This window comes from Parabacteroides faecalis, assembly GCF_022809355.1.
Taxonomy (GTDB): Bacteria; Bacteroidota; Bacteroidia; order Bacteroidales; family Tannerellaceae; genus Parabacteroides; species Parabacteroides faecalis.
The window spans coordinates 1-57,671 of the sequence record NZ_JAKZMM010000009.1 but is presented as its reverse complement, the minus strand read 5'-3'; the positions used below and the strand labels follow the sequence as shown (position 1 = coordinate 57,671).

Genomic DNA, 57,671 nt, shown 5'->3' with positions numbered 1-57,671 from the left:
CATGCTTTTAAAGATAAAGCCGTGTTTAACCAAACAGACTACTCTTTTGAGATTGAAAGCGGACAATATGCCGGTGAAAAATTCACTTTGGCAAAAGACGCAGTTAATGTTGAGAATCTGCAACCATTTCGGATGGGGCATCCTTTAGCTAAAGAAATTATTACAGCTTGCAAGTCTTATGAAATAGAATCTGGATTAGTAGAGTTTCATTACACTGAAACTGAAGGGAAGATGAAACTTTTAGATGAGTTGATCGGAAGTGAAGGCTATATGCAAGTAGAAAAGATTACGATAGATTCATTTGAACAAGAAGATCACCTTGTTATAGCTTGTCTTAAACAAGATGGAAGTCTCGTATATCCAGATATAGCAGAACGAATGTTAAGTCTTCCGGCAGAAAAACTAGGTACTGAAGTAATTGAGAATAATATTCAAGAAGTTTTGCATGAAAAGATTTCTGAGATGCAAAATGAGATAGTAGCTGATTCTGCTGAAAGAAACAGTAAATTCTTCGATGAAGAAATGGACAAGCTGGATAATTGGGCAGATGATATGAAACTCGGTCTTGAAAAAGAAATTTCAGACCTCGATCAGGAAATACGCTTGAGAAAATCTGAAGCTAAAAAGATAATCCGCCTTGATGAAAAAGTTTCTGCACAGCGGGCAATCAAGGAGCTGGAGAAAAAACGCATCGAGAAACGACAGTATCTTTATGAAGCACAAGATGAGATTGATGAGAAGAAAGATATGTTGCTTGATAAGATTGAAAAGATGTTGAAGCAGAAAGTAAGCTGGGAAAATTTATTTACAATAAAATGGAAATTAAAATAATGATAGATATACTAAAAAAATACTGGTGGGTTATTTTACTTATTATAAGTGTACCTATTATAATTAATTGCTTAATATTAAAGCCAGCTATATTTAAATTTGTAGGAAAAGATACAGATTGGTTAAACTTTTGGGGAGCATATATAGGTACGGTTCTAAGCAGTTGCATAGCATTCTATGTTCTGCACAAACAATTAAGCCAGAATCAAAATGAAAATAAAAATAACAGAAACCTTCAAATTAATATTCTGAAGTATCAACAAAAAAGCCAATGGCTTACTGAGTTGAAAACAAAGCTTGCAGAATATTATAAGTCTTTTAGTTTAAATGATATAAATGCAATTGCAAACAGAATGCTTACAAAAGAAACAATTGCATATATTCAAATTAAAGAAACTAGAGCATCACTAAAACAAATCATTGATAATTTTAATGTCGCAGATTTCTCCAAAGGAATAATGTTCTCAAATCAATTAACTAAAGAAGAAAGCAATATCATTGAAAAATTAAAGTCATATTCGGATGAATTCTGCGCTTTGATAGAAGATCTTGACTGGTATGTATTTGAAGTATATGGTCATAATGGTAGTGACGATACACTAAGGAGAATGTACGAAAGTAAAACAAAAAAATATCAGCAAGAGGAACATACACATATATCCAAAAGTCGAAGAATTTGGGATATAATAATCGAGTATGATTATAAAATATCAAGTAAGAATAAAGAAATCATATCAACAAGGATGAAAGAAGCTATGCGGAATATTAAGGCAGATAATATTCAGAAAACTATACTTGAATTGTTGGACTATGAGCAAGAAAAAATAAATAAAATAATACAACTATAATTATGGTTACAATAGAAGATTTAATAAAAGAAGGTGAATCGTTTGAAATTAAATATAGCGAACCATACATCGAGTATCGTGATGGCATGAATATTCTACATGAAGCTTCTTATTATATAGAAGACGGGCAAAAGTTCTTTGGTTGGGTTGAAAAATCAAAAAGATTCATTCAAATAAATTTTCCGAAGGACATAGCATTGGCAAGATTTAATGAATTGTCTAATAAGAAAATAAGTAAAGAAACTATTTATAATTTAATTGCTATCCTTATATCATTAAGAGATATACCAGGCTGCTGTCCAAAAGAAAAGGCAACACCTAAGACTTATATTAATATAAGTCAAACACAAGAGCAAACCCAAGAAATACACACAATCCATAATATTCTTAGAGAGACATTGACCCAAGAACAGTATAATGAATTAAAGAACCTAGCAAGAGAAACTAATAATAATGCTGATTTGTTGAAGCCTAAAATAATAGAAAAAATTAAAGACTTTGGGGAATCTGTGATGTCTAACATTATAGCTAGTTTATTAACTAATCCTTCAATTTGGAATAATCTTTAAAAATATGACAAAAAATAATACATATAAACTGGAATTGACTTGGATTGGCAAGAATGATGAACGCCAACCATTGGAACCTCGTATTCTTATTGAGAATAAAGAATACTCCTACGGTGAACCTGAAACTGGAGTTTTACGTAATGGTAAGCCTTGGAAAGGTAATATGCTGATACATGGCGACAATCTACTTGCATTAAAAGCTCTTGAACAAGACTATGCAGGGCAAGTTAAATGCATCTACATAGATCCTCCTTATAATACTGGTAATGCTTTTGAACATTATGATGATAATATTGAGCACTCAATATGGTTAAATCTTATGTATAAAAGAATTTGTATTCTACATAATTTACTTTCGGAGGATGGAAGCTTATGGATTAGTATAGATAATACAGAAGGGCACTATCTAAAGGTAATATGTGATGAGATTTTTAACCGGAACAATTTCGTTGTAGATATAACTTACGAAAAATCAAGCGTTTCTGGTCTTGGTCAAGGGGGGGCTTTTTTCAATACTGGAGAAAAAATCCTTGTATATAAAAAGAATAATCTCATACTCAATGAAGTTCTTGGTTCTACTATATTAGAACAAAAGACTATGAAAAGATATAACAAGGTCCTTATTGATAAAGGTGAAAAAGAATTAATAGAAGAATTCCTTGCACCTTCAAATGGACTTCCAGTAAAAATCTTCAGACACAATAATTATAAAGTAGAATCTATCTCATTAGCAAATTTCGATAAAAGGGAAGGAGAAATAAGAGAAAATTATAAAAACAATTTTGATAGTTTATTCCGAACATATGTCATTCAACAAGAAAATGAATTTCAAAACAAGCTCATGAGTAAAATGTCAAAAAATTCTCTATATTCTGTTGAATATATTCCAAATAGAGGGAAAAATAAAGATATATACACTACTTTATATTATTATAATGCGGAATTGTGTGCATGGCTAAAAGATACAGCTTACATTGAAAATGGTAATATAGTTAAAACAACAAGATTATCAAATGTTTGGAAGAATGATGATATACCAAAATCAGACCTTGGGAACGAAGGAGGAGTAAATTTTCCAAGAGGTAAAAAGCCTGAAAAATTAATCGAAAGAATATTACTTCTTGCTTCAAATCCTGGAGATATAGTATTAGATAGTTTCCTAGGTTCTGGAACCACAGCTGCTGTAGCCCAAAAAATGGGAAGACGTTATATCGGTATAGAACTTGGTAACCATGCCTACACTCATTGCGTTCCTCGTCTTAAGAAAGTTACAGATGGAACAGATCAAGGTGGCATAAGCAAGGCTCAGAACTGGAGTGGTGGAAGTGGATTTAAGTTCTATGAATTAGCACCAAGCCTCCTTAAAGAAGACAAGTTCGGGAATCCAGTAATTAACAAAGAATATAATGCAGATATGCTTGCTGCAGCAATGGCCAAGCAGGAAGGATATACATACCAACCTGATGCAGAAGTTTACTGGAAACAAGGATATGGCTCAGAAACGGATTATATCTACACGACGACTCAGTTCCTAACAGTCGAATCGTTGACGGCCATTCATGAAACAATGGCGGAAGATGAATCCTTGCTTATCTGCTGCACGTCGTTTCAGCGCGAATGCAAGCAAGCTTTCAACAATATTTCCATCAAGAAAATCCCTCAAATGTTGTTGGGTCGATGCGAGTTTGGCAAGGATGATTATTCGCTGAATATCATCGAAGTGCCCGAAGTGGAATGTGAGGATAAATTAGAAGAAGAATAAAATAATATTATGAATCAATATAAACGAATAAACATATGAATTACTTCATTAAAAATATACATGTCAACGAATTGTTCCATCTGAAGAACTTCGATATACCCATTGCCGACGAACAAGCGCCCCATTTGATGATAACGGGTAAGAATGGTAGTGGAAAAACGGTGTTGCTGAATGCGATAGCGGATTTTCTGGAAAGAATCAAAGATGATAAAACGTTGGATTTTACAAAATACGAGGTTAACTTAAATTATTTAAAAAGGAGATTAGACGATGGTGTAAAGGATGATAAGGAATTGATGAGTGTAAAAAATGGTATTGATTTTTACGAAATGAAGTTTAATACGCTTTATGGAAAAGTCAAATTGGATTTTGTTAATGTGGTAGATATAATTAATGCTTACAAAGAGGGTAATTTCATTATTGCTTTTTATCAAGCTGCAAGAAAACCAGAAATGATAGAGCCAGAAAGCCCTACGAAACCAACTTATGAAATCAAAGGAGCCGTAAAAAAAACCGTAACGAATCAATTCCTTAATTTCCTATCAGACCTAAAGATTCAAGAAGCATTGGCGCGCAATGAAGGAGAACTTAAAGATGCGGAACTAATAAATAAATGGTTCATTAATTTTGAAAATCTTCTTAAACAGATCTATGACGATAAGGAGTTGCGATTAAAGTTTAATCATAAAAATTATAGCTTCCTAATTCAAACTGAAGGAAAAGAATTCAGATTTACGCAATTATCTGATGGCTATGCCGCTATATTAGATATTGTGGTTGACTTGATTCTTAAAATGCAAGGAAAAGATAATTTAATACGCGCCTATCAAAAAGAAGGAATTGTGTTAATAGACGAAGTGGAAACCCATCTGCATCTGGAATTGCAAAAGATGATTATGCCTTTCCTGACGAAGGTGTTCCCTAACATACAGTTCATTATTACGACACATTCGCCATTTGTACTCAACTCGTTGGACAACGCCGTGGCATTCGATTTGGAGCATCGGGAAACCATCAATGAATTGACCCAATACTCTTACGAGACTTTGGCTGAAGGTTATTTTGGAGTTTCTTCCGATTCCAGCTATATGCAAATGCAGCTAGAAAGACTTGAATCGTTATTACAGAAAGAAAGCTTGACCGATTCAGACAAATATGACATCAGGCAGCTTGTTGAGGATTTGAATAAAGTGCCGGAGTCGGTTTCGCCCAACTTGGTTGGAACTTATATGGCAATCAGAAACAGATATGCGTCGGTTCTTAAAACAGTGTTGCCATGATCAGGGAAAGAAAGAGCGGAATAATACCATCCTCCTTGTTGACTACCTCTCAATATGATGGAGAGGATGTAAAAGTTCAATTACTGGAGGACCAACACGAGAAATGTTATATTTGTGAGCGTCGGTTAATCACAGATTTTGAAATAGAACATTATAGAAGTCAAAAGAATTATCCTATATTAACCAATACTTGGAGTAACTTGTTTTTATCTTGTAGATATTGTAATGGAAAGAAAAGAAATTCTTTTGATGATAATATTTATCCGTCAGTTATTAATATAGAGGATGAGATAATTCAAAGAATTGACTTTGAGAAAAACGAAGCCGTTTTTTTGAGTATGATTGAAGATGTGATACATAGAAATACAATTAATATGCTTCATGTTTTGTATAATGGGAGGTTGATTCACAGCGGAAAACAAATTATACGTACGATTAAGGAAAAACGTTTTTTTGATTATACCAAGCAGATTATGAATAACTTTTTGGAGAAAGTCAACGCATTTCTGATGGAACCAACACCAGCCAACCGGGCTTTGGTGGCGGCCGAATTGTCCATTGAGCAAGAAATGCTGGGTTTCAAGTATTGGGTAATCCGCGATAATCATTTGGAAACAGAGTTTGAAGATGAAATAGTCTGGAACAAGCATTGATGGTATGAGTAATTTCTATAGTAACAATATCAAGCAACGCCTTTCGTTGCGTGAACCCTTGGCCGAAGCATTAGACGTAATGGCCAAGCTGGTAGAGCAGTTGGACTTCAAAAATCGCCCGTCAGGTGAAGCGTATGCCGCTTTTTTGGAAGAGCAGTTGAGTAAAGTGAGAGCAATATGCCCTGCATGTAAGAATTTCGAGCGCGAGTTTCCTTCGTTCGCTTTCTCCATTGCAACAGGTATTGGTAAAACACGCCTCATGGGTGCCTGCATTGCCTATCTTTATCTGGCAAAAGGTATTAAGCATTTCTTTATATTGGCTCCCAACCTGACATTGTATGAGAAGCTGATGAGAGACTTTGGTGATCCTTCATATGAAAAATATGTTTTCCGAGGTATTTCTGAGTTTGTACACAATGAACCTTATATTATCACCGGCGAAAACTACGATATGGCGCGAAGTCTGTTCTCCGAAAACCAGATTCAGATAAATATTTTCAACATTTCAAAGTTTAATACCGAGAGTAAAGAAGGAAGTAAAAAAGGTACTCCTAAAATGAGAAGATTATCCGAGTACCTAGGACAATCATATTTTAATTACCTTTCCTCATTAGATGATCTTGTCATTTTAATGGACGAAGCACATCGTTATCATGCTGATGCTTCCAGAAAAGCCATCAATGAATTGCGTCCGATACTTGGTTTGGAAATGACAGCCACGCCTACAGATGAAAAGGGTAAACCTTTCAAGAATATTGTTTATGAATACAACTTGGCTCAAGCTTTGCTAGATGGTAAGTATGTCAAAATACCAACTATTGCTAAACGTAAAAACTTTAGCAGAGGGAATATGAACGATGAAGAGTTGGATATACTTAAAATAGAAGATGCTATAAGCGTGCATGAATATACGAAACTGCACCTTCAAATGTTTGCTAAAAATAATAATCTACCTTTAGTCAAACCATTTATTCTAATTGTATGTAAAAACATTCAGCATGCAACGGAAACATTCAACAGGATAGAAAATGAAATGTTTGACAGAAAGTATGCTGGTAAAGTCCTACAGATAGACAGCTCTACAAAGAAAGATGAAGAAATAGACAAACAGTTCCTCTCGTTGGAAAAGCCCGACAACAAAATAGAGATTGTAATCCACGTCAATATGTTAAAAGAGGGCTGGGACGTGACCAATCTTTATACAATAGTGCCATTACGTGCTGCGGATGCACCAATTTTGGTTGAACAACAAATCGGGCGTGGTTTAAGATTACCATATGGAAAGCGCACTGGATATGCAGACATAGATAAACTGACTGTAATTGCCCATGAGAATTTTGAAGCGGTTATAGCTAAGGCTAATGATAAAAACTCGGTATTGAGCAAGTTTTCATACGTAGAACTTGATGATGATCAACTAAATACAACGCCGGGCAAGATTGTAACAGCTACAACAATTATTGATTTTCAGGAACAAAAGGCGATCAAAGAAGCTAAGACTGAAATAGAGAAACAAAATGCACGTGCAATTATGGATGCCCAGCGTGCAGTATGGGAAGTTATACCTAAAATGAATACTCAGGTATCCTGTACAAAAGAACTGTCACGACCTGAAGTAATTGAAGTGATTAAGGCTAACACGAGAAGCGAAATTATCAAAAAGGCAAGAGAAAGAGACCCTTTATTTGCTGATGAGGTTGCTAAACCATTATTGGAAGAAGTAGATGATGTCGTGGAAATCGTTGTAAAGAATTTTATTGACAACATCATAGAAATTCCACGTATGACTATTCAGAAAGAGGCCTATAAAGCTGAATATAAATGGTTTGATCTTGACACACGCATAGGATTTGACCTACCCGCTTTAGAAGACGAAATTTTAAGAGTCAGCGTAGGTGCAGGGGAAAAGAGTGTTGAAACTTTACAAGCAAAAACCGGCAGAAAGTTTGAATCTCCTGTAAATCAAATTGTCGTTTCATTAATGGACTATGATGATATAGACTATGATAATAATTCGGAACTCTTATATCATCTGGCAGAACAGGCTGTAAATGCCATAGGAAAGAATATAGAAAAAGAAGAAGATTTACCCAAGGTTGTAAATCAATTTAAAAAGGCTATATCCAATACTATTTACGACCAAATGAAACAACACTTTGTGATAACACCATTAGGTTATCTTAAACCTAAAGTATTGCCATTCACTGGTATTGTGGAACAGCATTTAACTGAACTTGAAGGTTTTGGCAAAATAGACTTTAGAGATATTGTTAAACCTGGATTTGTGAAGAAGTATATTTATAGAGGCTTCTTAAAGTCATACTATACTGAATGTAAATTTGATAGCTCAACCGAATTGAATTTTGCAAATGTACTTGAAGCTGACAAAAATGTTATCCGATGGTTGAGACCAGCACCAAATCAATTCAATATATTTTGGGCAAACGGTTCAAAAAGATATGAACCAGACTTCATTGTGGAAACCTCTGATTGCATTTACATGGTGGAAACAAAAGCAGTAAAAGATCTAACAGCAGAGGATGTATTAGCCAAAAAAGCTGCTGCAGAAGAATACTGTAAAAATGCGACAGAATATACATCTAAAAATGGAGGAAAACCTTGGAAGTATCATCTTTTAAGACACGATATTGTGGAAAGATCAAATAGCTTTGAATATTTAATAAGATCTTTCTAGATGCGTAAAAGATCCTCTTCCCACAACATCCTATCAAAAGATTAGAAACCCCAACACCCGAGGCGCAGCAGCGCTGCGCCTCTACTTCGCATAATGAAGAATTGCCGGTTTTTGTCTGCTCCAGTCGGCCATTTTCCCTAAAACTTCCCCCTTATTTCATCCACATTCATCCACACTGATCCCATTTGATCCCTTTTCGTCCACACTCATCCACACTGATCCACATTGATCCACACGGCGATTTTGGGGCGTTGTATCTTTGTAGTGTGACAAGAGAGGAAGAGGCGCGGTTGCCGAACCTATTAAAAACTTGTCCTGATAAAGTTATGGCAATTTCTTATACGTTAGTGCAGAGAAAAGACATGAGTAGGGGTGCGTTGGAAAACGCAAAGTTGTATTATGCCCAGGCAGTGAGCACGCGCCGGGTGGAGTTTGACGATTTGTGCGATGAGATCGCAGAAACCTGTACGCTGACTTCAGCCGACATCAAGGCGGTGTTGGACCGTGTGATCTGGGGCATGGTAACACACCTGAAGAACAGCGAGATCGTTCAGTTCGGTGATTTGGGTAATTTCCGCATCGCCGTGGGCAGTGCCGGATCAGCCACGCCCGAAGAATTCACGGCAACCATGCTCCGCAAGCCGAAGGTGGTGTTCCATCCGGGCAAGCGCTTGCAGGAAATGCGCGATGTCGCCAAGTTCGCCCGCTTCACCGTCGATAAAGACGATGGCGCAGATGCTGGCGGGGGCGTGTAAATGAAAGAGCCTTCACCTCAAGAAGTAGCAGCTTCAAGGGGTGGAGGCTCTTTTGATTAGAATACAAACTCCATAAATCCTTGGCACGGAACGGCCTCTAAGGTCTTGCAATAATTACCCCAGGCTATTTCCGGATAGTCCCAACGATCGTCTACATAGAGTACCAACGGGTTGTTGTCGCGCTTGTAAAGGCGGCACGACAAGGTGGCATCTGCCGAGCAGACCGACAGGCTGCCTGCCGGATTGTCTGGCCGGAGGGTATAGAAATAGATGTTCTCTTTCATCGCTTTTGCCCGGTTCGTCAGCGGCTGGTCAGCATTGGCTCCGGCGTCTGCCCAATAATAGTAGTTGTGGGTATCGTCAGCCCAAGGCTGTTTGGGCTCTTCGCCATACGCCACCCGGTTGGGATTGTAGAGAGAAGCCCTGCCGGCATTGCCCGAGAGGGCATCTTCCGGATAGCAGCTCCAGAGTCCTTTGCGCTGCCACTCCAACTGGCGGTAGCTGTCCGGCAGATGGAATGCCAGTCCCGTCTCGCGCAGATAGCCGTTCGGCTCGCCGCTGGTCTGATAGCGGACGTGCATCTTGCCGGTAGGAGCGATGGTAAAATAAACCGTTGTCTGCACGTCTTGATAGGTTCCGGTCAGCGTCACTTCCACCATGCCGTTGCGCTGGGTATAAGTCAGGCTCTCTTTCTTCCAGTCGCGTTCGTCGGTCACAAAGCGGGTTGCCGTCTTGCGTACCTCGGCTCCCGACAGATGGTTCAGGTTGATAAAGAGATGCAGGAAAGGCCCTTTCTCGATCACCACCTGTCCGTCTGCCACCGCCTTTTCGATCAGTCCGCTCTGGCGGGAGAAAGGAATCTCAAAGCCCTGTCCCTTGACCCGGATAAAGCCGTCCGACTCTTCCACCGTCAAGGCACCCTTGCGGGAAGCCCGGGGCAGCGTAACAACCGGTTTGCCCAGTGCGACCTGTTCCTTATCGATCAGTTCGCCCTGTGCGGTATAGAAAGCGATTTCCACCGCTGTTCCTTCTTTCCAGTCCTCGCCCGGCACGACCAGCACACCCTTCTGATGCGGAGCAACCGCCGGAGACAGGATGTTTCCTTCTTTCCCGGCATACGAATAAACCATCTTGATTTCCTGCAGGCTGGTGTGATCAAAGCGGTTATAGACCGGCAGGATGAGCCGTTCGCCCGGCAGGACAGAGGCGACCTCGCGCTCCAGCAGGCGCACCGGCGAATAGGCTTTCTTGGTGGACCAGAACTCCGGCTTTTCACGCCGCCATACATCCACGATGCCCCATTCGCCATAGCCTACGCAGTTACCCCGGAATCCTTCGGGTTTCGCCGTATGGGCAAACTCTTTCCAGAAAGGCGTTCCCTTCTTCGGCTCGGGCAGCTGGAACGTCTCGTCGATATATCCCCAGATAGCGCCGCCCAGTCCGCCACGGGCATCAAACAAGCCGCTCCACATCATCTCCAGCGACTGGCCCCAGAACTCGCGGATGTTCGGATCGGTCTGCAAGGTCTCATACGTATAACAAGCCGGATGCGCCCATTCGTCGAAGATCGCCGGAATACCTTCGCCCTCGAAGCCCCGCGTCGAGCGGTTCCACTGGTTCAGGTTTCCGTGCACATCCTGATAATGCATACTCAGCAGGTCGTAGATCGGCTGGCGGTCGCCCAGCGAGCCCGGATAACTGAAGATCACGGGGCGCGTCGTATCGGTTGCCTTCACCCAGTCCCACGACTGCTGGAAATTCTTCCCATAGACACTCTCGTTGCCGATCGACCAGAATAGGATAGAGGCATGCGAACGGAACGACTTCACCATCTCGCGCAGCTGAGACAGATAGCGGTGCGTGAACGCCGTACTGTCTTGCGTCTTGCCCGGCGCATAGTTCTTCTGCCGGTGCGTATCGACGAAACAAACCGCCGACTCGCACTCCACATACACCCCGAAGCGGTCGCAATAATCCAGGAAATGCTCGGAAGGCGGATAATGCGAGGTACGGACAAAGTTCATGTTCGAACGCTTGAAGAGCAACACATCCAGGCTGTCCAATTCAGCCGTCGTGGTTCGTCCCAGCTTCGGGTGAATATCATGACGGCAGGCGCCACGCAGCTTCACCGGCATACCGTTCACAAACATCTGGTCTTTGCGGATCTCCACCTCACGGAAACCCACCCGTTTGCTGAAACGGCAGACTTCCTGTCCGTCGCGCACGACCTGCACGTGCAAGGTATAAAGATTCGGATGCTCGGCATCCCACTTCAGCGGAGCCGTGACCTGCAGATCCTGGCTGTTCATGCCCGGTTTCAGGGCAAAGCGCGCCTGTGGTAACTTCACCTCACGGCCATCGGGAGCCAGCAAGGAATAAACAACCTCTTCGCCCGCCACCCGGTTCATCTGATAACGCACCCGCAACACGGCATCCTGATACTGCGCATCCAAATCCGTCTCGAGGTGGAAATCGGCCGGATGATTCTCCGGCAAGGCAAAGAGGGTGACATCCCGCAAGATGCCGCCGATGGGATGATGCGCATAGCCCGAAGCATACGAGATCTCATCGAGGCGATCGGTCACTTCCAGACGGATCTCGTTCTTCCGGCCAGCCTTCACGAAGTCGGTCACATCGGTTTCCCACCGCGAAAAGCCGCCAAAGTGCTCGCGCACGAACTTCCCGTTGACAAACAGCCGGGCATGGCTATAGACACCGTCGAAGCGCAAGATGACCGTCTGTCCCTTGAAGTCGGCCGGCACGGTGAACGTCTTCCGGTAAAAGAAAGGCTGGTCGTGGCGGATGGCATAGCCCTGCATCGCCGGTTCGCCGGGCACTAAGATCGGTTCCCAACGGTCTTTCTCGGTATATTTAAAGTCCCATGTACCATTCAGCAGCAGGCTGGGACGCTGTATTCCGGACTGATATTCCGGAATCAGGTAAGTCGTTTCGGAGGTCTGCTCGGCAGCACGCGCTGATGCCGGTTGCCAGAAAAGAGGCAGGCAGCAGGCACACAGACCCAATACAAATGTTCTACTGTTCATATTTATCCAGAATTAATAATTGATATTAGATCGTCAGATCATTCCCGGAAATCCCGCGGATTGATGCCGACCTGTTGTTTAAATACCCGGCAAAAGTGCTGGGAAGAATTGAAGCCACAGGCAAAACCAATTTCTTTCAGGCTCAATTCGGTGTTCTTCATCAGCTCGATCGCCTTATTCACCCGGAGCTGGTTCAGGTAATCCAGCGGAGAAAGCTGGAGTGTCTGCATGAAGAGTTTGCGCAGATAGCGTTCACTGATATCCAGCGACTGGGTCACCTCAGCCATCTTGATGTTTTCACGATAATGTTTCCGCAGATAATCAATGGCGTATTTCAGATTCTCATTGGCGCCTATGGGTACAAACACTTCTTCGAGATAACGGTAAATCAGCATCAACAGTTCGGCGTAATAGAGAATCACCAACGATTCATAATAGAGTTTTTGGGCATCCAGTTCGTTGATGATGCGCTGGATGACCCGCATGATCCGGACGTTATTACCAATCTTGATCAGGCGGTTCTGATGCGAAAAGACCGGGAAAGAAGCAGCCGTCTTCCCTTCGGCCTCTTCTTGCAGGAAAGCATAGAAAATCTCCGGAAGAAATTCCAGCTGGAGCAATGTCGTTCCCGCCTTGCCGGCTTCAAACAGATGCTCCACGTTCGAGTCGATGATCATGATCTCGCCTTCCTGAAAATAGAAGCATTCTTCCGGCAAACTCAGGATACAAGAGCCTTTCTTCACATAGTTGATTTCCAGTCGTAAATGCGTATGCGGACCATAGGCCTCGTTCGCCTGGAAAGAAATCACCCGAAATACTTCTGCCAGACGCTCGTGTTTCAAGTTGTTCCTCAAGTCTTCCAGCAAACAGAAAAATCGGGATGCTGAAATTTTATCCATAAGCCATACGTTTTGAAGCAGACAAGGAAACGGGTAGTCGCCTCATCTCCCTGTCCGCCGGTATCATTATTCCTGATTAAAAGCCTGTAATGCCTTGTAGAAAGCGCGGATATTGGCTTCCGGAATGCCAGGAGGCATATCACAGCCGGAAGAAAGTACATAATTCCGGTGAGAAGCCGTCTGCTGAAGCAGTTCCAGTGTCTTTTCATAGACCACTTCGGGAGTAGCCTGTTTCAGTACGCCTACCGGATCCAGATTTCCCATCACCAGACGATCAGCCGGACAAACTTCCAGGACTGATTTCATATCGATGGCATTGCCGAAATGCAAAGCGGCGGCATCCGTCTGAATCATCGCCTGCGTGCATTGTCCGCTATTGCCACAGTTATGCAGAATGATCGTGAAGTCATCGTCTTGCAACGCATCCACGATTTGCTTGACATACACCGACGAATAAGCCTGGCAATCTTCATCCGACAAAAGGCCGGCAGCCGGTTCGGCAATCATCACGCCTGTCACACCGATCCGTTTCAGTTCCCGGCAATACGCCAGGATAAAGGCGGTGCACTTTTCCAACAACTGACGGATCGTGTCGGGCTCGATGTAGATCGCCATCATAATTTCCGACATATCGTATAAACGGCCTGCCAGTGAGTACGGACCGATACAGCCGGCGATGACCGGACGATCCTTAAAGTAAGCAACCGCCAGCTGATTAGCCTTCAGATATTCCGGTACACGTCCCTGTGTCAGATCCGGCACCTGCAAAGCCTGCACGGAAGCCTCATCGCAAACCAGGCGGTTCACGACATGCGGCATATCATCTTCGGGAAACTCGATCTGGCAACCGAAAGCTTCGGCCTCGACGGTCAGATCCATGATCACCGTACAAGCCGCCATATCGTATTTCTCCACCACAGCCTTAATCGCCTCGAAGTGGACTTCCCCATTCGTCACTGCATCGACCACATGCTTGCCGATGTATTCAATTCCCGGATGCGTCATGATAGGCATTGCCACCCGACGCGGATTCTTCATAATCTGATCTATCCAAGCTGCCATCATCTTCTCCCTTTATGCGCTAATCTTATTCAATATATCTACCAGTTCCTGCGGACCGTCGGTATAATAATCCACACCGATCCGTTTCGCGAAGTCGGCTGTCACCGGAGCACCACCCACAAACGTGATCACATTCGGGAACTCCTTCTTGATCGCAGCGTTGATCACTTCCATGTTCATCATCGTGGTGGTCAACAAAGCCGACATGCCCACATAAGCATTCGGATGCTGACGGATCGCTTCCAGATACTGATCCACCTTCACATCCACACCCAGGTCGATCACCTCGTATCCATTGCCTTCGATCATCATGGCCACCAGATTCTTTCCGATGTCATGCAAGTCACCTTCGACTGTGCCGATGATAAACTGACCTTTCCGTTGTACGGTTCCGTCATTGAAGAAAGGCTTCAGGTGCTTCATGGCTGTTCCCATAGCCTTGGCACTCATCAGTACCTGAGGAACAAACACCTTGTTTTCCTTAAACTTGAGACCGATTCTTTCCATTCCCAGAATCAAGCCTTTCGTCAGGATATCCGAAGGGCTAACGTTTTCTTCCAAAGCCTGAACCGTGAGTTCTTCGGCTCCGGGTTGTCCTTTCATGGCAGGAGGATAAGGTGAAACCTGATTAATCTTCCCAAACTCCACACATGCTGCAATTCTTTCAAACAAATCTTCCATAATTACCAAAATATATAATAAATCGTGCTTAATATAACCATTATCAAAATACTGAGTCCTTTGAACAAACGGGTGGTACGGAACAAGGCCGGATCAATGATGATCGCTTTCGAGGCATCAGCCGGCTTCTTCAGCCAGCCCAGCAGGAACATGGTTGCCGCACACAACAGGAACACATATCCCATCCGGTCAATAAACGAGACTTCCGGCAGGAAGACACGCATCAGCAGCGAGAAGACAAATGTGCCTATCGCCGCGGCAATGGCTCCTTCCGCATTCGACCGCTTCCAAAAGAAACCCATCAGAAAGATACAAAGAGCACCCGGACTGACAAAGCCTGTGAATTCCTGGATAAACTGGAATGCCTGATCCAGGTTTCCCAACATAGGAGCAATGACGACGGCAACCACCAGACTCAATACTCCGAACAGACGTCCGACACGAACCAGCGTCTTCTCCGACGGTGCCTTGGCCAGATACTCTTTATAGATATCCATCGTAAATATCGTGGAAATACTGTTGATCATCGAAGCCAGCGAACTGACCACAGCCGCTACCAACGCCGCAAAGGCAATGCCCTTGATGCCCGTCGGAATAAAGTTATGCATCAGCCAGGGATAAGCCTGGTCCGGTTTATCGATCGGCGCATCCATGGCAAAAGCTACAATTCCCGGAATCACCACAATCAGCGGCAGGATAATCTTCAGCAACCCGGCAAAAACCAGTCCCAGCTGTGCTTCCGGCAAACTCTTCGCCGCCAAAGCTCGCTGGATAATGTATTGGTTACAACCGAAGTAATAAAGCGAAGACACCCATAATCCGCCCAGAATCACGCCCACACCCGGCAAATAGATATAATTCGGATCGTCTTTATCCAAGATCAAGTCGAACTTCTCCGGCACCTGCTGCAACAGTTGGCTGAATCCGGCCAAAGCGCCTTCGCCACCGGAATAATAGTCAAGTGCCACATACGTCGTCAGCAGACCACCACCAATCAGGAAGACCACCTGAATGAAATCGGTCAGTGCCACCGCTTTCAATCCGCCATAGATAGAATAGATGCCGGCAAACAAAGCCAGTCCGACGATACTCCAGAACATATCTATTCCCATAATCTTGTTAATGGCCAGCGAGCCCAGGTATAGAATAGACGTGAGGTTCACGAAGATAAAGACCAGCAGCCAGAAGAAAGCCATAATCGTTTTCACCCGCTTGTCATAACGCATCTCCAGAAACTGAGGCATCGTATAAATATTCGACCGCAGATAAATCGGCAGGAAGAAGACGGCGACAACAATCAGGGTTGCTGCTGCGATAAACTCATACGAGGCAATGCCCAGACCGATCGCAAAACCCGAACCAGACATGCCGATAAACTGCTCGGCCGAGATGTTGGACGCGATGATCGACGCACCGATCGCCCACCAGCTCAAAGACTTTCCCGCCAGGAAATAGTCCTGGGAATCTTTGTCTGCACCCCGACGTGTCCGGCTCACAAACAAGCCTGTAAACAGGATCAGGCAAGCATAAGCGATGAAAATCACCAAATCGAGTGTTGAAAATGTTTGCATGGCGGTTAACTAATTCGTTTATTCTGTTTTCTTCCTTATTTCTTCCGCTTGTCTTCGATACCGATTGTTTCCAATAACGTAAAGAAGTTTTCCATCGGCGTATCCAACTGGACATGATGTGTCGGCGCACAAATCCATCCGCCGTTCTTGCCGATCGAGTTCTTCAGCCACTGATATTCCCGACGAATCTCTTCTGCCGTGCCTTGAGGCAAGGTGGACTGCACTGCCACTCCGCCGAAGAAACAGAGCTGATCCCCGTATTTCTCCTGCAAGATCTCCGGATCCATGCATTCGGTCTGTATCGGATTCAACACATCCAGACCGATTTCGATCAGTTCCGGTATAATATCATAATTACAACCATCGGTATGATAGGCAATCTTCACCTGCGGATTCATGGCCTTTGCCGTACGGATAATATCTGCCATCCGCGGCTTGAAGTATTCCCGCCATAAATCCGGGTCGATCAATAAAGAATCCTGCGCACCCATATCATCGCCCAACCAAATCATATCGACGCCTCGACGCACCATCTGGCAAACCACTTCCTTATGATACAGATAAGTTTCATCCAACAAGTGATTGGTCAGTTCCGGATTCAGATAAAAGTCGGTCATCAACGTATCCAGGCCACGCAAAGCCCAGGCTGTTTCGAAGATAGTACCATGCACACGTCCGATGATATAATATTCCTGTCCATATTCCCGTACCAGGCGCTCCAGATGCGCATACAATTCCGGACGAGTCGGATCGGGAGCCTTATAAGCCATCGCCGCCTCATCATGATCCCGCAAAGGATTATGGGCAATATTCGTATAATGCCCCACACCAAAAGGAGTTGTATAAGGATCAATCTTCCATTCAACACCCCATTCATCGGTATAAGCTTCCGGCTTCAGGTAATAATTGGTTACCCAACCCGCGCCTGCCTGCAAAGCATCCTGACCGGTCAGTATTTCCAAATCATATCCATACCAGGTACGATGGTGCGGTTCCGTAAACATAGGCGGCAAATGAAATTCAGCACGAAGGCGATCTGCAAACTCCGGAGTAAATGTCGCCTGAAAAGGAGGGCGATCTGTCTCTTCGTGATTTAAGGCTCTAATAACCCGTTCTTTATGTGTCATGATAATTGATAGATTTATATTTATCCGTTTTTGCAAATGTAGGACTTGCAAATCCCATTCTTTTGAAATATATTTGCGTTGATTGATACTATTTTTGCAATCATCCTAAAATTCACCAATAATGGACCAGATATCCGTCGAGAAAGTCATTAAGCCTGTTCATTCTTCGTTTTCGGCAGTCTGCTATGAACATACTTATTTTGAGGCACCTTTGCATATTCATCCGGAATATGAACTGATCCTGATCGAACAAGGAGAAGGTTATACTTTTGTCGGTGATATGACCTATAAGCTGGCTGCCGGAGACTTTATGCTGATCGGGCACGACCTGCCTCATCTCTGGCTTAGTTCACACGAATATTATATTAAAGGGACTTCATTGCGGTCGGCTTCGGTCTATTCCCAGTTCAAGACCGATATTTTCCCGGCTCAGGAATCAGCCGTCGAAGAGTTTTCGTCGATCTATCGCCTGCTGTCTGATTCCCAAAAAGGATTACGCTTTTCGGGCGACGGACTTGAACGCATCAAACAACAGTTTCGGGAACTGCCCGCCTTGTCCGGCTTTTCCCGCCTGCTCTCACTTTATCAGATCCTGCAAGATCTGTCGGCCTGTCCTTATACATTCCTGACCAGTGCCCATTATATCAATACATATGAACAAGGAAAAGAAGACCCGATCATCCAGCGTGCTCACCTGTTCATGAACCGGAACTATCAGGAAAACATCACCCTCGAGCAAATCGCAGCTTATGCCGGCATGAATCCAAGTGCCTTGTGCCGATATTATAAGAAACACACCGGCGAGACGCTTTTCCAATATCTGGCCGAACTGCGTATCTCATACGCCACCAAACTACTCATGAACAAGAATATCTCCATCGGACAGATTGCCTATGACTGCGGTTATAACAACTTATCGCACTTTAACCGGCAATTCAAGGCCATCATGGGAAAAACACCCAGCGAATACTATCAGCAGCTGCAAAAACATCCGGGTGTACTCGGGACATAAGCCTTCAGGAAGAATATTTTACAACGATAATCTGCGAATATACAATCGATATCCGATCAGATCCGTTATTTTTGCTTCAGAAAGAAGCAGAGAAAAGCATTTCTGTATATTTGATTCATCAACTTAATCTTATATATAACATGATACACAAGAAACTTAGTACGTATGTCACTTTATTAGTATCTTTTCTGTTGCTCAGCGGATGTAGCAACAAGCGTCCTGAAATCATCCAGGAAAAAATCCCCGATGAAATAAGAGCCCAGGAAATGAAAGACCTGCGGTTTGGTATGTTTATCTGCTGGTCGTTCAGTACTTTCTCCGGCACCGAATGGACCGGACAGGAACTTCCACCGGAATTCTTCCGGGCCACCGAATGTCATACCGACCAATGGGCCAAGACAGCCAAAGAAGCCGGTATGAAATATATCTATTTCCTGGCGAAACATCATGACGGCTTCTGCCTGTGGGATACGAAAACCACCGATCTGAAAGTCACCAATGCACCGTTGGGCAAAGATGTGCTGGCCATGCTTCGCAAATCATGCGATAAATACGGTATCAAGTTAGGACTTTATTTCTCGGAAGGCGACTGGAACTGGCCGGGAGCGACACGAGGAAAAGGCGGCAACAGCCGTGATGCCGGCGGCAGTAATCCGGAAGTCAAGAAAGCCCAGCTAAAAGAACTCCTGACGCAATACGGACCCATTGAATTAATTTGGTTTGACCATGCTGTAGGCGACGGCGGATTATCACACAAGGAAACCACAGAGTGGGTACATCAGTTCCAACCCAATTGCTTCGTCGGCTATAACCACGGAGAACCTTCCGGACGTCTCTGCTTGCGGGAAATGGGAAAACCCGGTCAGCTGGGCGATGCCAATGCATCCCAATACAACAAGGAACAGGAGAGTAGCCATAAAGGATATCTAGTAGCCGAATTCACCTATCCGATTCTTCCTCCGCACGAAGGTGGCGCAATGTGGTTCTATTCCTTACCCAAACACGACCAGCTCTGCTATCCGGCTTCGAAGATCTTCCACGATTATCAGGAAGCCGTGAAGTACGGTAATATCTTCTCGCTGAATGTCGGACCGGATTATCAGGGAAAAATCAGAGACATTGATGTCAAGACCTTGCAGGAAGTAGGGAAGATGATTCGCGAATCAGAACAATAAGCATGCTGAAGGTTGGTGCAATCAATTGGGAATAGAGAAGGGCCGATTCGTTTTGCCTAGGGTTTACCGGAAATTACTATCTTTGCCCGACGAAACTTGCTGCCCGATGCCGGGCAATGCGGTTTCACTCAATTCTCAATTTCGATTGTCACCAATTTATAACAACATGAAATACATTCTTAGTCTATTCAGTTCGTTTTTGCTTCTCGCTTGCGGAGGCAATGAATCATCAGCCAACCAGGGAGCAGCACCTTCCGACTCAACAACAACCGTTGCCGAATATCAGAATCCGGTGATCCGTATCTCGGCACCCGATCCGACAGCCATTCGGGTGAAAGACGGCACTTACTATCTCTATGCCACCGAAGATATCCATAATCTGCCTATCTTCAAATCCAAAGATCTGGTGCATTGGGAAGAAATAGGTACGGCTTTCACGGAAGAGACGCGTCCAAACTTCGTCGATAACAATCCCGAAGGAAAGAAAGCTGCTCTCTGGGCACCTGAGATCCGGTATATCAAAGGGAAATATGTGCTGTTCTATTCGTTGGCCGAATGGGGCAATCATTGGATCAGTACCATCGGTTATGCCGTTTCCGATTCGCCCGAAGGTCCGTTTACACCGAAAGGGAAGGTATTCAACAGCCGCGATGTCGATGTTGAAAACTCCATCGACCAGTTCTTCTATGAAGAAGACGGCAAATATTACATGCTTTGGGGCAGTTTCCGGAATATTTATATCATGGAGCTGAATGTAACAGACAATCTGGATATCACACCGAAAGTAGAAACCAAGCAGCAACTGGCTGGAAATGCCTACGAAGCCATCAATCTGTGGAAACGCAACGGTTATTATTACCTGTTCGCTTCAGTCGGCTCTTGCTGTGAAGGTGAAAAGAGTACTTACACAACCGTGGTAGCCCGCTCGGAAAACCTATTCGGCCCTTATGTCAACAAGAAAGGAGAAAAGATGCTCGACAATGCCCACGAAACCGTATTACACAAAAATAGCCGTTTCGTTGGGACAGGCCACAATGCCATCCTGCAATTAGACGACGAAGGCAATACCTGGATGCTATATCATGCCTTCGAACTGAGTAACCTCGGAGCACAACGCCAAGTCTTGCTCGACCAGATCCTGTGGGATGAAGACGGATGGCCTTACGTAAATAAGCAAGAGCCTTCGGAAAGTGCTTGTCCGCCAGTTATCAAGTAATACTTTCCTCGTTATAAACTAATCTTTTCACTTAGGTGAAAAGATTGAATCACCCAGGTGAATTAATTGATTCACCAATATGATTTAATTAATTCACCTAGGTGACTCAATATAAATAGGCTTATCTTCGTATGAATTAATAACGTAAAAACATTAGTTTACAAGCTATTAACTAGGAATATCCAGTTGTGTCATACCCATCATCCATCAGCCACCCTGAAAAAAGAAAGCAGGCAAGCAGCAACTTGAATAATAATGATTATCTTTACAGCCTTGAGTTGAAAACAAATCGATAACGAAAAGAAGATATGGCAAAAAGTTTGATATATACCCGTACGGGAGATAAAGGCACAACATCGCTGGTGGGCGGACAACGCGTATCGAAAGCCGACCGCCGCATAGAGAGTTATGGCACCATTGATGAATTGAATTCATTCATCGGTCTGCTGATGACAGCTATCGATGACGCAGAAGACGAGCAGTTCCTGCTGTTTATCCAGCATAAGCTGTTTACCATCGGTTCCTATCTGGCCACCGACCAATCGACTACCGAATTGAAAATCGAAAGTCAGGTGACTCAGGAAAGCATTGAAAAGATCGAACATGAGATTGACCGCATTGACGAGAAACTTCCCAAGATGAAGAATTTCGTATTGCCGGGAGGTTGCCGTTCGGCTTCGCTGGCACACGTATGTCGCACCGTATGCCGACGGGCAGAACGCCGCATCTACAGCCTGGCAGAACAGGCCGAAGTAGAAGATCCGGTGCTGATATTTATCAACCGTCTTTCCGATTATTTATTCGTATTGGCACGAAAAGAATGCCTGAAGCATAACGGAAAAGAAATTATTTGGGATTATACTTGCATCTAAAAAATATTGTTATACATTTGCGGAAAATTTGGAACCGAGGCAGTGCCAAAACGTAATCATCGTCATACAGAAAAAACCGATGTGTTTTGTAAAACTCAATTACATCTTGGCATCTCCTCTTTAATACTATAGAAACTATGTATTGGACATTAGAGTTAGCTTCAAAATTGGAAGATGCACCATGGCCTGCAACCAAAGACGAATTGATTGATTATGCTCAGCGTTCGGGTGCACCATTAGAGGTAATAGAGAACCTGCAAGAAATGGAAGACGAAGGCGAGATTTATGAATGTATGGAAGATATCTGGCCTGATTATCCGAGCAAGGAAGATTTCTTCTTCAACGAGGAAGAATATTAATAGCCTTCAAATAGGTTGAACAATTAAATATCAGCGCGACAAACAAATATTCATTGTTTGTCGCGCTGGTGTTTTAAGGCCTTTTAAAGTGTGGTTTATCCAAACTACGGTATCTCTTCTATTGAAAAAATAATTTATTAAGACCATTGTAGAAAAGCTAGGAATTATAGAGTTTGATATAGATGCATTTATTGTCTATAAAATTGTTATCTTTGTTTCTGACCGTTCCAGATTGTGTAATTGGTCATTGTGTAATTCTTTAATAAAGAAGATTAAGCTTATGGGTGAAAATAATGGTTTAAATCAATTGAGTGAGCTTAATAATGCAGTTCATATCATAAAGAATGCAATTCTTAATAGTCAGGAACGTGCCTTGGGCTTAGTAAATCAGGAACAATTGGCATTATACTATGGTATTGGAAGATTTATATCTGCTAATACCAGGAATAAGAATTGGGGAAAAGGATTTATAGAGGCTCTTAGTGAACAGTTGCGTAAAGAATTACCTGGATTGAGAGGCTTTTCTGCCCCAAGCTTACGCAAAATGCGTACATTTTACGAAGAATGGAAAAGTCTTTCTGATATTTCGTTCGTTGAAACGAACAAATTAGCAACCAATATATCAAATTCGTTCGTTGAAACGAATGAATTACCTATTGTTCATTTTAAAGTAGGTTCTGATTTTCCTATATCTGCATTTATGGGCATAGGATTTACCCATCATTATGCCATAGTAAGCAAAGTAAAGGATATGGAACAAAGAAAGTTTTATATTCAGTTTGCGTTTGAAACCAAAGCTAAAGTTGATGAATTGGAGAGAATGATAAATGATGACTTATATAATCATCAGGGCCAATTACCTAATAATTTTAAGAAGAATATTCCGGATAAACTTCAAGCCTATCGAGCTATTTCTATGTTTAAGGATGAGTATTTACTCGATTTTATTAATGTGGAAGAGTTGTTTGTACGTGATAAAGATAGAGATGAGCGATTGATAGAGCAAGGTATCATACAGAATGTGAAAGAATTCATTATGACATTTGGTAAAGATTTCACATTTGTGGGGAATCAATATCATTTAGAAAAATATGGAGTTGAGGAATTTCCTGATTTGCTGTTTTTCAATAGGGAACTTGCTGCTCTAGTTTGTGTGGAATTGAAGGATGGTCCATTTAAACCTGGATATCTTGGTCAGTTAGCTGCTTATCTTCGCATTCTTGATGATGATGTTCGTAAACCTAACGAGAATCCTTCCATTGGTATTATTCTTTGTAAAAGTGCAAATAAGAAATTTGTTGAGTATGTTATCCAAGATTACGATAAGCCTATGGGTGTAGCGACCTATAAGACTTCAGCAGACATGGATGAACGGCTAAAAAAATTACTTCCCCCAGTTGAGGAATTGGAGAAATTACTTTAATCATATAGATAAAAGTAATGTAATAAGAGGTTTATTACATTCTGTTTTTTGTTTGTCTGTTTATTTCTATAATCGTCTTTGACCATTTTAGTTTGTCTAAGCAACAATGCAATTTAGATAACTTTAGAAATACCTGATCTAGGTACATCTAATCATCCAAGACAAAAGTATAAGAACAGAAATTAAAATTCTTCATGTTTATCTAAAAACTATTATCTTTGTTCTTGTTTGTGGTGAACTTGCTCAACCACGAGATAAATTAGACAACTGATTGCTATTCATATGAAACAATTTCTTCAATAAAGAAAACAATAGAAAGCCGATTGTTCCGTTATAAGTTTAGTGGTTTCGGAATATCTCGTACGAAAGGCAAGAAAGGAGGTTACCGGTATTTATAAAAACAGCATGAAGCGAATACTTTTTCTGATCATATTAGGATGGGCAGTTCTCCAAGGACTGAAAGCACAGACGGATGCGGCATTAAGCCATTATTTTATGGCGACGGCGTATTATAATCCTGCGGCTGCCGGATCAACAGAAGATTTAAAAATGCTGGCTTTGTTTAACCGACAATGGGTAGGATTTCCCAACGCTCAACAATCATTCTTTGTAACAGCCGATATGCCTCTGAAGATAGGAAAGACCAATCATGGTATCGGCATAGCGGCTTATACAGAAAGTATCGGTCTGTTTCAGAATACATTCGTCGGTGCCCAATATGCCTATAAGCAGAAACTTTTCGGAGGTGTATTGAGCGGAGGATTGCAAATCGGCTTCGTAACGGAATCATTCAAAGCCGACAGTATCTATATTCCTCAAAGCCCTTTTCACCAGCAAGAAGACGAGGCCTTCCCAAAAGGAACGGTCAGCGGAATGGGACTTGACCTGAATGTCGGACTCTTTTACACCCATAAAAACTTTTATGCCGGCATCGGTTATACCCATGTTACCTCTCCAGAGATACAATTAGAGGAAACCGTGTACACATATATCGGAGGAATGCTTAATTTTATGGGCGGATACAATATTCAGCTGAATAATCCGTTGATAGTATTAAAGCCTTCCGTATTTTTGTTAACAGATACGAAAAATTATCATCTGGATGTAACAGCACGGATGGAATATAATAAGATGTTTAACGGTGGTATCTCTTGGAAGATGAACGAATCGGTCGGTATCTTGCTGGGAGCAAACATCGGAAAATTCAACATCGGCTATTCTTTCGGTTATCCGACAACGGCCATACGGAATGTATCATGGGGAAACCATGAAGTGGTGGTTCAGTTCCGGTTAAAACTGAAAAAGACAAAGACAGGAAATACAAAACATAAAAGCGTACGTATATTATAAGTATATGAAAAGAATAGGGGTAATACTTCTGGCAGTAGTTTCGCTGCTGACCTCTTGTGGCAGATCGCTTTCGAATGCTGGAGGAGAAGTCACGGGAGCACGTTCAATGGCTATCAACGAACCGGCTCCTTACGGAATGGTGCTAATCAACCGGGGTTCCTTCGAGATGGGACCGGCTGAAAAGGATTCGATTTGGGGAATCATGCCGGATAAGAAAGGTATTTCGGTAGATGCCTTCTGGATGGATGAAACAGAAACGACGAATGCTGAATATCGTCAGTTCGTATATTGGGTGCGCGACTCCATCATCCGTGAACGTCTGGCCGATCCGGCTTATGGTGGTAATGACTTGTTCAAGATCACCGAAGACAAATATGGTGATCCGGTAACACCTCATTTGGACTGGAGCCGTCCGATTCCCTGGAAAAAGGCAAACGAAGACGAAATCCGAGCTATTGAGAGTGTCTATTATACCAACCCGGTAACAGGAGAAAAGAAATTGGATGCCAAACAGATGGTATTCAAATACGAATGGTATGATTATACAGCAGCCGCTCTCCGGAAAAACCAGATGGATCCGACAGATCGCGTCCGTAATACCGACATCAAGGTTGATCCGAACGAAGTAATCATGATCTCGAAAGATACGGCTTATATTGACGAAGAAGGAAACATCGTCAACGAAACCATCACACGCCCCAGAAGTGGTCCTTGGGATTTCCTGCATACACGGATTGTCAATATTTATCCGGACGAAAACTGCTGGGTAAACGACTTCAACAATGCTTACAACGAACCTTATACCCGTATGTATTTCAATCATCCGGGATATGATGATTATCCTGTTGTCGGCGTATCTTGGGAACAAGCCACAGCCTTTTGTATCTGGCGTACCAACCTGTTCAAACAATCATTGGCTTTACCGGCTGGACAAGTTGTAGAGCCTTTCCGTTTGCCAACGGAAGGAGAATGGGAATATGCAGCCCGTTGCGGAAAGAACGAGAATAAATATCCCTGGGCAGGCGATAACCTGGTTGGTGGTAGTGGTAAAGGTTGCTTCTTGGGTAACTTCAAGCCCGGAAAAGGTAATTACACGGAAGACGGTCACCTGATCACTTCCCGCGTAGGTTCTTTTGCTCCGAATGAATTTGGCTTGTTTGATATGGCCGGTAACGTATCCGAATGGACTTCTACCGCTTATACAGAATCAGGTCCGAATCAGATGAGCGACATCAATCCGGAACTTCGGTACAATGCAGCTAAAGAAGATCCGTATGCCCTGAAGAAGAAAGTGGTAAGAGGCGGTTCCTGGAAAGATGTATCCCAGTTTATCCGCTCGGATATGCGCAGTTTCGAATACCAGAACGAAACCCGTTCATACATTGGTTTCCGTTGCGTCCGCACACAAATCGGATTTTCCAAAGTAAAAGGGAAAAAGAAATAAGAAGAATATTACAAACGAATAAAGATATAATTCCATGGGAAAATATAGAAGATATAAGAATATCATAGAAATGTTCCTTTCCAGTGAGAAAGGAAAACGTGTATTGAACTTCTGTTACAGCTGGGGTGCTTCAGTCGTTATCATCGGAGCCTTATTCAAGTTGTTGCATTTACCGTATGCCAACCAAATCTTGTTTGTAGCAATGATTACGGAAGCTGCCGTATTCTTTATTTCTGCCTTTGAACGTCCGAACGACGAATATCATTGGGAAGATGTATTCCCGGTTCTTAAATCAAAGAATCCGCTGGATCGTCCGGACTTCAGTAAAGGAAGCGAAGCCAACGGCGGTAACGGTATCCAAGTAGGAGGCGTTGTCATGAATATGGGTAACGACATGTCTTCCAATGCTAGTGCAGTCAGTGGTGCAGCCGCTGCTGCCTCTTTAGGGTTGAATGTAACGGAAGAAGATACCCGCAACTTGTCTGACAGTATCAAGAAACTGAGTGGTGCAGCCGAACAAATCTCAAAGATGGCGGAACTGACCGAAGCTACTCAGAAATACCTGGAACAATTGTCGTCGATGTCTGAACAGATGGAAAAGTTCTCACAAGTGACCAACTCATTGACAAGTGCTTCCGACACATTATTAAATGCCTACCAGCATATTTCCGATAATTCGGACGGTATCAGCCAGAATTCAAAAGGCTATGTACAACAGATGGAGGCATTGAACCAAAATATCAGTGGTCTGAATGCCGTTTATGAAGCACAGTTGAGAAGCATCAGCATGCAGATCGAAAACATCGAACAGATCAATGCCGGCTTGTCCCGTATTAAAGATATGTACAACGGTTCGGTTGTGGATAGTTCCGTATTCCGCAGCGAAACGGAAAAGATGACACAACAGCTGGCTCAGCTGAACCAGGTATATAGCCGTTTGTTGCAGGCCATGACTGTTAATATGGCTCCTCAACAGCCGATGTATCAACAGCAGCCGTATCAGCAACCGATGTATCAGCAGCCGTATGGATACCAACAACCATACAATGCTCCGAAACAAGGATGAGTGAAATAAAGAATAAAGTTATATAGAACGATTTTGTAGGAAAACAGATAAACAATGGCAGGAGTAGCAAACAATCCGAATTCGCCACGCCAAAAGATGATCAACCTGATGTATCTGGTGTTTATCGCCATGATGGCATTGAATGTATCATCAGAAGTTTTGGATGGCTTTGAGCTGGTTCAAGACAGTTTGCGAACCTCCATCGACAATACGAAGCAACGCAATGACATTGTTTCCAACGAACTGGAAGCCTATTACCAGACAAACCCCGAAAAGGTGAAGGAATGGTACCAGAAAGGTCGGGAGGTAAAGCAGAAGTCAGACTCTTTGTATAACTATATACAGGATCTGAAGCAGAAGATAGCCGTCATCGCTGATGGCAAAGAAGCGAATGTGGATAACATTGAACATAAAGATGACCTGGAAGCGGCAGCACGTGTTATGCTTGCTCCGATGAAAGGTGAAGGAAAAAAGTTGCGTGAATCGATCGATGCTTATCGGACATGGTTGGGTACGCTTGTACAGGACTCTGCTAAAACACGTATCATCGAAAATGCGCTGAGCACAGAGCCTCCTTATCAGCCGGGTATTAATATCCGGACATGGGAAACAGCCTTGTTTGAGAATATGCCGGTGGCAGCAGCTATTACCTTATTGACAAAGATACAAAGTGATGTACGTTATGCAGAAGGAGAAGTCCTTTCCATTCTATTGAAGAACGTGGATGTCGGAGACTATCGTGTCAACCAGATCACGGCACAGGTTATTCCACAAAGCCAGATCGTGATGCGAGGAAGCCAGTATCAGGCTAACATTGTCTTGTCGGCAGTCGATTCGACCAAGCGTCCTACCATCTTTGTAAATGGGAAAGAACTTCCGGCAGAAAAAGAAGGTGTATTCACAGTAGGAACAGGCGCAACCGGAACATTCCCGGTAAAAGGATATATCGAAATGCCCAATAGCGACGGAAGCACAAACCGTTATCCGTTCGAAAGCGAATATTTCGTAACGGAGCCCAGTGCTACGGTAGCTCCTACATTGATGAATGTCTTATATGCTGGTATTGCCAACCCAATCCGTATTGCAGTTCCGGGTGTTCCGAGTGGAAACGTAACCGCAACGATGACGAACGGAACATTAACACGAAAAGGAGATTTATGGGAAGCTCGTCCGTCGAAAGTAGGGACAGAAGCTATCGTTACGGTCAATGCCCGCATGGCCGATGGCAGAAATGTCGAAATGGCCAAAACATCGTTCCGCGTACGTGCTTTACCCGATCCGATGCCTTACATCGAATATAAGGACGAAAACGGAAATGTCCGGAAATTCCGGGGCGGAAAGATTTCCAAACGTAGCTTGGTGGAAGCAAACGGAATCCTGGCAGCCATTGACGATGATCTGTTGAACGTAAAATATACGGTGCTGAGCTTTGAATTGACATTCTTCGATTCGATGGGTAATGCAATTCCGGAAGTAGCACAAGGAACCAACTTCTCGCAACGGCAAAAAGATTACATCCGCCGTCTGTCAAGGGGAAAACGGTTCTATATCACCAATGTGATCGCCAAAGGTCCGGACGGTATTGAACGTAAAATATCAACGATCGAAGTAATTGTCAATTAATCTGCTTCAGAAGATCAACTACGAAAGAAATAAATATATAACGTCTTATGAAACGTATCTATTATATAGTGGCTTGCTTGCTTTCCTTGATGACCATTCTTCCGGCTCAGGCTCAGGATGAGAATGAAGGAACGCAAACATCGCAGCAACAGCGCAAAGGACCGCGTGCCAGTCGGGGAGAACGGGCAACAGCAAAAGAAGAGAGCGGACTGCCGGAATTGTCGGTCCGTGCGCAAGACCTGAATGAACGTCTGACCCAACAGGTAGGAAATGCCCGCTGGATGCGCGTGGTATATCGCCAGGTCGATCTGACTAAAGAAAAGAATACTCCTTTATATTATCCGATTCGTCCGATGAACGGACAGATGAACTTATTCACCTTGATCTTCCAACTACTCAGTGAGAATAAGTTGAAGGTGTATGAATATTTGGATGGTTATGAAGTATTCGATGATGAACACTTGGTAAACTTCAAGGAAATGCTGGACCGTTTCCATGTCTTTTATGAAGAAGTGGAACAGAAGAACGGAGGCGAACCATCATTAGTCATCAACGAAAGTGATATTCCTTCCGAACAGGTGAAATCATATTACGTAAAGGAAATGTGGTACTTCGACCAGAACAATTCTTTGTTCGATGTCAAGACGCTGGCCATTTGCCCGTTGTTATCGTCCGACAATGATTTTGGTCAAACCACCAGTCCGATGTTCTGGTTGCCTTATGAAAATCTCCGTCCTTATTTGCATACGGCTTATATCATGACATCTAACCTCAACAATGCAATGACATTCACCATCGACGACTATTTCCGTCGTCGGATGTTCGATGGTGACATCATCAAGACACAGAACCTGATGAACCAGCCATTGCAGGCCTATTGTCCAACGCCTGATTCATTAAAGAAAGAACAGGACCGGATCGAAAAGCAGCTAGTTTCATTCGAGGATTCATTATGGATGAAGCCGGATACAACGTTGCTGAAAGAACTGGAAGCTAGCCAAAAAGGGAAGAAAGCCAAGGCAAAAGAAACTAAAGTAAAAGAGACCAAGACGGAGAAAGTAAAAGCGCCGAAGGCATCAAAAGCTCCGAAATCTTCTGGTGCCGTTCGAAGTATTCGCCGCAGATAAGTATAAAAACAAGCCGATAAATATTTTACCGGGATGTCACCAACGTGGCATCCCGTTTTTTATACACCACAAATGAAATTCCACTCCATATCAATATTGATAAAACAAATATCAAAAAAGAAAGATGGCTTACAATAGAAGCGGTTATCTTTGAGACAAATTATGTATGTTCTCAATCAAAAACACCATGAAGAATCTAATTGGACAGGCCCTATTAGGCTTAGCTTTATCATTAGCAGGCATGAGTTGCTCATCCGATCCAGTCGAATCGGTATTTAAAGATCCGTCAGATCAGGTACAAACTTCCGTTTATTGGTATTGGATTTCAGGAAATATCTCGGAAGAAGGTGTAAAGAAAGACTTGTATGCCATGAAAGAGGCCGGTATCAACCGGGCTTTTATCGGAAGTATGGGAGTGGATGGAATTGAAACGCCCTATAAGAAGGTGGCATTCGGCAGTGAAGAATGGTGGAAAATTCTGCATACAGCCTTAAAAACGGCCACAGAGTTGGGTATCGAAATCGGAATCTTCAATTCACCTGGCTGGAGCCAGTCCGGCGGACCTTGGATTAAACCCGAACAAGCCATGCGGTATCTGACTTCAACCAGCTGTCAGGTAGATGGAGGGAAAAAGATTTCCATGACATTAGATAAACCTTCCAAGGATTTTCAGGATGTTCGTGTAATCGCGTTTCCTGCACCAGAGAAAGCAGATACCGTGTCATCAGGAAAAGTAGCATTTTCTAAAGATCAGAAAAGTCCATACGAAGTAATCCTCAAGACAAACCCAGGTTTTACTTTGCGGACCATTTCATTTTATCCTTCAGAAAAGCCGATCAATACAACAGCCCGGTTATTTGCCGAACAGAACGGAAGCTATAAATTAATAGACGAATTTATCCTCGACCGCTTCAATGCTGCACTGAATGTAGGTTTTGATCCGTATGCTCCGGTTGTTGTCTCCGTTCCAGCAGTTCAAGCCAGCCGTTTCAAAGTAGAAATAGAGGCATCAGCGGCTGGAGGCGAACTCAAAGACATTATCCTGTCGTCAGCTCCGCAAATCGAACGTTATCCGGAAAAGAGTCTGGCTAAGATGTTCCAAACACCGCTACCTTACTGGAAAGAGTATCAATGGCGTGAACAACCGGTTTTAGATGAGGCATCATGGGCGATTCATTCAGAACAGGTTCTTGATATCTCTTCCTGTCTGACAGGTGATCAGCTTACTTGGGAAGCTCCAGCCGGGAAATGGATCATCATGCGGACGGGTATGTGCCCAACCGGTGTAACCAATAGTCCGGCAGAGCCAATCGCTACAGGATTGGAAGTAGATAAGATGAGTCGTGAACATGTAGCGGCCCATTTCGAGGCTTATATGGGAGAAATCATTCGACGCATTCCGGAAGCCGACCGGAAATGCTGGAAGGTTGTTGTACAGGACAGCTATGAGACAGGAGGTCAAAACTTCACAGACGACTTCATGGAGTCTTTCAAGTCTCGCTATGGTTATGATCCGTTACCCTTCCTGCCTGTATATAATGGATATGTAGTAGATAGCCAAGACCGCTCGGATCGTTTCCTTTGGGATGTACGCCGACTGGTTGCCGACCGAGTAGCCTATGATTACGTAGGTGGATTACGGGATATTTCCCATAAGTACGGATTGAGAACCTGGTTAGAGAATTATGGGCACTGGGGTTTCCCCGGAGAATTTCTCCAGTATGGAGGACAATCGGATGAAATAGGCGGTGAGTTCTGGAGTTTCGGTGATTTAGGGAATATCGAAAACCGGGCAGCGTCTTCTTGCGGGCACATCTATGGCAAACAACGTATCTCGGCTGAATCATTTACCAGCGGAGGCCGCCCATTCAACTGTTATCCGGCCATGATGAAACAACGCGGAGACCGTTTCTTCAGCGAAGGTATCAACAGCTCGCTATTACATCTATGTATTTCCCAGCCTTCAGATGAACGTGTACCGGGAGTAAATGCCTGGTTCAGCAGTGAATTTAACCGACTGAACACCTGGTATCCGCACATGGATTTATTCACATCCTATCTGAAACGTACCAACTTCATGCTACAACAAGGATTGAACATTGCCGACGTTGCCTATTTCATCGGAGAGGATGCTCCTAAAATGACAGGAATCACGCAGCCGGCTTTGCCGAAAGGATATCAGTTCGATTATATCAATGCTGAAGTCATTGAACGGGATTTGTATGTAAAAGATGGCTTATTGACTCTTCCTCATGGAACACGATACCGGATGCTTGTATTACCGGAATTAAAGACAATGCGACCGGAGTTATTGGAGAAAATAGCATCGCTACTCAACGACGGTGCTGTCATTTTGGGGCCTGCACCGGAACGTTCTCCGAGTGGAAAAGATTATGAGAAAGCGGATCAGCAAGTAAAAGCTTTGGCAGAAAGCTTGTGGAAGGGGCTGGACGGAAAACAAACGCAGGCCGTACAACGAGGGAAAGGCTGGCTTCTGTATGGCATGTCCATGCAAGAAGCATTGGAGAAGATAGATTGTGTACCTGACTGTCAAATACCTGAAGCTTCTCCTGTCTTATATGCGCACCGGCAGGCTGAAGGAAAAGACATTTATTTCCTGTCCAATCAAAGTGATCAGGAAATAGAAGTGACTCCCGAATTCCGCATACTAGGGAAACAGCCCGAATGGTGGGATGCTACCACAGGTAAGATCCGTCGGTTACCGGCTTTCAAGTTCACAGAAGACGGGACACAAGTTCCTTTGCGGTTGGCTCCTTTCGAGAGTGCGTTTATTGTATTCCGGCAGAAAGGCAAAGCTTCGGCAACAGGTATTGAAGCGAACTGTCCACGCCCGGAAACATGGATGACTTTGGATAAGGATTGGAACGTTACATTCAAGGATTCGATACGAGGACCGAAACAAGCGCAATCATTCGATCAGTTAATCGATATCAGCACGCATCCGAATGAATCCATCCGTTATTATTCGGGAACTATTGTTTACGACAAACAGATTACCATCGATCAGTTGCCGGCTGGAAACATTTACCTGAATCTGCAAGACATAGGAGTTACAGCCAAAGTAACCGTAAACGGTCAATATGCAGGTGGCGTCTGGACACCGCCTTATCGTTTGGACATATCAGAATGGTTACATAAAGGAGAGAATCAAATTTCGGTAGAAGTAACCACAACCTGGCAGAACCGCCTGATCGGAGACAGCCGCCTACCGGAACAGGAACGGACCACGTGGACAGCCTGCAACGGATGGAGCGAGAAAGATCCTTTACAGAAATCAGGATTGATCGGGCCAGTCACGCTGGAGGTTGTAAAAAGGGAATGATTCTAAATGGGATTGAAAGGGTTTATTTGTCAGAACGCCGGAACTTGTTTATTTTTGCATAAACAAGAGAAGGGAAAATATGTCCGAGAAAAATTCAATCTTCATTAAAGGTGCCAGAGTCAACAATCTGAAAAATATAGATGTTGAAATACCTCGCAATAAACTGGTAGTGATAACGGGACTGTCGGGTAGCGGCAAATCATCGTTAGCTTTCGATACGTTGTATGCCGAAGGACAACGGCGATATGTGGAAAGTCTTTCAGCCTATGCCCGTCAGTTTTTGGGACGCATGAGTAAACCGGAATGCGATTACATCAAAGGAATCCCGCCAGCTATTGCTATCGAGCAGAAAGTCAATACGCGGAATCCGCGTTCGACGGTAGGCACCTCGACCGAGATTTATGAGTATCTGCGCTTGCTTTATGCCCGTATCGGAAAGACAATCTCTCCGATCTCAGGGGAAGAAGTAAAGAAGCATCAGGTTAGCGATATTGTCCGGACAGTATTGGAATACCCGGACGGAACGCGCTTCGCCGTCTTCGCTCCGGTCATTCTTCCTGAAGGCCGCTCGATGAAGGAACAACTGGAGATCTTGCAGAAGGAAGGTTATACCCGCTTGTTTATCCATGATAAAGCTTATCGGATTGCAGAAGCTTTGGCTGACCCGAAGTTATTGGAAGAACCGATTGAACTGTTGATCGACCGACTGGCTGTTTCGCAGGAGAAATCCTTACGAAGCCGACTGGCTGATTCGGCAGAGACCGCCTTCTTCGAAGGACATGGCGTTTGTCGGATCCGTATCTATTTGCAGGACCAAGTCATCTTGAAAGAGTTTTCCAAGAAATTCGAGGCAGACGGCATGACCTTTATCGAACCGACTGACATGATGTTCAGCTTCAACAACCCGCTGGGTGCTTGTCCGGTGTGTGAAGGCTTCGGGAAAGTGCTGGGAATCGACGAGAACCTGGTCGTACCGGATAAAAGCCTTTCTGTTTACGAAGGCGCCGTGGTCTGTTGGAAAGGCGAAGTGATGGGCGAATGGCTGAAAGACTTCATCGTCAGCAGTGCCCGCTATGATTTCCCGATTCATCGTCCTTATTACGAACTGACCGAGAAAGAAAAAGATTTGTTGTGGCACGGAGCCAAAGGTGTACACGGCATCGACGATTTCTTCAAATATGTAGAAGAGAATCTATATAAAATCCAATATCGGGTCATGTTGGCCCGTTATCGGGGAAAAACCGTATGTCCGGCTTGTAAAGGAGGACGATTGAAGCCGGAAGCATTGTATGTGAAAATAGGCGGGAAGAACATTGCCGAAGTCGTGGCCATGCCAATTACAGAAGCCAAAGCTTTCTTCGACCATTTACATCTGGATGAGAACGATGCCGCCATTGCCAGTCGCTTGCTGACTGAAATCAAAAACCGTCTTCAATTCCTGTTGGACGTTGGCTTGGGTTATCTGACGCTCGACCGTCTTTCTTCTTCCTTATCAGGTGGAGAAAGCCAGCGTATCAACCTCGCCACTTCTTTAGGAAGTAGTCTGGTGGGTTCATTATATATTCTCGATGAACCAAGTATCGGTCTGCATTCCCGTGATACCGACTTGTTGATTCATGTTTTGCGCCAGTTACAACAACTGGGGAATACGGTTGTTGTCGTTGAACACGACGAAGAAATCATCCGGGCAGCCGATTATATTATCGACATTGGTCCGAAAGCTGGACGCTTGGGTGGCGAAGTTGTCTATCAAGGCGACGTAGCCCATCTGCAAAACCAGAGTAACAGTTATACGGTCAGATACCTGACAGGAGAAGACAAGATTGAACTTCCGCTTTATCGCCGTCCGTGGAACAGTTACATCGAAGTGAAAGGTGCCCGCAAGAATAATCTGAAAGGAATCGACATCAAATTCCCGTTAAACATATTAACGGTTGTAACCGGAGTCAGTGGTTCCGGTAAAAGCTCATTAGTACGCGATATCTTCTATGAAGGCGTCAAACAGCATCTGGATGATGCCCGTCTGACAATCGACTGCTCGGCTTTGACAGGAGATCTAAACCGGATCAAGGATATCGAATATGTCGATCAGAATACAATCGGGAAAAGTTCCCGTTCAAATCCGGTGACGTACGTCGGAGCCTACGATGAAATCCGGAAACTCTTCGGTGCACAGCCTTTGGCCAAACAACTGGATTATTCTGCAGCCTATTTCTCATTCAATAAGGAAGGCGGACGCTGTGAAGAATGTAAAGGCGAAGGCCGCATCACGGTAGAGATGCAATTTATGGCAGATGTCACGTTGGAATGTGAAGATTGTCACGGCAAGCGTTTCAAGTCGTCCGTTCTTGAAGTAGAATACCAGGGAAAGAACATCTACGATGTATTGGAGATGACTGTCAACCAGGCCATCGAGTTCTTCTCTCAAAATCCGGGAACACAAGAAAAGAAGATCATCAAAAAGCTAGTGCCGCTACAGGAAGTCGGCTTAGGTTATATCAAATTAGGACAAACGTCCTCGTCGTTGTCCGGAGGAGAAAACCAGCGCGTCAAACTGGCCTTCTATTTAGGACAGGAAAAGCAGCAGCCAACGCTCTTCGTCTTCGATGAACCTACTACAGGTCTGCATTTCCATGATATCAAGACGTTATTAAAGGCTTTCAAAGCTTTGATAGAACGAGGCCATACAGTAGTCATCATCGAGCATAACATGGACGTCATCAAATGTGCGGACTATGTTATCGACTTAGGACCGGAAGGCGGAAAGAACGGCGGTAACCTGGTTTGTGCCGGAACGCCGGAAGAGGTAGCCGCCTGCCCATCTTCCTACACCGGACATTACCTAAAGGAAAAGTTAGCTGATTAACGGCTATTTCCTAAACTTAATGTTCCGCCAGATTGTTAGTTTATTAGTACTTGACCTATAAGTTATGAATACGAGAATCAAAAACTTATACAATCAGGAACAAGAAACTGATAAACTAACAAACTTAAAACGAAATGATATGATGCATCAGATGCCTAAGCTTCCCTACGAGATGGAAGCACTCGCTCCGTTGATGAGCAAAGAAACGTTCGACTTTCATTATGGAAAGCACCTTCAGACGTATGTAAACAACCTGAATAAACTGATTGCAGGAACGCCCTATGAAAACCTGGAACTAGAACAGATTGTCTGCCAGGCAGACGGCGGAATCTACAACAATGCGGCTCAAACCTGGAACCACACCTTCTTCTTCCAGTTATTAACTCCAGAACAACCTTCCTTACCGGATGATCTGGCCGGATTACTGACGCGCGATTTCGGCTCGGTTGATCAATTCAAGGAAGATTTCACGAAAGCAGCTTTAGGACTTTTCGGGTCAGGTTGGGTATGGCTTGTGCTCGGAAAAGACGGGAAACTGTCTCTGTTGCCTACACCCAATGCAGGCAATCCGTTAAAAGACGGACTGAAGCCTTTATTGGTTATTGACGTATGGGAACATGCCTATTACATTGACTACCGGAATAACCGGGCTGCCTTCATCGAGGCTTTCTGGAAACTAGTCAATTGGGAGAAAGTGGCCGATCTCTTAGGATAATTGCATTTCAATACCCATAAACAGAAGAAAGCTTTAGCATATTCGTCGAAAATCGTAACTTTTCATATTTTTGACAGATGTGCTAAAGCTTTTCCATATATATGCTAAAGCTTTTTGACAAATATGGAAAAGCTTTTCGACAGTTGTCAAACAATGAATTGATAACGGAATTTTATCCACTGAATAGTACCTATCCACGCTGTCCCGCCTCAAAAAAAAATGAAAAAACTAGTCAGTCTGTTTAGGATTTAGGTAATTTCGCCTGTCTATATAACAGACAATGGAGAAATATGGAACAAAAGGAAAATATCCGCATAGAAGAACTGCTTCCTCGGTACTGCGACGGGAACGTGACGATGGAAGAAAGACATTGGGTAGAACAATGGATGGCCGAATCAGAAGAACATCAGAAAATTGTCCGCCAAATGTATTTAATCAACCTGTCGGCTGATACACTTTCGGTGATGAACCGTGTACAACCGGAAAAAGCCTTACAGAAAGTGAATCGCCGCATCCGGCTGTCAGAGGCCAAACTATGGTTGCACCGGCTTGAACAGGCGGCAGCTATCTTATTCCTTCCATTACTCGGTTTATATTGGTTCTTTCCACGCACAGCAGAGAAAGAAGTCCGTTGGCTGACCGTGCAGACCAATCCCGGCATGACTACCCAACTGACCTTACCAGACGGTTCTCATGTCTCCTTGAATTCCGAATCTTCCATATCTTATCCGGAAGTATTCACCGACCAGACACGTAACGTAAAGCTTTCCGGTGAAGCCTATTTTGAAGTTACCAAGAATCCGGAACAACGTTTTATCGTATCGACTCCATATCAGGCAGCCATAGAAGTATTGGGTACCTCCTTCAATGTAGAAGCTTTTGCCCAGGATTCTACCATTGCCACCACTTTGGTGGAAGGAGCCGTCCGTTTCAAATATGAGGGAAAGGAAGTCTCCATCCACCCCGGAGAAAAGATTGTATATAATCGCCTCAGGAACCAATATGAGACCTTCAAGACCAACGGAATCTCGGAATCTTCCTGGAAAGATGGTAAACTGATCTTCCACAATACACCTTTCAACGAAGCTCTTCGCATGCTGGAGAAACGTTATTATGTACAATTCAAGGTATCCAATCCCAAATACCAACAAGATGCGTTTACCGGTACATTCACCAACCAGCGTTTAGAGCGTATTTTGGAAATTTTCCAAATTTCGTCTCATATCAAATGGCGTTACATCGCTTCGCAGGATAAATCAGAGAAGAAGCAAACCATCGAAATTTACTAAAATAACCGTATTCGAAAAAAATTATATAAAAAATCGTCTTTTCGTTTAGGAATCTCTTTCTCTCGCTTGTCTTATAAGAAAACGAGAACAAAAGACGTAATAATAATCTTAAATAAACATATCATGGAAAGAGAACCTACATAAAAACACACGGGGAAATAATTGACGTTATTCCCCCGCATGAAATGAATTCATTAACCGGTTTGTTTGGCGACAAACCTAACCATCATTTTTTACACAAAAACACAACAAATTTATGCAAAAAAATTGTATAACGCCCTTATTATGGGCTGCAAAGTCACCGCACGCGACTTTTAAGAAAACACCGATTATTATGAAATCCTTATTTTTCGCTTGCCTGATCGGATCAGCAGGATTAGTACAGGCAACCAACACGTATGCACAAACAACGACAGTCAGTCTGCATGTAGAAAATCAGACCGTGGGAGATGTGCTTCAACAGATAGAAAGCAAGACAGAGTTCTCGTTTTTCTATAATAACCGTCATGTAGATCTAAACCGACGGGTATCTGTTTCTATGAACGAAACGAATATTTTCAAGATTCTGGATGCCGTTTTTGACGGTACGGATATTGTTTACCAGGTGGTAGATAATCGTATTGTCCTGTCGAAGAGAAATGAAACTCTGCCTCTTGTTCAACAATCCGGGAAGAAAATCACCGGTACAGTATTGGATGCAACCGGTATGCCGGTAATCGGAGCCAATGTGATGGTAAAAGGAACAACCAACGGAACCATTACCGATATGGACGGTAAATTTTCATTGGATGTAGAAGAAGGTGCAATTTTAGTTGTTTCTTATATCGGATTTAGTAACCAAGAAATAAAAGTCGGCAACCAAACAAATCTGTCTATAGCCATGAAAGAAGATGCAGAAGCATTGGATGAATTGGTCGTTACAGCCTTGGGTATTAAACGTGAAGAAAAGGCATTGGGTTACTCTGTACAAAAGGTATCGGGTGAAGATTTGTCTGTGGTAAAAGGGGTAAACGTAGCCAGCAGCTTGACAGGTAAGATTTCCGGATTGCAGATTAATAATAGTTCTGAAATTTCTGAATCACCAGAATTAAAGTTACGTGGTGAATCTCCATTGATTGTAATTGATGGTGTCGCTTATGGTAATATGAGTATGAGTGATATCAGTGCGGAAGATATAGAGAGTATAGACGTATTGAAAGGTGCTACAGCATCCGCATTGTACGGAGTTCGTGGTCGTGCCGGTGCGATTATGATAACCACAAAGAAAGCCAATGAAGAAGGTGCACTGACTGTAAATGTATCAAACAATACCATGTTCAGTGCCGGTTATCTGAAAATGCCGGAAGCTCAGCACTCCTACAGTACTGGTAATTATGGTATATTGGAATACAACAGCGGGAATGTCTGGGGTGACTATATGGACGGACATGAAGTTGAGCAATATGATCCGATAACGAAAGAAATGAAAGTAATGCCTTTACTGTCTAAAGGAGGAGATAATATCAAGAATTTCTTGCGTTCCAGCTTAGTGACTAATACGAACGTCAATATTTCCCAGGCAGGGAAATTGGGCGGATATCGTGTGTCTGCAACTCATGTTCATCAAAATGGGCAGTATCCTAATTCGAAATTGGATAAGTTTATTGTAAATAGTAGCGGTAACATTACTTACAATAAGTTTAAACTGGACGCAAGTTTCTCGTATAAAAAGGAACTGGCGCCGAATATGCCGAAAGTCGATTATGGAGGAGGTAACATTCTCTATAATATGCTGATCTGGGGTGGTACCGAATATGATATACGTGATTTTAAGGATTATTGGAAAGTAAAAGATCAAGAACAGAACTGGCCCTTTAAGGCTTGGTATGATAATCCTTATTACATTATGTATGAACGCATCAATAAAGAAGATAATAACTTATTGAATACAAGCTTGACGATGACTTATGATATATTCGATAATTTGTCTGTCATGTTGCGTTCTGGTTTTGATAATTACAATAACGGTGAGGAAAAAAGACAATCCGTAGGTGACAGTGGAGAAAAAAGAGGATATTATGCTTATAATCTCTATAAGGGATCAAGCTTTAACAATGATTTGATCGTGAAAGGTGATTATGCCTGGAAAGATTTTTCATTGAACTTTATTGCCGGTTTGTCATCGTATTGGTATAAAAACGAAAGTCTGTATGCAAATACAAGAGGCGGTTTGTCTATTCCCGGATTCTATTCATTAAATGCTTCGGTAGAAAGAGCAGGAGTAAGTAAGACAGTCAGTGAGAAAGCTTTATATAGTGTTTATGGAAAAGCAGGACTTTCTTGGAAAAATGGTGTCTTTGTGGATGTTACAGGACGTAATGACTGGTCTTCTTCCTTACCGGCAGATTCCAGATCATATTTTTATCCCTCTGTATCGGGAAGTATTTTGCCTACAGCGTTTTTCAATCCGATAGAAGATATTCTGGATTTCTGGAAAATCCGTGCTTCTTGGACTGTTGCAAAGAAAGATTTGGATGTATATGAGATCAACCGGGTTTTCAATGTAAGTACAGATGTCTGGAATGGATTTTCAACAGCCACTTACCCGACTAAGATTCGCGATGCGAATATCAAACCGGAAACAGAAACTTCTTATGAATTTGGTACGAATTTCAGATTCTTTGATAACCGGTTGTCATTTGATTATACCTATTTTACTCGATTAAGATATGACCGCTTGATCGAAGCAAGTATTTCTCAGGCGTCTGGTTTCAGTAGTATGATTACCAATACATCCGAAGAATTAAAACAGAAAGGTATGGAATTTACACTTGGTGGTAAACCGATTGTAAATAAGGATTTCTCATGGGAAAGTGCCTTCAATTTATCTTTTTGGCACTGGTATTATCATAAGATGGACCCGATACACAGTTCAAAGGATCCTAGAATACAAGAGGGAGAACGTTATGATAAATATTTTATCACAGACTGGGAAAGAGATCACGAGGGCAATATTGTTCACCAGGCCGGTTTGCCTGTCAAGAACAAATATCAGACAGTAATGGGATATAGTGATCCCAAATGTATATTGGGTTGGACAAATACATTTAACTATAAGAACTTTGACCTGAGTATCTCAATTGATGGACGTATCGGAGGATTGATGTATTCTTGGACGGAACAGGCCATGTGGAATTCCGGAGCTCATCCTGATAGTGATAACCAGTGGAGATATGATGAAGTCGTTAATGGGTTGCAAAACTATGTAGGACAAGGATCAATGGTAGTAAGCGGATCCGCAACTTATGATCCTTACGGTAATGTGATTGAAGATACAAGAGTCTTTGCTCCGAATAATGTCCCGGTTTCTTATCAGAACTATACGCAGATCTATAATGAGAACCCATGGGACCATAACGCCCGTCAGAATATTTTGGATGGAACATTCATCAAGTTGAGAGAGGTTGCATTGAACTATACATTGCCATCTAATATCGCCCAGAAAATCTTATGTAAGAATATGCGTATTGGTATTGTAGGACAAAACTTGTTGTTATGGACTAAAGAATTCCGTTTCTCTGATCCGGATAGAGGAAAAGAGAACCTGAATACGCCTACTTCTCGTTACGTAGGTTTTAATATTAACTTAACATTGTAATGATAGACTTATGAAAAAGATATATTTATTTGCTTTGTCTCTGTTATCTCTCGTTTCTTGTGGAGATTTTGATGAGATCAATACCAATCCGGATACTCCGACTTCTGTATCGCCATCATTTTTGGCAACCCAGATCATTTTAAATACGACAGAGAGTTCTACGGGAAAATGGTTCTTGTCTGATTCCTGGTTAGTTAAGCAGACAACTTCTACCGAACATATGGAATGGTATCTGTATAATAAATTTGAAAGAACGGATTTTGGAGATTATTCCACCCTGACAGATGCAAACAAAATGAAAGAAATTGCAGATGCCGATGAATCCATGCCGGAAGAAGAGAAGAAAGCTTATGAAGCGCTGAATTTGTTTGTACGTTCGTATGTACTGTATGACATGACGATGGCGTTAGGAGACATTCCTTGTTCTGAAGCAGGAAAAGGAGAATCAGATGCTATCTATGCTCCTAAATATGATACGCAAGAATCCGTTTTTGAGACCATACTAAATGATCTGAGAAAAGCTTCTGATTTATTTGCAGAAGCCTCAACTTTGGACGGAGATCCGGTATATAATGGTGATCCTTTCTTATGGCAAAAAGCAGTAAACAGTTTTTCTTTACGGGTACTTAATATGTTAAGTAAAAAGGAGAATGTAGGAAGTATCAATGTCCGTCAGATGTTTGAAGAGATGGCTTCCCGTCCTCTGTTTGCTTCCGAGGCCGAAAGTTATCAACGCGTTTATTCTGCGGATAAAAGTGCTCAATGGTATCCATTTTATTGGGAAAAACAGAACTATTGGACTTATCCGTTTATGACTTCATTCATTGTGGATATGATGAAAAACTTAGACGACAGACGCTTATTTTATTATGCAGAACCGGCAGAAGCCTTGGCGTCAAAGGGAGAAGATTCATTTGATGCTTACAGTGGTGTAAATCCGGTATTAGTATATGGTACTGTGCAGGACGAATGTGCGCAGGGACTTCATTCTGCCATAAACAGACGTTATCACCGGGTAGCAGAAGGTGAGCCGGTCAAATTTATTGCATATTCAGAAATTCAGTTTGTACTGGCTGAGGCAGCCTTACGAGGCTGGAAGACTCCGCAGTCTGCTAAAGATCATTATGAAAATGGTGTTCGGGCTGCTATGAAGTTTACGGCAGAATATACGCCTGCAGAATATCGTCATCAGGTAGAAATTGACGATGCGTATATAGATCAATATTTACAGGGAAAAGCAGCTTTTGACGCCAATAAAGGTCTTGAACAAATTATCGAACAGAAATTTATTGGTTCAGTATTCCAGTTGGCTTTCAACTCTTATTATGATTATCGCAGAACAGGTCTTCCTGAAATTCCTATTGATCCGCAGACTAATATGAATGAAGTAAAAGATCAATTACCGTTACGGTGGATGTATCCGGAAGATGAATATTCGCGTAACAGAGAACATATCGAAGAAGCTATTGATCGCCAGTTCGGAGGAAATGATACACCTAATGATGTTATGTGGCTTCTGAAATAAGAGAATTGTTATTGAATGACATACAGTAAATGGAGGCACAGTCTTTTATTTGTGAAAATGAAGATTTGTGCCTCTGTTTGTTTTAGAAGAAAGATGTACATTTGTGGACAATGTATAGAGTTTTAATACTAAAATAGATAAGGTAAATGATGAAAAACTGGATTGTTTGTGTATTGTGTTTGCTATTCCCTTTTTCAATCTATGGGAAAGGAGATAAGGAATTTACGGTTCTGCAATGGAATATATGGCAGGAAGGAACCGTAGTAGAAGGAGGCTATGAGGCTATAGTTAATGAGATAGTCCGCTTGAAACCTGATTTCGTAACGTTTAGTGAGGTGAGAAATTATAACCAAACCCGTTTTTGTGATCGGATTGTACGGTCTTTATCTCAGAAGGGAGAAACATATTATTCTTTTTACAGCAATGATTCTGGACTTTTAAGTAAATATCCGATAACCGATTCAACGACGGTTTTCCCTTTGAAGGATGACCATGGAAGTATTTATCGTTTGGTTTCTTCTATATATGGTCGGGAAATAGCCGTATATACGGCCCATTTGGATTATCTGAGCGACGCTTATTATAATGTAAGAGGGTATGATGGTTCTACCTGGAAGGAAATTCCTATACCGGAAACCGTTCAGGAAGTTTTGGCAGTCAATGATGCATCTTTGCGGGACGATGCGATTCGGAACTTTGTGACTGCTGCGAAAGAAGATATTGCAGCCGGAAGAATTGTTGTTTTAGGTGGGGATTTTAATGAACCATCTCATCTGGACTGGATACGCGAGACCAAGGACTTGTATGATCATCACGGTTTGATTATTCCTTGGACTGTTCCGCTTATTCTGGATAATAACGGATTTATAGATACATACCGTGAAGTTTATCCGGATGTTTTAGCTTATCCGGGTTTCACTTTCCCTGCAGACAATCCCTTGATCCCGGTTAATAAGTTGACTTGGGCTCCTAAAGCGGATGAAAGAGATCGCATTGATTATATATTCTATTATCCTGCAGAAGGACTGTCTGTAAAAGATGCGGTTATTTTTGGCCCGGAAGGAAGTATTTGTAAAAGCCAGCGTATCAAGGAAACTTCCAAAGATCGTTTTATCACCCCATTGGCTGTTTGGCCTACAGATCATAAAGGCTTATTGGTCACTTTCGGGCTTACTGCTAATTCAGGAAGATAACCAGGAGGGTAATATGTTTGCGTAAAAACTTCAACGCTTCAGAGACCTGATGTTCGACTGTCTTTTCCGACAGGTGCATCAGGTCTGCTATTTCTTTATAACTTTTATGTTCCTTTCTGCTGAGATGGAATATTTTCTGTCGTTGCGGAGGCAATTCGGCTATCAGCAGGTCAATGTAAGCACTTAAATCTTTTGCTTCCAATTCTTTTTCGATGTCATAACTGTTTTCTTCTGGCATATTCTCCAACGCCTCCAAAAGTGAAAGCGTATAGAAATCATGGTTAAAGCTTTTGCGGGTTTGGTTAAAAACCAGATTGCGTGAAATGATGAATAACAAACCCTTAAAATTATCATTTTCCCGTAAGAAATCACGGGATTGCCATAAACGGACAAAAACATCCTGTACAACTTCTTCGGCTTCTTCCGTATTCGTCAGATATAGCCGGCAGAAATTGTAAACCTGCTTCCAATATTGTTTATAGAGGATATTGAAAGCCTTTTCGTTTCCTTGTTTCAGGGCAATTATGAGTTCTTTTTCTTGATCCACCAATCTATTGTTGTTGCAACTTTGCAAGTTGTTATCCTTAACTTTTATTGTTTCGTTTTTCAACAAAAATAGATAAAAAGACATTTCTTGCCAATACTATTGAAAAAAAACGCATTTTTTTAATCGGGAATAGGGGGAAGATAGGATATCGCGTGTATTTATTAGTAAAGGCGAAAAAAGTATGAATATACAAGAGAAAAAACATATAGTCCAGAAATTGTTGTCCGGGACATTATCCGAAGAAGAGAAAGCAAGGCTGTCTCAAAGTCCGGAAATGGAACAGATCTGGCTTCAACAATGGGAACAGGCATCAGACAGGAGTCAGGAGGTAAACCCTGATCAACTGTGGGCCGGTATTCGGCAACAGACCGGTCAAAAGAATAAACCTTGGAAGTCTTATTTTTATAAATGGTATAGTGTGGCGGCATCTATCTTGCTTGTCATTGCTTTGAGTGGAATTACCTATTTGTGGAGTCAGAAGACTGCCGCACCGGTTTATGTGGTTACTTCCGGTATTCAGAATCTGGAGAAAATCCAATTACCTGATGGAACCCATGTCTGTTTAGGACCTGGTAGCCGGTTGGAATATCCATCGGAGTTTAGAACCGACAGCCGGAATGTCCGCTTGGAAGGTCAAGCCTTTTTCGATGTAGCGAAAGATCCCTCCAAACCTTTCCGGGTACAGATGAATGATGTACAGGTAGAAGCTTTGGGTACGGCTTTCGAACTGTTTAATTACGAAGACTCGGAGGATATGGAAGCCATCTTGGTGAATGGAAAAATCAAGGTCGGTTTTGAACGGGATAAGAAAGTGGTAAAAGAACAGATCATGAGTCCGGATGAACGACTGATTTGGCATAAGAATACCCATAAAGTAGAAGTTGGGCAGATCGAAGCTGATAAATATACTTCGTGGAGAACTGGAGTCTTGTCATTCGAAAATGAGAATCTGGCTATGATCATTCCACGTTTGGAACGTTGGTATGGACGGAAGATTCAATGTGAAGAAAGCCTGTTGAACAACTATCGTTTCACGTTTAAAGTACGTGATGAATCGTTGGACGTAATCCTGTTTATCATGCGTCAATCGGCACCCTTGCAATACAAAAAGAATACAGATGAAAGCTATATATTAACCAGAATAAAATGAAATGCCTATGAGAAAGGAGTAAGAAGTTAACCTGAAAGAAACGGAAGATACCGGCAAGTACCTCCCGTTCAATCTGAGAGTTTAAGAAACACAAGCTTGCCAAACGGAGTCCAAGCCAGTGGCAAGTCTAATTTATGTATCAAAAACAATACAAAAGTATGAAAAAAAATGACAGGGATCGTCGTGTCCCGCTGTTAACAAAAACAATCCGTATCATGAAAGTTACGTCTTTGTGTAATTTATTGGCTGTTTGTTCCATCTCTGCTTCAACGTATGCACAGAGTTTGAAGTTTTCAATCCACAAGCAGAACAGCAGCATCAGCGAAGTTTTCAAGGAAATTGAAAAGAAAAGCGACTTTACATTCTTCTTCAACGATAACCAGATTAATGTAAAACAAAAGGTGAGTGTCAGTGCCAACAACGCCAGCATAGAAGATGTATTGGCACAAGTCTTGCAAAACACAGGGTACAATTACCAGATTATCGACAAGCAAATCCTGATCAAGGTATCGGATAAAGAGGTAATGGCTGTTCCTGCTGTAGCCCAAAGTGGTAAGAAAATTACCGGTACGGTATTAGATGCTACCGGTATGCCGGTAATCGGTGCCAATGTGATGGTAAAAGGTACCACTAACGGAACCATTACTGATATGGATGGTAAATTCTCATTAGATGTAGAAGAAGGTGCAACTTTAGTTGTTTCTTATATCGGATTTGCCAATCAGGAAATCAAAGTAGGAAAACAGACTAATTTATCGATTGCTTTAAAAGAAGATTCGAAAGCTTTGGATGAATTGGTGGTTGTGGGGTATGGAACACAGAAAAAAGGAAATTTAACAGGATCTATAGCATCAGTGAAAACGGAAGAATTGACTGTAGCTCCGGTGGCAAGTTCCATTAATAGTTTAGGTGGTAGACTTCCTGGATTAGTGTCACAACAATTGAGTGGACAGCCTGGAGCAGATCAGGCATCTATTAAGATTAGAGGATTTGCTGATAATGCTATTTGGATTGTTGATGGAATTGAAGCAGATTTTAATTATATAGATCCTAATCAGATCGAATCAATTAGTATTTTGAAAGATGGGTCTGCTTCTATTTATGGAGCACGAGCTGGAAATGGTGTAATTTTAGTGACTACTAAGCGTGGTACGATACAGAAACCAACTGTGACGGTTAATTCTTCTGTTACTTTCCAAGGTATTACTACTATGCCTAAACCTGTTTCATCAGGAGATTATGCTACACTGAAACGAGAAGAATGGTTGCAAGCTGGAAATCCAGAATCTACGGCTCCTTTTACAGAAGATCAAATAAAAAAATATTATGCAGGAAATGATCCTCAATATCCAAATACAGATTGGTATGATGAACTGATTCGAAATTGGGCTCCACAACAGCAACATAATATATCAGTCCGCGGAGGTAGTGACAAAATCAAATATTATGGATTCTTAGGTTATATGAATCAAGAAACTGTATGGAAACAAAATGGAGGTAATTATAGTCGTTATAATTTGCAATCAAATATTGATGCTAAAATTACTGATAATTTATCTATGCAGTTTGATATTGCTTTAATGAAATCAGATAATATGACTACTGCTCGATCGCAAGCTAATGCAGGGGTTTGGAATGATTTATGGAATACTTTACCTATATATCCTGCACATTTACCTGATCCAGGTAAAGTATCATACGCTAATGGAATGGGTGTTGGAGGTGCACATGTTACTTCTAATACAGAACTTAGTGGTTATGTTAATACTAAAAAAATGAATATTAGAGCGACCATTTCTTTAAAATATGATTTTGGAAAATGGATAAAAGGACTTTCTGCAAAGGCTTTTGTAAATTATTACGATGATGTTAATTATGACAAAAAATTTAATCGTCCTGTAGCGTTTTATCGATATGATGTAGCAAGTGATACTTATATTAGTTCTGGAGCTTTTGGAACTCAAGCTCAAATGAGCCAAAGGCATGATCATAATACAATGTTGACTCGTCAATTTTCTTTGAATTATGATAATGTGTTGGCAGATGATCATGCTTTACAAGTTTTGGCATTGTATGAAGCGATTGATTACAATGGAAATTGGTTATCTGCAAGTCGAGATGAATTTTTGACACCTGCATTAGAAGAAATATTTGTAGGGAGTACAGAAACAATGAAGAACGATGGAGCTTCTTCTGAAATGGGGCGTATGAGTTTTGTTGGAAAAATCAATTACACTTATAAAAATAAATATTTATTGGAAACAACTTTAAGGGCTGATGCTTCTGCTAAATTTGCTCCTGGACATCGTTGGGGAGTTTTTCCGAGTGCTTCATTGGGTTGGAGAATTTCTGAAGAGTCGTTTATGGATAATACCAAATCTGTTCTTGATGATTTAAAACTTAGAGCCAGTTATGGACGTTCCGGTAACGATGCGGTGGGTAATTTTCAATATTTGTCAGGATATAAATTAAATGGTTATTACTTATTAGGAGACAAATCCATGTCTGGTATTATTACTACAGGATTAGCAAATCCAGATTTGACATGGGAAAAGTTCGAAATATGGAACGTCGGTATGGATTATTCTTTTAAGAATCGATTAGTTTATGGAGAAGCTGATGCTTTCTATCGCAAGCGATCTGGTATTCCGGCAACAAGGACAGCTTCAACATCCCCTTCTTTTGGTGCAAGTTTTCCTGCCGAAAATCTGAATAGTATGAATGATCGTGGATTTGAATTATCTATTGGTAGTTCTAAATCTTATGAGGACTTTAGTTTTGATGTCAGTGGTAATATTTCGTGGTCAAGAGCTAAATGGGACCATTATGAGGAACAAACTTATACAGATCCTGACCAAATTCGTATTAATAAGGTCTCAGGTCAATGGACAGATCGTACATTTGGTTACATATCTGATGGATTGTTTACTTCTCAGGAAGAAATTGATAATTTACCATTTGATCAAGATAATCAAGGAAACGCATCTTTACGACCGGGGGATATTCGCTATGTAGATGTCAACGGAGATAAAGTATTGGATTGGAGAGACCAAGTAGAGATTGGTAAAGGTACTGTACCACATTGGATGTATGGATTTAATTTAAATTTTAAATATAAAGATTTTGATTTGTCTGCTTTATTTCAAGGTGCATTTGGTTATAATACAATGGTTTCATTATATCATGAAACATTAAATTATCCTCAAGAAGTATTTGATATGCGTTGGACTGAAGAGAATAACGATGCGAATGCTCTTTATCCTCGCTTAGGTGGTGCTTCCACCAATGGATATACGTCCGACTATTTTTATAAGAAAGCTGGATATTTACGATTGAAATCTTTGGCTTTTGGTTACACATTGCCTAAAGATATTTGCCGGAGGTTATTTATGCAACAATGCCGTATCTATTTTGCAGGTACTAACTTACTTACATTTAACAAACTGGGTAAATATCACATCGATCCGGAAGCTCCATCTGGGCAAGGTGGTTGGTATTATCCTCAACAAAGAACTTTATCAGTCGGTGTTAATGTTTCATTTTAACTTATTAAATCATTATGAAAAAGTTATTTTTATCTATATTTATTTGCGCATCGCTTTTTACTTCTTGTTCCGATGTATTGGATAAAGAACCGCTGGATATGTATCAGACGAAACCGTTTGGAACGATGAAGCCCTGATCGAGGCATATTTAGTGCAGTGTTATTATCATATGTCTTTCTTCGGAAATGAAAGTAATGGTGTCGGTTGGAGTGGTGATAGCTACTTCCCCTGTTTTGTTGTAGATCAAATCACAGATGAATGTATGGCTCTATGGCGAGATTGGGGAGATGCACAAGCTGGTTATAACTTTAAATTTGGCGGATTAAAAATCGGAGGTGGATTATTAGACTGGTGGGGATATGTACCCGTAAGAATCATCAACGAATTTATCGAAAAAGTACCTAATTCCACATTAGATGAAAATTTAAAAAGGACAAGAGTTGCAGAAGCTCGTTTTTTACGTGCATTTTCTTACTTTGCAATGGTGAAACGGTATGGCGGAATCCCTTTAATCTTAAAAGCACAATCGCTGACTGATCCGGAGGAAGAATTATTTCCGCCACGAGATAAAGAGGAAGATGTTTATAATTTCATCATATCAGAATTAGAGGCTATTAAAAATGACTTACCAGAAGTAACTGCAAGTGGAGACTTAGGGCGTGCTACAAAATATGCGGCTCTTGCATTAAAGTCTAGGGCTGCCCTTTATGCAGCCAGCATCGCCCAATTCGGTAAAGTTCAATTAGACGGTGTAGTTGGTATTCCGGCAGATAAAGCAAAAGAATTTTATCAAATCTCTTACGATGCCTCTAAAGAAATTATGGACAGTGGTAAATTCCAACTGTATAATCAAGATGCGGATAAAGTAACCAATTTTAAGAATATATTTCTTGTTGAGAATAATAGCGAAACAATTTTTGCTAAAAGGCATGATAGTTCCAATGGACTAATTTCAGGAGGAAATGGCTGGTGTGTGGATTTCTTTCAATGTCCTCGTCCACAAGGGTGGAATCGAGGAAACTTTAGTGCACCTTATTTGGAATTAGTGGAAGAATTTGAATATGTTGATGGTACTTCAGGTAAATTAGACCGTAATAAAATAGAAAACGGATTATGGACTATAGAAGAACTTTGGGGAAAGAAAGATCCGCGTTTCTTCGCAACTATTTATACCCAGGAAACCCCTTGGCAAGGAAGTTTTGTTGATTATCATAATGGATTACTTTTACCAGATGGTACGATTGAAACAAAAGACTCTTATAATGGAGTATTATGTAAAGGAGACCAAGACATGGAAGGAACTAATTTTGGTGTTATGAAATATTTAAAAGAATCTCATGATAACATGGCTGGTACTGAATCTGCTTGGGCTACATCTGATCAGGATTGGCTGATCTTCCGATATGCCGAAACATTGTTGAATTATGCTGAAGCCGCTTTCGAATTAGGTAAAACCAACGAAGCATTGGAGGCAATCAATCAGATCCGAGATCGTGCAGGTATTGCTCCTTTAAAATCCATCGATCGGGATAAGATCCGCCACGAGCGTAAAGTGGAGTTAGCTTTCGAAGGACATCGTTATTGGGACGTTCGGCGTTGGCGAATTGCAACTACAGAGTTATCGCATAGCTTTTCCGGATTGCAATATATTTTAGATTATGAAAGCTATACAAAAGGTGAAATGAAGTATAAGCTGAAAATTCTAAATAATATAGATGGAAGTTCTTCCGTGCCTTTGTTTAAAGAGGAAAATTACTATTTACCTATTACTCTGGGGAGAACAGCAAGTAATCCGAATATGGTAGAAAATCCGGGATATAAGTAATCAGAAAAATACCGTTAAATATTTACGGAGATAGTAAGCAAAACTATAAACGAAACTTGCGTTTATATTAACTAAGCTTTTGTTTGTAGTTTTGCTTGGTTCTTTTGATGTTTTATTTCAAGAGAAAACTCTTTTTATTAAATGATTTATATTAAATTCAAAATAGATTATCATTATAAAAATTGGAGAAAATTATATGTTAATTGGATATTTGAAGAAATATGTCTTTTTCTTAATATTCCCATTGTTTCTGTTATTTACTATGACACAATGCCAACAGAAAAATGTTCAAGATAACTTAGAGAATGGCTTTCTAAACCCACCTAACTCTGCTAAATCTGGGGTTTATTGGTATTTTATGGACGGGAATCTATCTAAAGAAGGAATTACTAAAGACCTTGAAGCTATGGTTCGAGTTGGAATTTCCCATGTTATCTTTTTAGAGGTAAATACGGGTATTCCTCGTGGAAATGTGAATATGCTAAGTGATGAATGGTTGGATATATTTAAGCATTTGGTTCGTGAATGTGAACGTTTGGGAGTTCGATTATCCTTGGGAACTGGTCCCGGTTGGGCTGGAACGGGCGGTCCGTGGGTAAATGTAGAAGAATCGATGAAGCATTTGGTATCATCAACCGTTACGGTACAAGGAAATAGAACAGTAAAAGTTTTTTTGCCTAAACCTCAAGCCCGAAATCGCTTTTACGGTAAGTTTGCATTTACTGCTGAACAACGAAAGGATTGGGAAAATTATTATGAAGATATTATCGTATTGGCATTTCCTACACCTAAGGGAGATAAACGTATAACGGATGTTGACGAAAAATCGCTTTATGGAAGATATCCTTATAGTTCTATGTACGGGGTGAAACAATATCTGCCAACTTCAGCTACATATACAACAATTCCGTCTGATTGTTTGATTAATCCGGACGAGATAATTGATGTATCTTCAGGATTGCAAGACGATGGAACGTTAGTATGGAACTTTCCGTCGGGAGAATGGACTATTATGCGTTTCGGAGTTCGTAATACTGGAGCCGTTTCAAGTCCTGCTCCTCTTCCGGGTTTAGGTTTTGAAACAGATAAACTGGATACAACTGCTATTGCCCATCATTTAGAGAATTTTGCCGCCAAGTTGTTCAAACATGTTGGGTTCGAAAAGAGAACAGAGCAATCGCCTTATGGAGGACTTGCTGCTCTACACTTTGATAGTTGGGAAATGGGTGCTCAAAACTGGACCGAACATTTGAGAGACGAATTTATCGCACGCCGGAAATACGATCCTCAGCCTTATTATCCCGCTTACGCTGGGTTTATTGTGGAAAGTTTGGAGAAAACAGAGCGTTTCTTATGGGATTTACGTAAGACTATTCAAGAATTAATTTTGGAAAATCACTTGGGCTATATCAGAAAGTTTGCACATAGTCACGGCTTGGAACTTTCTATCGAACCTTATGATATGACGTCTACGGCTGATTTGGAATTAGCTGCTATGGCCGATTATCCTATGTGCGAATTTTGGCGAGCAGGATTCGGTTTTAATACATTATTCAGTGTTGCTGAAGCAACCTCAATGGCTCATTTGAAGGGGCAATCGGTTGTTCCGGCTGAAAGCTTCACGGCTATGAATGATGGTTGGGACGCTTATCCGGGAAGTCTGAAGAATCAAACTGATTGGGCTTTATCTGCTGGAATCAATCGCTTTATGTTTCATACATTTGTACATCAAAGTTTTCCAGACTCCATTAAACCAGGAATGACTATGGGGGGAATTGGAGTACATTGGAATCGTAATCAAACATGGTGGAATATGAGTAAGGCTTATCACGACTATTTAGCTCGTTGTCAATTCTTATTACAACAAGGACGGACAGTTGCTGATATCCTCTACTTTTGTCCAGAAGGTAATCCACATGTTTTCCAAGCACCCCAATCTGCATATGATAAACAAACAGGGAATCAATATGGTCTATTCTATATTCATCCCAATGAAACATTAGAACGGGTTTCAGCAGCAGACAACCCCAATATTAATGTCTTTCCTGACAAAAGAGGGTATTCATTTGATGCTTGTCCTCCAAGTTTTTTATTTCAAGCAGACGTAAAAGAAGGTAATATTGTTTTCCCGAGTGGTGCTACTTATCGTATCTTGGTATTGCCAAATAAGGAAACGATGACTCCGGAAATTCTCAAAAAAATAAAAGAATTAATCATGCACGGAGCAACAGTAGTTGGAATGCCTCCTAAAAAATCTCCGAGTTTACAGGGGTATCCACAATGTGATATCGAAATAGCATCATTGGTAGATGATATTTGGGGGAAAGGGCCCATTCCGTCTACTCTCCTGAAAAAACGAGTAGGAGAGGGTTATATTATTTGGGGGAATGAGCTTGTTGAATCACAGGATAATTTATATCCTCATTATGATTGTACGGCTAAAATTTTATCTGAAATGAACGTTCAGGAGGATTTTATAGCAGATGGAGTTCGTTATACCCATCGTATCGGAACAGGTTACGATATTTACTTTGTTTCGAACCGAACAAATCGAGATCTTGAAACAAATTGTATATTTCGAATAGATGGAAAAGTTCCAGAGCTTTGGGATCCGTTGACTGGTGAAATTCGTAAAATCCAATCATTCTTATCAGATAACGGAAAAACAATTATACCGATGAAGTTTAATATAAACCAAAGCTTCTTCATTGTATTCAGAAAGGATGGTAAACCTACAGAAAGTGGAACAAACTATCCCTCTTTCCGAACTCTTTATGCATTTAATAACTCATGGAGCGTTTCATTCAATTCAATTGGGGGAGAATCCCAAACAATTATGATAGACAAGCTAATTGATTGGAGAGATAGTAAAGATGAGGAGATTAAATATTATTCTGGTACGGCAACTTACCATCAGACATTCGAATTGACAGATGGAATGTCCCGAAAAACATTATTTTTGGATCTTGGCAAAGTCGGAATAATGGCAAAAGTTTGGCTAAACGACAAAGATGTCGGTACGGTTTGGACGAATCCATATCAATTGGATATTAGTAAGTATGTGCAAACTGGAAAGAACAAATTGACTATCGAAGTTGTAAATACATGGGTCAACAGACTTATAGGTGATGCTATCTTGACAGAACAAGGCAAGTCTCAAAAACATACATCAACAACTTATTCACATTATAATAAAAATTCAGCGTTATCTGAATCCGGTTTGATTGGGCCGGTTCGATTATTGGAAGTAATAAATTAAACTATTTACTAACATCATTAAACTAAAAGAAGTATGAAAGTTTATCATCTGTTTGCGTTATTGTTTATGTTTAACGCATCTGCTTTTGCTCAACAAAAGTATGATGTGGCAGCTTATGTTTGGCCGGCTTATCATGATGAACCTCGTTTTAAACAGGAAATGAATATTTTCCATGATGGGAAAGGTGAATGGGAAGCTGTTTATAAGGCTAAACCTAAGTTTGAAGGGCATCGCCAACCTCGTGTTCCTTTGTGGGGCTATTTAGATGAAGCAGATCCGAAAGTACAAGAGAAGGTGATTGATACAGCTTTAAAGTACGGTGTAAATACATTTATTTTTGACTGGTATTGGTATGATGATAAACCTTTTTTAGAAGGAGTTTTGAACAATGGATTTCTAAAGGCGAAGAATAATGAAAAGATGAAATTCTATTTAATGTGGGCAAATCATACTCATACAACTTATATTGACCCCAATGAGCCAGACAAAAGTAAAGTGTATCGGCAGGGAGAAGTAACCGCTGATATATTTGATCGCTTTACTGATCATATTATTAAGGATTATTTCTCTCGCCCTAATTATTATAAAATAGATGGGAAACCGGTCTTTGCCATTTATGAGTTAGGTACGTTTATTAATGGACTAGGTGGCATGAAAGAGGCAAAACTTGCCTTAGATAAATTTAAAGATAAGTGTGTTAAAGCTGGCCTAAAGGGTGTACATCTGCAGGCTATTTTATGGGGAGCTCTTCCGGCTACAATTTCAGCTACACCTGGAGATAAAACGGAAACTCAAGAAAACACCGTTAAATATTTAGGTTTTGAAGGCTTAACGAATTATCAATGGTGTCATTTTATTCCGACCAATCAAGATTATGCCTCTTGGGGAGAACAAGCAGTAGCTAAATACAAGGAGTTTGATGAAAATTTCTCTATTCCTTATTTTCCTCATGTGTCTATAGACTGGGATCCCAATCCGCGTTATCCAGGAGCTGCACAGCCTGCTGTGTCAGGAGTGACACCTGAAAAATTGGAAAGATTTTTGTATAAGGCAAAGCAATATGCAGATGAACATCCTAATCAGAGGCCGTTAATTACAATTAACGCTTGGAATGAATGGGCTGAGGGTAGTAGTTTAGAACCTGATACATTATATAAGTATGGTTATTTAGAAGCTGTTAAGCGAGTTTTTAAAGATCAATAAAGTGGTTTTGCTCATTAATTCGTTCTGATACAAAATTATTGACCAATATATAAATTCTCCACATGAAGTTTTAATCTAATAGTTCTTGTGGAGAATTTATATTTTATTGATTTAGTATGAGATTTCTCTTGATTTGTATTCTCATCCTATTCGATCGTTTTATTCTCCACTTTCATCCATTCCTTCATCCTTGTCGACGGTGAAGCGGTTGAACTTGGCTAGGTTGCGCATGTCGCACAGGCGTTTGCCGGGTGAAAACACGACCTTGGGCCTGCGAATCATGACAGCGTTGAAGTCTTCCGGATTGGACACGCCCGGACTGCCGATGGCGATACGGAAATTACCCAAGTCGGCAAACTGGACGATCTCGCCGTTACGCAGATGTGTCACCATCGCCCAGGTCACACGATCCAGCACTGCCTTGATGTCGGCCGAAGTCAGTGTACAGGTTTCGGCGATCTCGTCGCATAGATCATCAAATACCACCCTGCGTGACATGACGGCTTGCGCATAAAACAATTCTGGTAAGTTCAGGTATATTTTTGTTTTGTATGGGGTGATTTTGAACATTGATGGCACGTGGTGATATCTGATGGCCAGAATCTTATGACCTTTTGTGAAATCAATACTAGGTTACCTTGACTATTTGTAAGCTAAATTACTACAAATAACATTATTGCCAAATTTGAAAGGTTGAAGACATCTTCTTCGGCAGAGATTCGATAAAAAGATTGATTGACTTTTTCTAGGTAGCTTCTTCTTCTTTTATTCATCCAATATTGTTCGCCTAGGTCCAGCAGAATTTTTAGTTGGGCATATAGCTGGGCGTGATCAATGGGTGATGAGTCAATTACTTCATTCACTTAAATGAATATATATAATGTAATCTATTGAAAAATAGCTAAAAAGTTAATGTGGATCTCATATATAACTCTTGAAAAGACAATTATATATTATTTGATTAACAAATGTGATTTAATCAATTCATATTGGTAAATTAATCAAATCATATTAGTGAACAGGGCTGACGCATTACAATCATTTTTTACTGGAATCTATTTTATTACAAGGAGGATTCCAGTCTGCATCAAGTAGTTCTACGAGGAAATCAGAATTCCATCCTGCCATTT

At 41.7% G+C, this 57,671-nt stretch carries 41 protein-coding genes and 1 pseudogene (1 of these 42 running past the window's edge); 33 read left to right on the top strand and 9 right to left on the bottom strand.

Going from position 1 to position 57,671, the window contains the following annotated elements; translation table 11 throughout:
* The 9 genes and pseudogenes from MUN53_RS05085 to MUN53_RS05050 all read left to right on the top strand — a co-directional run.
* Positions 1 to 831, top strand: partial view of an SNF2-related protein gene (locus MUN53_RS05085; protein WP_243323680.1) — the end only. It extends 2,055 nt beyond the left edge of the window; 831 of the gene's 2,886 nt are visible here — the last part of the coding sequence; its start codon lies off the left edge, out of view; its stop codon occupies positions 829 to 831.
* Entirely contained in the window at positions 816 to 1,679 is an 864-nt protein-coding gene (locus tag MUN53_RS05080; protein ID WP_243323678.1) for a hypothetical protein, read from the top strand. The genes MUN53_RS05085 and MUN53_RS05080 overlap by 16 nt, the downstream gene beginning before the upstream one ends.
* A gap of 2 nt (positions 1,680 to 1,681) precedes the next feature.
* Entirely contained in the window at positions 1,682 to 2,248 is a 567-nt protein-coding gene (locus MUN53_RS05075) for a hypothetical protein (protein ID WP_243323677.1), read from the top strand.
* A gap of 4 nt (positions 2,249 to 2,252) precedes the next feature.
* Complete coding sequence (locus tag MUN53_RS05070) at positions 2,253 to 4,010, top strand: site-specific DNA-methyltransferase (RefSeq protein ID WP_243323676.1); 1,758 nt, start codon at positions 2,253 to 2,255, stop codon at positions 4,008 to 4,010.
* A 35-nt stretch (positions 4,011 to 4,045) separates the two neighbouring features.
* Positions 4,046 to 5,290, top strand: a complete 1,245-nt coding sequence (locus MUN53_RS05065) for an AAA family ATPase (RefSeq protein ID WP_243323675.1) — start codon at positions 4,046 to 4,048, stop codon at positions 5,288 to 5,290.
* Positions 5,287 to 5,520: pseudogene (locus MUN53_RS18395) on the top strand (HNH endonuclease); the annotation flags it as partial. The gene MUN53_RS05065 and the pseudogene MUN53_RS18395, both read left to right, overlap by 4 nt.
* Before the next feature lie 243 nt (positions 5,521 to 5,763).
* The gene (locus MUN53_RS05060; protein WP_243323674.1) at positions 5,764 to 5,943 is read left to right on the top strand and encodes a hypothetical protein; all 180 of its coding nucleotides are present in this window, start codon (positions 5,764 to 5,766) and stop codon (positions 5,941 to 5,943) included.
* A gap of 4 nt (positions 5,944 to 5,947) precedes the next feature.
* Positions 5,948 to 8,638 carry a DEAD/DEAH box helicase gene (locus MUN53_RS05055; RefSeq protein WP_243323673.1) on the top strand — a complete coding sequence of 897 codons (2,691 nt, stop codon included), beginning with the start codon at positions 5,948 to 5,950 and terminating at the stop codon, positions 8,636 to 8,638.
* 326 nt (positions 8,639 to 8,964) lie between these two features.
* The gene (locus tag MUN53_RS05050; protein ID WP_243323672.1) at positions 8,965 to 9,393 is read left to right on the top strand and encodes an HU family DNA-binding protein; all 429 of its coding nucleotides are present in this window, start codon (positions 8,965 to 8,967) and stop codon (positions 9,391 to 9,393) included.
* A gap of 56 nt (positions 9,394 to 9,449) precedes the next feature.
* Here MUN53_RS05050 and MUN53_RS05045 read toward each other — a convergent pair whose 3' ends face one another.
* The 6 genes from MUN53_RS05045 to MUN53_RS05020 form a co-directional block, all read right to left on the bottom strand.
* A complete protein-coding gene (locus MUN53_RS05045; protein ID WP_243323671.1) occupies positions 9,450 to 12,437 on the bottom strand; it encodes a glycoside hydrolase family 2 TIM barrel-domain containing protein in 2,988 nt (995 codons plus the stop codon).
* A gap of 38 nt (positions 12,438 to 12,475) precedes the next feature.
* The gene (locus MUN53_RS05040; protein ID WP_243323670.1) at positions 12,476 to 13,336 is read right to left on the bottom strand and encodes an AraC family transcriptional regulator; all 861 of its coding nucleotides are present in this window, start codon (positions 13,334 to 13,336) and stop codon (positions 12,476 to 12,478) included.
* A 66-nt stretch (positions 13,337 to 13,402) separates the two neighbouring features.
* Positions 13,403 to 14,398 (bottom strand): uroporphyrinogen decarboxylase family protein, encoded by a 996-nt coding sequence (locus MUN53_RS05035; RefSeq protein ID WP_243323734.1) that lies wholly within the window; start codon positions 14,396 to 14,398, stop codon positions 13,403 to 13,405.
* Between the two features lie 12 nt (positions 14,399 to 14,410).
* On the bottom strand, positions 14,411 to 15,079 hold the full coding sequence (locus MUN53_RS05030; protein ID WP_243323669.1) for a corrinoid protein: 669 nt from the start codon (positions 15,077 to 15,079) through the stop codon (positions 14,411 to 14,413).
* Between the two features lie 2 nt (positions 15,080 to 15,081).
* Positions 15,082 to 16,650 carry a sodium/sugar symporter gene (locus MUN53_RS05025; RefSeq protein ID WP_243323668.1) on the bottom strand — a complete coding sequence of 523 codons (1,569 nt, stop codon included), beginning with the start codon at positions 16,648 to 16,650 and terminating at the stop codon, positions 15,082 to 15,084.
* A gap of 35 nt (positions 16,651 to 16,685) precedes the next feature.
* On the bottom strand, positions 16,686 to 17,777 hold the full coding sequence (locus MUN53_RS05020; protein ID WP_243323666.1) for a uroporphyrinogen decarboxylase family protein: 1,092 nt from the start codon (positions 17,775 to 17,777) through the stop codon (positions 16,686 to 16,688).
* Positions 17,778 to 17,898: 121 nt separating this feature from the next.
* Here MUN53_RS05020 and MUN53_RS05015 point away from each other — a divergent pair, with 121 nt between their 5' ends.
* The 18 genes from MUN53_RS05015 (at position 17,899) to MUN53_RS04930 (ending at position 45,012) form a co-directional block, all read left to right on the top strand.
* Positions 17,899 to 18,789 carry a helix-turn-helix domain-containing protein gene (locus tag MUN53_RS05015; protein WP_022455530.1) on the top strand — a complete coding sequence of 297 codons (891 nt, stop codon included), beginning with the start codon at positions 17,899 to 17,901 and terminating at the stop codon, positions 18,787 to 18,789.
* Between the two features lie 140 nt (positions 18,790 to 18,929).
* Positions 18,930 to 19,964, top strand: a complete 1,035-nt coding sequence (locus MUN53_RS05010) for an alpha-L-fucosidase (RefSeq protein ID WP_243323665.1) — start codon at positions 18,930 to 18,932, stop codon at positions 19,962 to 19,964.
* A 166-nt stretch (positions 19,965 to 20,130) separates the two neighbouring features.
* Positions 20,131 to 21,180, top strand: coding sequence for a family 43 glycosylhydrolase (locus MUN53_RS05005; protein ID WP_243323664.1), 1,050 nt, complete (start codon positions 20,131 to 20,133; stop codon positions 21,178 to 21,180).
* Positions 21,181 to 21,488: 308 nt separating this feature from the next.
* Positions 21,489 to 22,052, top strand: a complete 564-nt coding sequence (locus tag MUN53_RS05000) for a cob(I)yrinic acid a,c-diamide adenosyltransferase (protein WP_243323663.1) — start codon at positions 21,489 to 21,491, stop codon at positions 22,050 to 22,052.
* Between the two features lie 137 nt (positions 22,053 to 22,189).
* Entirely contained in the window at positions 22,190 to 22,411 is a 222-nt protein-coding gene (locus tag MUN53_RS04995) for a DUF2795 domain-containing protein (protein WP_005633363.1), read from the top strand.
* A 280-nt stretch (positions 22,412 to 22,691) separates the two neighbouring features.
* Positions 22,692 to 23,834, top strand: coding sequence for a PDDEXK nuclease domain-containing protein (locus MUN53_RS04990; protein WP_243323662.1), 1,143 nt, complete (start codon positions 22,692 to 22,694; stop codon positions 23,832 to 23,834).
* A 405-nt stretch (positions 23,835 to 24,239) separates the two neighbouring features.
* Positions 24,240 to 25,184, top strand: coding sequence for a PorP/SprF family type IX secretion system membrane protein (locus MUN53_RS04985; protein WP_243323661.1), 945 nt, complete (start codon positions 24,240 to 24,242; stop codon positions 25,182 to 25,184).
* Between the two features lie 4 nt (positions 25,185 to 25,188).
* A complete protein-coding gene (gene porK, locus MUN53_RS04980; protein WP_243323660.1) occupies positions 25,189 to 26,628 on the top strand; it encodes a T9SS ring complex lipoprotein PorK/GldK in 1,440 nt (479 codons plus the stop codon).
* A gap of 34 nt (positions 26,629 to 26,662) precedes the next feature.
* On the top strand, positions 26,663 to 27,694 hold the full coding sequence (gene porL, locus MUN53_RS04975; RefSeq protein ID WP_243323659.1) for a type IX secretion system motor protein PorL/GldL: 1,032 nt from the start codon (positions 26,663 to 26,665) through the stop codon (positions 27,692 to 27,694).
* Between the two features lie 54 nt (positions 27,695 to 27,748).
* Positions 27,749 to 29,317, top strand: a complete 1,569-nt coding sequence (porM, locus tag MUN53_RS04970) for a type IX secretion system motor protein PorM/GldM (RefSeq protein WP_243323657.1) — start codon at positions 27,749 to 27,751, stop codon at positions 29,315 to 29,317.
* 47 nt (positions 29,318 to 29,364) lie between these two features.
* Positions 29,365 to 30,444, top strand: coding sequence for a type IX secretion system ring subunit PorN/GldN (gene porN, locus MUN53_RS04965; protein ID WP_243323656.1), 1,080 nt, complete (start codon positions 29,365 to 29,367; stop codon positions 30,442 to 30,444).
* 187 nt (positions 30,445 to 30,631) lie between these two features.
* Positions 30,632 to 33,787 carry a glycosyl hydrolase gene (locus MUN53_RS04960; protein ID WP_243323655.1) on the top strand — a complete coding sequence of 1,052 codons (3,156 nt, stop codon included), beginning with the start codon at positions 30,632 to 30,634 and terminating at the stop codon, positions 33,785 to 33,787.
* Between the two features lie 79 nt (positions 33,788 to 33,866).
* Positions 33,867 to 36,653, top strand: a complete 2,787-nt coding sequence (gene uvrA / locus MUN53_RS04955) for an excinuclease ABC subunit UvrA (RefSeq protein WP_243323654.1) — start codon at positions 33,867 to 33,869, stop codon at positions 36,651 to 36,653.
* Between the two features lie 64 nt (positions 36,654 to 36,717).
* Positions 36,718 to 37,368, top strand: a complete 651-nt coding sequence (locus MUN53_RS04950; protein ID WP_317236340.1) for a superoxide dismutase — start codon at positions 36,718 to 36,720, stop codon at positions 37,366 to 37,368.
* 290 nt (positions 37,369 to 37,658) lie between these two features.
* Positions 37,659 to 38,657: a FecR family protein gene (locus tag MUN53_RS04945; RefSeq protein WP_243323653.1), complete on the top strand. Its 999-nt coding sequence runs from the start codon at positions 37,659 to 37,661 to the stop codon at positions 38,655 to 38,657.
* A gap of 334 nt (positions 38,658 to 38,991) precedes the next feature.
* Positions 38,992 to 42,294, top strand: coding sequence for a SusC/RagA family TonB-linked outer membrane protein (locus tag MUN53_RS04940; RefSeq protein WP_243323652.1), 3,303 nt, complete (start codon positions 38,992 to 38,994; stop codon positions 42,292 to 42,294).
* A 10-nt stretch (positions 42,295 to 42,304) separates the two neighbouring features.
* Positions 42,305 to 43,819: a SusD/RagB family nutrient-binding outer membrane lipoprotein gene (locus MUN53_RS04935; RefSeq protein WP_243323651.1), complete on the top strand. Its 1,515-nt coding sequence runs from the start codon at positions 42,305 to 42,307 to the stop codon at positions 43,817 to 43,819.
* A gap of 149 nt (positions 43,820 to 43,968) precedes the next feature.
* Positions 43,969 to 45,012 carry an endonuclease/exonuclease/phosphatase family protein gene (locus tag MUN53_RS04930; RefSeq protein WP_243323732.1) on the top strand — a complete coding sequence of 348 codons (1,044 nt, stop codon included), beginning with the start codon at positions 43,969 to 43,971 and terminating at the stop codon, positions 45,010 to 45,012.
* On the opposite strand, the gene MUN53_RS04925 is transcribed toward MUN53_RS04930, so the two are convergent.
* Positions 44,996 to 45,562, bottom strand: coding sequence for an RNA polymerase sigma-70 factor (locus tag MUN53_RS04925; RefSeq protein WP_394803039.1), 567 nt, complete (start codon positions 45,560 to 45,562; stop codon positions 44,996 to 44,998). The two genes, MUN53_RS04930 and MUN53_RS04925, sit on opposite strands and share 17 nt — an antisense overlap.
* 178 nt (positions 45,563 to 45,740) lie before the next feature.
* Between MUN53_RS04925 and MUN53_RS04920 the strand changes: the two genes are divergently transcribed.
* The 6 genes from MUN53_RS04920 (at position 45,741) to MUN53_RS04900 (ending at position 56,541) form a co-directional block, all read left to right on the top strand.
* Positions 45,741 to 46,709: a FecR family protein gene (locus MUN53_RS04920; protein WP_243323649.1), complete on the top strand. Its 969-nt coding sequence runs from the start codon at positions 45,741 to 45,743 to the stop codon at positions 46,707 to 46,709.
* A gap of 158 nt (positions 46,710 to 46,867) precedes the next feature.
* A complete protein-coding gene (locus MUN53_RS04915; RefSeq protein ID WP_243323648.1) occupies positions 46,868 to 50,254 on the top strand; it encodes a TonB-dependent receptor in 3,387 nt (1,128 codons plus the stop codon).
* A gap of 14 nt (positions 50,255 to 50,268) precedes the next feature.
* Positions 50,269 to 50,391 carry a hypothetical protein gene (locus tag MUN53_RS18290; protein ID WP_262918196.1) on the top strand — a complete coding sequence of 41 codons (123 nt, stop codon included), beginning with the start codon at positions 50,269 to 50,271 and terminating at the stop codon, positions 50,389 to 50,391.
* Between the two features lie 32 nt (positions 50,392 to 50,423).
* The gene (locus MUN53_RS04910; RefSeq protein WP_243323646.1) at positions 50,424 to 52,079 is read left to right on the top strand and encodes a RagB/SusD family nutrient uptake outer membrane protein; all 1,656 of its coding nucleotides are present in this window, start codon (positions 50,424 to 50,426) and stop codon (positions 52,077 to 52,079) included.
* Positions 52,080 to 52,275: 196 nt separating this feature from the next.
* Positions 52,276 to 55,338: a glycosyl hydrolase gene (locus tag MUN53_RS04905; RefSeq protein ID WP_243323645.1), complete on the top strand. Its 3,063-nt coding sequence runs from the start codon at positions 52,276 to 52,278 to the stop codon at positions 55,336 to 55,338.
* Between the two features lie 33 nt (positions 55,339 to 55,371).
* Positions 55,372 to 56,541, top strand: coding sequence for a glycosyltransferase WbsX family protein (locus MUN53_RS04900; protein WP_243323644.1), 1,170 nt, complete (start codon positions 55,372 to 55,374; stop codon positions 56,539 to 56,541).
* 159 nt (positions 56,542 to 56,700) lie between these two features.
* Here the strand turns inward: MUN53_RS04900 and MUN53_RS04895 are convergent, their stop codons facing one another.
* Both MUN53_RS04895 and MUN53_RS04890 read right to left on the bottom strand, forming a co-directional pair.
* A complete protein-coding gene (locus MUN53_RS04895; protein WP_243323643.1) occupies positions 56,701 to 57,111 on the bottom strand; it encodes an HU family DNA-binding protein in 411 nt (136 codons plus the stop codon).
* Between the two features lie 83 nt (positions 57,112 to 57,194).
* A complete protein-coding gene (locus MUN53_RS04890; protein WP_243323642.1) occupies positions 57,195 to 57,404 on the bottom strand; it encodes a hypothetical protein in 210 nt (69 codons plus the stop codon).
* Between the last annotated feature and the right edge of the window lie 267 nt (positions 57,405 to 57,671).

Bases quoted from the DNA above. Each gene is read 5' to 3' on its own strand.
- MUN53_RS05080 (WP_243323678.1), top strand. From the start codon at position 816: ATGGAAATTAAAATAATGATAGATATACTAAAAAAATACTGGTGGGTT.
- MUN53_RS05075 (WP_243323677.1), top strand. From the start codon at position 1,682: ATGGTTACAATAGAAGATTTAATAAAAGAAGGTGAATCGTTTGAAATT.
- MUN53_RS05070 (WP_243323676.1), top strand. From the start codon at position 2,253: ATGACAAAAAATAATACATATAAACTGGAATTGACTTGGATTGGCAAG.
- MUN53_RS05065 (WP_243323675.1), top strand. From the start codon at position 4,046: ATGAATTACTTCATTAAAAATATACATGTCAACGAATTGTTCCATCTG.
- MUN53_RS05060 (WP_243323674.1), top strand. From the start codon at position 5,764: ATGAATAACTTTTTGGAGAAAGTCAACGCATTTCTGATGGAACCAACA.
- MUN53_RS05055 (WP_243323673.1), top strand. From the start codon at position 5,948: ATGAGTAATTTCTATAGTAACAATATCAAGCAACGCCTTTCGTTGCGT.
- MUN53_RS05050 (WP_243323672.1), top strand. From the start codon at position 8,965: ATGGCAATTTCTTATACGTTAGTGCAGAGAAAAGACATGAGTAGGGGT.
- MUN53_RS05045 (WP_243323671.1), bottom strand. From the start codon at position 12,437: ATGAACAGTAGAACATTTGTATTGGGTCTGTGTGCCTGCTGCCTGCCT.
- MUN53_RS05040 (WP_243323670.1), bottom strand. From the start codon at position 13,336: ATGGATAAAATTTCAGCATCCCGATTTTTCTGTTTGCTGGAAGACTTG.
- MUN53_RS05035 (WP_243323734.1), bottom strand. From the start codon at position 14,398: ATGGCAGCTTGGATAGATCAGATTATGAAGAATCCGCGTCGGGTGGCA.
- MUN53_RS05030 (WP_243323669.1), bottom strand. From the start codon at position 15,079: ATGGAAGATTTGTTTGAAAGAATTGCAGCATGTGTGGAGTTTGGGAAG.
- MUN53_RS05025 (WP_243323668.1), bottom strand. From the start codon at position 16,650: ATGCAAACATTTTCAACACTCGATTTGGTGATTTTCATCGCTTATGCT.
- MUN53_RS05020 (WP_243323666.1), bottom strand. From the start codon at position 17,777: ATGACACATAAAGAACGGGTTATTAGAGCCTTAAATCACGAAGAGACA.
- MUN53_RS05015 (WP_022455530.1), top strand. From the start codon at position 17,899: ATGGACCAGATATCCGTCGAGAAAGTCATTAAGCCTGTTCATTCTTCG.
- MUN53_RS05010 (WP_243323665.1), top strand. From the start codon at position 18,930: ATGATACACAAGAAACTTAGTACGTATGTCACTTTATTAGTATCTTTT.
- MUN53_RS05005 (WP_243323664.1), top strand. From the start codon at position 20,131: ATGAAATACATTCTTAGTCTATTCAGTTCGTTTTTGCTTCTCGCTTGC.
- MUN53_RS05000 (WP_243323663.1), top strand. From the start codon at position 21,489: ATGGCAAAAAGTTTGATATATACCCGTACGGGAGATAAAGGCACAACA.
- MUN53_RS04995 (WP_005633363.1), top strand. From the start codon at position 22,190: ATGTATTGGACATTAGAGTTAGCTTCAAAATTGGAAGATGCACCATGG.
- MUN53_RS04990 (WP_243323662.1), top strand. From the start codon at position 22,692: ATGGGTGAAAATAATGGTTTAAATCAATTGAGTGAGCTTAATAATGCA.
- MUN53_RS04985 (WP_243323661.1), top strand. From the start codon at position 24,240: ATGAAGCGAATACTTTTTCTGATCATATTAGGATGGGCAGTTCTCCAA.
- porK (WP_243323660.1), top strand. From the start codon at position 25,189: ATGAAAAGAATAGGGGTAATACTTCTGGCAGTAGTTTCGCTGCTGACC.
- porL (WP_243323659.1), top strand. From the start codon at position 26,663: ATGGGAAAATATAGAAGATATAAGAATATCATAGAAATGTTCCTTTCC.
- porM (WP_243323657.1), top strand. From the start codon at position 27,749: ATGGCAGGAGTAGCAAACAATCCGAATTCGCCACGCCAAAAGATGATC.
- porN (WP_243323656.1), top strand. From the start codon at position 29,365: ATGAAACGTATCTATTATATAGTGGCTTGCTTGCTTTCCTTGATGACC.
- MUN53_RS04960 (WP_243323655.1), top strand. From the start codon at position 30,632: ATGAAGAATCTAATTGGACAGGCCCTATTAGGCTTAGCTTTATCATTA.
- uvrA (WP_243323654.1), top strand. From the start codon at position 33,867: ATGTCCGAGAAAAATTCAATCTTCATTAAAGGTGCCAGAGTCAACAAT.
- MUN53_RS04950 (WP_317236340.1), top strand. From the start codon at position 36,718: ATGAATACGAGAATCAAAAACTTATACAATCAGGAACAAGAAACTGAT.
- MUN53_RS04945 (WP_243323653.1), top strand. From the start codon at position 37,659: ATGGAACAAAAGGAAAATATCCGCATAGAAGAACTGCTTCCTCGGTAC.
- MUN53_RS04940 (WP_243323652.1), top strand. From the start codon at position 38,992: ATGAAATCCTTATTTTTCGCTTGCCTGATCGGATCAGCAGGATTAGTA.
- MUN53_RS04935 (WP_243323651.1), top strand. From the start codon at position 42,305: ATGAAAAAGATATATTTATTTGCTTTGTCTCTGTTATCTCTCGTTTCT.
- MUN53_RS04930 (WP_243323732.1), top strand. From the start codon at position 43,969: ATGAAAAACTGGATTGTTTGTGTATTGTGTTTGCTATTCCCTTTTTCA.
- MUN53_RS04920 (WP_243323649.1), top strand. From the start codon at position 45,741: ATGAATATACAAGAGAAAAAACATATAGTCCAGAAATTGTTGTCCGGG.
- MUN53_RS04915 (WP_243323648.1), top strand. From the start codon at position 46,868: ATGAAAAAAAATGACAGGGATCGTCGTGTCCCGCTGTTAACAAAAACA.
- MUN53_RS18290 (WP_262918196.1), top strand. From the start codon at position 50,269: ATGAAAAAGTTATTTTTATCTATATTTATTTGCGCATCGCTTTTTACT.
- MUN53_RS04910 (WP_243323646.1), top strand. From the start codon at position 50,424: ATGTCTTTCTTCGGAAATGAAAGTAATGGTGTCGGTTGGAGTGGTGAT.
- MUN53_RS04905 (WP_243323645.1), top strand. From the start codon at position 52,276: ATGTTAATTGGATATTTGAAGAAATATGTCTTTTTCTTAATATTCCCA.
- MUN53_RS04900 (WP_243323644.1), top strand. From the start codon at position 55,372: ATGAAAGTTTATCATCTGTTTGCGTTATTGTTTATGTTTAACGCATCT.
- MUN53_RS04895 (WP_243323643.1), bottom strand. From the start codon at position 57,111: ATGTTCAAAATCACCCCATACAAAACAAAAATATACCTGAACTTACCA.